This window comes from Streptomyces sp. DH12 (genome assembly GCF_020873895.1).
GTDB lineage: Bacteria > Actinomycetota > Actinomycetes > Streptomycetales > Streptomycetaceae > Streptomyces.
On record NZ_JAHWGT010000015.1, the window covers coordinates 1 to 56,533 of the forward strand.

General features: G+C 73.9%; 53 protein-coding genes, 1 tRNA gene and 1 pseudogene (1 of these 55 cut by a window edge). 29 read left to right on the forward strand and 26 right to left on the reverse strand.

Going from position 1 to position 56,533, the window contains the following annotated elements:
- Nucleotides 1-122: 122 nt before the first annotated feature.
- The 3 genes from LPA54_RS15560 to nth form a co-directional block, all read right to left on the reverse strand.
- Nucleotides 123-1,319 carry a MarP family serine protease gene (locus tag LPA54_RS15560; RefSeq protein ID WP_228978013.1) on the reverse strand — a complete coding sequence of 399 codons (1,197 nt, stop codon included), beginning with the start codon at nt 1,317-1,319 and terminating at the stop codon, nt 123-125.
- 65 nt (nt 1,320-1,384) lie between these two features.
- A complete protein-coding gene (locus tag LPA54_RS15565; RefSeq protein ID WP_228978300.1) occupies nt 1,385-2,125 on the reverse strand; it encodes a CoA pyrophosphatase in 741 nt (246 codons plus the stop codon).
- Nucleotides 2,126-2,310: 185 nt separating this feature from the next.
- Complete coding sequence (gene nth / locus LPA54_RS15570; protein ID WP_228978301.1) at nt 2,311-3,189, reverse strand: endonuclease III; 879 nt, start codon at nt 3,187-3,189, stop codon at nt 2,311-2,313.
- A gap of 372 nt (nt 3,190-3,561) precedes the next feature.
- On the opposite strand from nth, the gene LPA54_RS15575 reads away from it, so the two are divergent.
- Entirely contained in the window at nt 3,562-4,236 is a 675-nt protein-coding gene (locus tag LPA54_RS15575; protein ID WP_010473292.1) for a Crp/Fnr family transcriptional regulator, read from the forward strand.
- 155 nt (nt 4,237-4,391) lie between these two features.
- Here the strand turns inward: LPA54_RS15575 and LPA54_RS15580 are convergent, their stop codons facing one another.
- The 5 genes from LPA54_RS15580 to LPA54_RS15600 all read right to left on the reverse strand — a co-directional run bounded on the left by LPA54_RS15580 (nt 4,392) and on the right by LPA54_RS15600 (nt 8,071).
- The gene (locus LPA54_RS15580; protein ID WP_228978016.1) at nt 4,392-5,276 is read right to left on the reverse strand and encodes a prohibitin family protein; all 885 of its coding nucleotides are present in this window, start codon (nt 5,274-5,276) and stop codon (nt 4,392-4,394) included.
- 207 nt (nt 5,277-5,483) lie between these two features.
- Nucleotides 5,484-6,314, reverse strand: a complete 831-nt coding sequence (locus LPA54_RS15585) for an MBL fold metallo-hydrolase (RefSeq protein ID WP_228978017.1) — start codon at nt 6,312-6,314, stop codon at nt 5,484-5,486.
- Nucleotides 6,311-7,186, reverse strand: coding sequence for an NUDIX hydrolase (locus tag LPA54_RS15590; RefSeq protein ID WP_228978019.1), 876 nt, complete (start codon nt 7,184-7,186; stop codon nt 6,311-6,313). Before LPA54_RS15590 ends, LPA54_RS15585 begins: the two co-directional genes overlap by 4 nt.
- A 256-nt stretch (nt 7,187-7,442) precedes the next feature.
- Nucleotides 7,443-7,916 carry a RidA family protein gene (locus LPA54_RS15595; protein ID WP_228978021.1) on the reverse strand — a complete coding sequence of 158 codons (474 nt, stop codon included), beginning with the start codon at nt 7,914-7,916 and terminating at the stop codon, nt 7,443-7,445.
- Nucleotides 7,913-8,071, reverse strand: coding sequence for a DUF4177 domain-containing protein (locus LPA54_RS15600; RefSeq protein WP_019992579.1), 159 nt, complete (start codon nt 8,069-8,071; stop codon nt 7,913-7,915). The genes LPA54_RS15595 and LPA54_RS15600 overlap by 4 nt, the downstream gene beginning before the upstream one ends.
- Before the next feature lie 117 nt (nt 8,072-8,188).
- Between LPA54_RS15600 and LPA54_RS15605 the strand changes: the two genes are divergently transcribed.
- Together LPA54_RS15605 and LPA54_RS15610 are read left to right on the forward strand one after the other, a co-directional pair.
- Complete coding sequence (locus LPA54_RS15605) at nt 8,189-9,154, forward strand: ArsA-related P-loop ATPase (RefSeq protein ID WP_228978023.1); 966 nt, start codon at nt 8,189-8,191, stop codon at nt 9,152-9,154.
- Nucleotides 9,151-10,530: an ArsA family ATPase gene (locus tag LPA54_RS15610; RefSeq protein WP_228978029.1), complete on the forward strand. Its 1,380-nt coding sequence runs from the start codon at nt 9,151-9,153 to the stop codon at nt 10,528-10,530. The genes LPA54_RS15605 and LPA54_RS15610 overlap by 4 nt, the downstream gene beginning before the upstream one ends.
- A gap of 223 nt (nt 10,531-10,753) precedes the next feature.
- Here the strand turns inward: LPA54_RS15610 and LPA54_RS15615 are convergent, their stop codons facing one another.
- A complete protein-coding gene (locus tag LPA54_RS15615) occupies nt 10,754-11,098 on the reverse strand; it encodes a WhiB family transcriptional regulator (protein ID WP_058940833.1) in 345 nt (114 codons plus the stop codon).
- Nucleotides 11,099-11,557: 459 nt separating this feature from the next.
- Here LPA54_RS15615 and LPA54_RS15620 point away from each other — a divergent pair, with 459 nt between their 5' ends.
- The gene (locus LPA54_RS15620) at nt 11,558-13,807 is read left to right on the forward strand and encodes a transglycosylase domain-containing protein (protein WP_228978030.1); all 2,250 of its coding nucleotides are present in this window, start codon (nt 11,558-11,560) and stop codon (nt 13,805-13,807) included.
- Nucleotides 13,808-13,974: 167 nt separating this feature from the next.
- On the opposite strand, the gene LPA54_RS15625 is transcribed toward LPA54_RS15620, so the two are convergent.
- Nucleotides 13,975-14,439, reverse strand: coding sequence for a GatB/YqeY domain-containing protein (locus tag LPA54_RS15625; RefSeq protein ID WP_228978034.1), 465 nt, complete (start codon nt 14,437-14,439; stop codon nt 13,975-13,977).
- Between the two features lie 87 nt (nt 14,440-14,526).
- Here LPA54_RS15625 and LPA54_RS15630 point away from each other — a divergent pair, with 87 nt between their 5' ends.
- The 6 genes from LPA54_RS15630 to LPA54_RS15655 all read left to right on the forward strand — a co-directional run bounded on the left by LPA54_RS15630 (nt 14,527) and on the right by LPA54_RS15655 (nt 20,014).
- Entirely contained in the window at nt 14,527-15,453 is a 927-nt protein-coding gene (locus tag LPA54_RS15630; protein WP_228978036.1) for a metallophosphoesterase, read from the forward strand.
- 101 nt (nt 15,454-15,554) lie between these two features.
- A tRNA-Pro gene (locus LPA54_RS15635) sits at nt 15,555-15,628 on the forward strand.
- A gap of 254 nt (nt 15,629-15,882) precedes the next feature.
- Nucleotides 15,883-16,578, forward strand: a complete 696-nt coding sequence (locus LPA54_RS15640; protein ID WP_228978038.1) for an HAD family hydrolase — start codon at nt 15,883-15,885, stop codon at nt 16,576-16,578.
- Nucleotides 16,579-16,895: 317 nt separating this feature from the next.
- Nucleotides 16,896-17,252: a hypothetical protein gene (locus LPA54_RS15645; protein ID WP_228978303.1), complete on the forward strand. Its 357-nt coding sequence runs from the start codon at nt 16,896-16,898 to the stop codon at nt 17,250-17,252.
- Nucleotides 17,253-17,322: 70 nt separating this feature from the next.
- Nucleotides 17,323-19,224 (forward strand): prolyl oligopeptidase family serine peptidase, encoded by a 1,902-nt coding sequence (locus tag LPA54_RS15650; RefSeq protein WP_228978305.1) that lies wholly within the window; start codon nt 17,323-17,325, stop codon nt 19,222-19,224.
- A 22-nt stretch (nt 19,225-19,246) separates the two neighbouring features.
- The gene (locus LPA54_RS15655) at nt 19,247-20,014 is read left to right on the forward strand and encodes an SURF1 family protein (protein WP_228978040.1); all 768 of its coding nucleotides are present in this window, start codon (nt 19,247-19,249) and stop codon (nt 20,012-20,014) included.
- A gap of 294 nt (nt 20,015-20,308) precedes the next feature.
- On the opposite strand, the gene LPA54_RS15660 is transcribed toward LPA54_RS15655, so the two are convergent.
- The 7 genes from LPA54_RS15660 to LPA54_RS15695 all read right to left on the reverse strand — a co-directional run bounded on the left by LPA54_RS15660 (nt 20,309) and on the right by LPA54_RS15695 (nt 27,399).
- On the reverse strand, nt 20,309-21,709 hold the full coding sequence (locus LPA54_RS15660) for a hypothetical protein (RefSeq protein ID WP_228978042.1): 1,401 nt from the start codon (nt 21,707-21,709) through the stop codon (nt 20,309-20,311).
- Nucleotides 21,706-22,299, reverse strand: a complete 594-nt coding sequence (locus LPA54_RS15665) for a SigE family RNA polymerase sigma factor (RefSeq protein ID WP_228978043.1) — start codon at nt 22,297-22,299, stop codon at nt 21,706-21,708. The genes LPA54_RS15660 and LPA54_RS15665 overlap by 4 nt, the downstream gene beginning before the upstream one ends.
- Nucleotides 22,300-22,712: 413 nt before the next feature.
- The gene (locus LPA54_RS15670) at nt 22,713-23,831 is read right to left on the reverse strand and encodes an aspartate-semialdehyde dehydrogenase (RefSeq protein ID WP_308112852.1); all 1,119 of its coding nucleotides are present in this window, start codon (nt 23,829-23,831) and stop codon (nt 22,713-22,715) included.
- Nucleotides 23,832-23,883: 52 nt separating this feature from the next.
- A complete protein-coding gene (locus LPA54_RS15675) occupies nt 23,884-25,155 on the reverse strand; it encodes an aspartate kinase (RefSeq protein WP_228978044.1) in 1,272 nt (423 codons plus the stop codon).
- Nucleotides 25,156-25,561: 406 nt separating this feature from the next.
- Complete coding sequence (locus LPA54_RS15685; RefSeq protein ID WP_228978046.1) at nt 25,562-26,221, reverse strand: DUF5063 domain-containing protein; 660 nt, start codon at nt 26,219-26,221, stop codon at nt 25,562-25,564.
- A complete protein-coding gene (recR, locus tag LPA54_RS15690) occupies nt 26,214-26,813 on the reverse strand; it encodes a recombination mediator RecR (RefSeq protein ID WP_058940820.1) in 600 nt (199 codons plus the stop codon). Before recR ends, LPA54_RS15685 begins: the two co-directional genes overlap by 8 nt.
- 250 nt (nt 26,814-27,063) lie before the next feature.
- On the reverse strand, nt 27,064-27,399 hold the full coding sequence (locus LPA54_RS15695; protein WP_228978048.1) for a YbaB/EbfC family nucleoid-associated protein: 336 nt from the start codon (nt 27,397-27,399) through the stop codon (nt 27,064-27,066).
- A gap of 412 nt (nt 27,400-27,811) precedes the next feature.
- Between LPA54_RS15695 and LPA54_RS15700 the strand changes: the two genes are divergently transcribed.
- Nucleotides 27,812-28,516, forward strand: a complete 705-nt coding sequence (locus LPA54_RS15700; protein ID WP_228978310.1) for an SLATT domain-containing protein — start codon at nt 27,812-27,814, stop codon at nt 28,514-28,516.
- Nucleotides 28,517-28,655: 139 nt separating this feature from the next.
- Here LPA54_RS15700 and LPA54_RS15705 read toward each other — a convergent pair whose 3' ends face one another.
- Entirely contained in the window at nt 28,656-29,306 is a 651-nt protein-coding gene (locus LPA54_RS15705; RefSeq protein ID WP_228978050.1) for a hypothetical protein, read from the reverse strand.
- A gap of 233 nt (nt 29,307-29,539) precedes the next feature.
- Here LPA54_RS15705 and LPA54_RS15710 point away from each other — a divergent pair, with 233 nt between their 5' ends.
- Entirely contained in the window at nt 29,540-30,133 is a 594-nt protein-coding gene (locus tag LPA54_RS15710) for a 1,4-alpha-glucan branching protein (RefSeq protein ID WP_228978052.1), read from the forward strand.
- 155 nt (nt 30,134-30,288) lie between these two features.
- On the opposite strand, the gene LPA54_RS15715 is transcribed toward LPA54_RS15710, so the two are convergent.
- Together LPA54_RS15715 and LPA54_RS15720 are read right to left on the reverse strand one after the other, a co-directional pair.
- Nucleotides 30,289-31,146: a GntR family transcriptional regulator gene (locus LPA54_RS15715; protein ID WP_228978054.1), complete on the reverse strand. Its 858-nt coding sequence runs from the start codon at nt 31,144-31,146 to the stop codon at nt 30,289-30,291.
- 115 nt (nt 31,147-31,261) lie between these two features.
- Nucleotides 31,262-32,617 (reverse strand): aspartate aminotransferase family protein, encoded by a 1,356-nt coding sequence (locus tag LPA54_RS15720; protein WP_228978055.1) that lies wholly within the window; start codon nt 32,615-32,617, stop codon nt 31,262-31,264.
- A 231-nt stretch (nt 32,618-32,848) separates the two neighbouring features.
- Here LPA54_RS15720 and LPA54_RS15725 point away from each other — a divergent pair.
- From LPA54_RS15725 to LPA54_RS15745, 5 genes and pseudogenes are all read left to right on the forward strand, one after another.
- Nucleotides 32,849-33,448: pseudogene (locus LPA54_RS15725) on the forward strand (DJ-1/PfpI family protein); the annotation flags it as partial.
- Nucleotides 33,449-33,561: 113 nt separating this feature from the next.
- The gene (locus LPA54_RS15730; RefSeq protein WP_228978056.1) at nt 33,562-34,041 is read left to right on the forward strand and encodes a MarR family winged helix-turn-helix transcriptional regulator; all 480 of its coding nucleotides are present in this window, start codon (nt 33,562-33,564) and stop codon (nt 34,039-34,041) included.
- A 180-nt stretch (nt 34,042-34,221) separates the two neighbouring features.
- Nucleotides 34,222-35,007: a putative protein N(5)-glutamine methyltransferase gene (locus tag LPA54_RS15735; RefSeq protein WP_228978057.1), complete on the forward strand. Its 786-nt coding sequence runs from the start codon at nt 34,222-34,224 to the stop codon at nt 35,005-35,007.
- A gap of 273 nt (nt 35,008-35,280) precedes the next feature.
- The gene (locus tag LPA54_RS15740; protein WP_228978058.1) at nt 35,281-35,511 is read left to right on the forward strand and encodes a hypothetical protein; all 231 of its coding nucleotides are present in this window, start codon (nt 35,281-35,283) and stop codon (nt 35,509-35,511) included.
- Nucleotides 35,508-35,756: a hypothetical protein gene (locus tag LPA54_RS15745; RefSeq protein WP_228978059.1), complete on the forward strand. Its 249-nt coding sequence runs from the start codon at nt 35,508-35,510 to the stop codon at nt 35,754-35,756. Before LPA54_RS15740 ends, LPA54_RS15745 begins: the two co-directional genes overlap by 4 nt.
- A 13-nt stretch (nt 35,757-35,769) precedes the next feature.
- On the opposite strand, the gene LPA54_RS15750 is transcribed toward LPA54_RS15745, so the two are convergent.
- A complete protein-coding gene (locus tag LPA54_RS15750; RefSeq protein ID WP_308112853.1) occupies nt 35,770-36,675 on the reverse strand; it encodes an NAD(P)-binding domain-containing protein in 906 nt (301 codons plus the stop codon).
- A gap of 142 nt (nt 36,676-36,817) precedes the next feature.
- Here LPA54_RS15750 and LPA54_RS15755 point away from each other — a divergent pair, with 142 nt between their 5' ends.
- From LPA54_RS15755 to LPA54_RS15765, 3 genes are all read left to right on the forward strand, one after another.
- Complete coding sequence (locus tag LPA54_RS15755) at nt 36,818-37,420, forward strand: TetR/AcrR family transcriptional regulator (RefSeq protein ID WP_228978061.1); 603 nt, start codon at nt 36,818-36,820, stop codon at nt 37,418-37,420.
- 151 nt (nt 37,421-37,571) lie between these two features.
- Nucleotides 37,572-38,024, forward strand: coding sequence for a GNAT family N-acetyltransferase (locus tag LPA54_RS15760; RefSeq protein ID WP_228978062.1), 453 nt, complete (start codon nt 37,572-37,574; stop codon nt 38,022-38,024).
- 163 nt (nt 38,025-38,187) lie between these two features.
- Nucleotides 38,188-39,060: an alpha/beta fold hydrolase gene (locus LPA54_RS15765; protein ID WP_228978063.1), complete on the forward strand. Its 873-nt coding sequence runs from the start codon at nt 38,188-38,190 to the stop codon at nt 39,058-39,060.
- 62 nt (nt 39,061-39,122) lie between these two features.
- Here LPA54_RS15765 and LPA54_RS15770 read toward each other — a convergent pair whose 3' ends face one another.
- The gene (locus tag LPA54_RS15770) at nt 39,123-40,019 is read right to left on the reverse strand and encodes a glycoside hydrolase family 19 protein (protein WP_228978066.1); all 897 of its coding nucleotides are present in this window, start codon (nt 40,017-40,019) and stop codon (nt 39,123-39,125) included.
- Between the two features lie 265 nt (nt 40,020-40,284).
- Between LPA54_RS15770 and LPA54_RS15775 the strand changes: the two genes are divergently transcribed.
- Nucleotides 40,285-42,222, forward strand: a complete 1,938-nt coding sequence (locus LPA54_RS15775; RefSeq protein ID WP_228978069.1) for a serine/threonine-protein kinase — start codon at nt 40,285-40,287, stop codon at nt 42,220-42,222.
- A 77-nt stretch (nt 42,223-42,299) separates the two neighbouring features.
- Here the strand turns inward: LPA54_RS15775 and LPA54_RS15780 are convergent, their stop codons facing one another.
- On the reverse strand, nt 42,300-42,680 hold the full coding sequence (locus LPA54_RS15780) for a hypothetical protein (protein WP_228978070.1): 381 nt from the start codon (nt 42,678-42,680) through the stop codon (nt 42,300-42,302).
- 485 nt (nt 42,681-43,165) lie between these two features.
- On the opposite strand from LPA54_RS15780, the gene LPA54_RS42310 reads away from it, so the two are divergent.
- Together LPA54_RS42310 and LPA54_RS15795 are read left to right on the forward strand one after the other, a co-directional pair.
- Nucleotides 43,166-46,609, forward strand: coding sequence for an ALF repeat-containing protein (locus LPA54_RS42310; protein WP_308112858.1), 3,444 nt, complete (start codon nt 43,166-43,168; stop codon nt 46,607-46,609).
- The gene (locus LPA54_RS15795; RefSeq protein ID WP_228978073.1) at nt 46,606-47,097 is read left to right on the forward strand and encodes a hypothetical protein; all 492 of its coding nucleotides are present in this window, start codon (nt 46,606-46,608) and stop codon (nt 47,095-47,097) included. The genes LPA54_RS42310 and LPA54_RS15795 overlap by 4 nt, the downstream gene beginning before the upstream one ends.
- A 66-nt stretch (nt 47,098-47,163) precedes the next feature.
- Here LPA54_RS15795 and LPA54_RS15800 read toward each other — a convergent pair whose 3' ends face one another.
- Entirely contained in the window at nt 47,164-48,447 is a 1,284-nt protein-coding gene (locus LPA54_RS15800; protein WP_058942454.1) for an adenylosuccinate synthase, read from the reverse strand.
- 174 nt (nt 48,448-48,621) lie between these two features.
- On the opposite strand from LPA54_RS15800, the gene LPA54_RS15805 reads away from it, so the two are divergent.
- The 4 genes from LPA54_RS15805 to LPA54_RS15820 all read left to right on the forward strand — a co-directional run bounded on the left by LPA54_RS15805 (nt 48,622) and on the right by LPA54_RS15820 (nt 52,758).
- The gene (locus LPA54_RS15805; protein ID WP_228978076.1) at nt 48,622-49,494 is read left to right on the forward strand and encodes a diacylglycerol kinase; all 873 of its coding nucleotides are present in this window, start codon (nt 48,622-48,624) and stop codon (nt 49,492-49,494) included.
- Nucleotides 49,495-49,688: 194 nt separating this feature from the next.
- Nucleotides 49,689-50,138: a hypothetical protein gene (locus LPA54_RS15810; RefSeq protein ID WP_228978078.1), complete on the forward strand. Its 450-nt coding sequence runs from the start codon at nt 49,689-49,691 to the stop codon at nt 50,136-50,138.
- The gene (locus LPA54_RS15815; protein ID WP_228978080.1) at nt 50,135-52,216 is read left to right on the forward strand and encodes a hypothetical protein; all 2,082 of its coding nucleotides are present in this window, start codon (nt 50,135-50,137) and stop codon (nt 52,214-52,216) included. Before LPA54_RS15810 ends, LPA54_RS15815 begins: the two co-directional genes overlap by 4 nt.
- On the forward strand, nt 52,213-52,758 hold the full coding sequence (locus LPA54_RS15820) for a hypothetical protein (RefSeq protein WP_228978081.1): 546 nt from the start codon (nt 52,213-52,215) through the stop codon (nt 52,756-52,758). Before LPA54_RS15815 ends, LPA54_RS15820 begins: the two co-directional genes overlap by 4 nt.
- Before the next feature lie 22 nt (nt 52,759-52,780).
- Here LPA54_RS15820 and LPA54_RS15825 read toward each other — a convergent pair whose 3' ends face one another.
- Nucleotides 52,781-53,290 (reverse strand): GbsR/MarR family transcriptional regulator, encoded by a 510-nt coding sequence (locus LPA54_RS15825; RefSeq protein WP_228978084.1) that lies wholly within the window; start codon nt 53,288-53,290, stop codon nt 52,781-52,783.
- Nucleotides 53,291-53,383: 93 nt separating this feature from the next.
- On the opposite strand from LPA54_RS15825, the gene LPA54_RS15830 reads away from it, so the two are divergent.
- On the forward strand, nt 53,384-54,307 hold the full coding sequence (locus tag LPA54_RS15830; protein ID WP_228978086.1) for an ABC transporter ATP-binding protein: 924 nt from the start codon (nt 53,384-53,386) through the stop codon (nt 54,305-54,307).
- 104 nt (nt 54,308-54,411) lie between these two features.
- Entirely contained in the window at nt 54,412-55,923 is a 1,512-nt protein-coding gene (locus tag LPA54_RS15835; RefSeq protein WP_228978320.1) for an ABC transporter permease, read from the forward strand.
- Here the strand turns inward: LPA54_RS15835 and LPA54_RS15840 are convergent.
- Nucleotides 55,913-56,533 carry the 3' portion of a cytochrome P450 gene (locus LPA54_RS15840; protein WP_228978088.1) on the reverse strand. It continues 585 nt past the right edge of the window, so only the last 621 of its 1,206 coding nucleotides appear in the window; its start codon lies beyond the right edge, outside the window — the gene reads right to left on this strand; its stop codon occupies nt 55,913-55,915. The two genes, LPA54_RS15835 and LPA54_RS15840, sit on opposite strands and share 11 nt — an antisense overlap.

Genomic DNA, 56,533 nt, shown 5'->3' on the forward strand with positions numbered 1-56,533 from the left:
GTCGAGGACCTCGGCGAGCTGGGCGGCGCCCCCCCCCCCCACCGCCCGGACGCCGCAGCCCGGACGCCGCCTCGTCCCAGGCGCCGCAGCCTCGCCGCCTCGGCGCCGTCAGGGCCCTGCGGTCAGAGCGCGCACCCCTGGCTGTCGACCTGCTGGTTGGCGCTGAGGCCGAGTGTGATGTCCTCGCGGATCTCGTCGACGGTCAGCGCGTACCCGGTGTTGGCGTCGTCCAGGGACCGCGCGAAGATCACGCCGTAGACCTTGCCGTCCGCCGTGAGCAGGGGCCCGCCGGAGTTGCCCTGACGGACTGTCGCGTGCAGCGAGTACACGTCGCGCCGGACCTCGCCGCGGTGGTAGATGTCGGGGCCCTCGGCGTTGATGCGGCCCCGGACGCGTGCCGAGCGGACGTCGTACGCGCCGTTCTCCGGGAAGCCCGCGACGATCGCGTCGTCGCCGCTGCGGGCGTCGTCCCCGGTGAATTCCAGGGGCGTGGCCTTGAGGTCCGGCACGTCCAGGACGGCGATGTCGCGCTGCCAGTCGTACAGGACGACCGTCGCGTCGTAGAGCCTGCCCTCGCCGCCTATCTGCACGGTCGGCTCGTCGACGCCGCCCACCACGTGGGCGTTGGTCATGACGCGGCGCTCGCCGAAGACGAAGCCGGTGCCCTCCAGGACCTTGCCGCAGCTGCCTGCCGTGCCGACGACCTTCACGATGGAGTCCTTGGCGCGGGCGGCGACGGGGCTGTTCACCAGGGCCGGGTCGGGCGGGCGGACCTCGGTGATCGGCTCGTTGGCGAACGGGTTGAAGACCTGCGGGAAGCCGTTCTGCGCGAGTACCGCCGAGAAGTCCGTGAAGAGCGTCGACCCCTGCGCCGGCATGACCCGGGAGACCCCGAGCAGCACCTTCGAGCTGCGGACCTCCTTGCCGAACGGCAGGGCCGTCTGGGCCAGGGCCGCGCCGATGAGCCACGCGACGAGCAGCATCGCGACCACGTTGACCAGGGCGCCGCCCGTCGCGTCGAGGGCGCGGGCGGGCGACCAGGTGATGTGGCGGCGGAGCTTGTTGCCCAGGTGGGTGGTGAGGGTCTGCCCCACCGACGCGAAGACCAGGACGATCGCGATGGCGATGATGGCGGCGGTCGTGGAGACCTCCGCGTCGCCCGTGAGCGGCCCCCACACGAGCGGCAGCAGGTAGACGGCGACGAGTCCGCCGCCGAGGAAACCGATCACCGACAGGATGCCGACCACGAACCCCTGTCGGTACCCGACGATCGCGAACCACACGGCGGCGACCAGCAGCAGGATGTCCAGCACGTTCACCGTCAATAGCCTCGCAGATTCGTCTCCGGTCGCCCCGTGCGGCCGCGGAGCCAGCAGTCAGCCTGTCATGCACGCCAGTCGAGCGGGACCTGCCTCCCCCGGTCCCAGGGCTCCTCCCAGCCGGCGAAGTGCAGGATCCGGTCGATCAGCCCCGCCGTGAAGCCCCACACCAGGGCGGACTGGACCAGGAACGCCGGGCCCCGGTAGCCGCTGGGGTGGACGGCCGTGGCCCGGTTGGCGGCGTCCGTGAGGTCCGCCACCGGCACCGTGAACACCCGCGCCGTCTCGGCCGGGTCCACGGCGCCGACCGGGCTCGGCTCCCTCCACCACCCGAGTACGGGCGTGACGACGAAGCCGCTCACCGGGATGAAGAGCCGGGGCAGCACGGCGAAGACCTGCACGCCCTCGGGGTCGAGGCCGGTCTCCTCCCACGCCTCGCGCAGCGCGGCACGCAGCGGCCCCAGCGTCTCGGGGTCGCCGTCCTCCGGGTCGAGGGCGCCGCCGGGGAAGGACGGCTGGCCGGCGTGGGCGCGCAGGCTGCTGGACCGCTCCATGAGCAGCAGCTCCGGGCCGCGCTCGCCCTCGCCGAACAGGATGAGCACGGCGGCCTGCCGACCGCCCTGCGGAGGCGGCAGGAACCGGCTGAGCTGCTCGGGTGCGATCGTGTGGGCCGCCTTGGCGACGGGCTCCAGCCACCCGGGCAGCCCCTCGACGCTGACGGTGACGGGCGGGGGGCCGCCGGAGGCGCCCGGGCCGTGGGTGGCGGGGGCGCCCGCGTCAGGGCCGTGGGCGGCGGGGGCGCCCACGGCTTCGTGGACTCCCGGGGCGCCCAGCGCGCCCCGCGCCTCCTGGGCGGCGGCAGCCGGACGTCCCGGCCCTGCCGGGCCGTCGTCCCCGGTGTCGTACGTGTCTTGCTCCGCGCGCGTCACAGCCACCCCCGACTCACCCAACGCATTCCCGCCACTCGATCGTTCCGCCCGCCCGGCGCCGCTCAGGCCCCGGGGGCCCCGGCCGCGCCCGGCGTCCCGCCGGTGGCCGTGCCACCGCCGGCCGCCGCGGCCGCGCCGGAGCCCGGGTCGCCCTCGGGGTCGGCCGTCGTCAGGGGCGCGGCGGGACGGCCGGGGAAGTCGGGGGGCGGGGCCAGGCGCTGGCCGGGGTAGCCGCCCTTCTCGTACTTGAGCAGCTTCTTCGCCTTCTCCGGGTCGGTCTCCCCCTCGCCGTATGCCGGGCACAGCGGGGCGATGGGGCAGGCGCCGCAGGCGGGCTTGCGGGCGTGGCAGATGCGGCGGCCGTGGAAGATCACCCGGTGCGACAGCATCGTCCAGTCGGACTTCGGGAAGAGGGCGCACACCTCCGCCTCGACCTTCTCGGGGTCCTCCTCGGCGGTCCACTTCCAGCGGCGGACGAGCCGCCCGAAGTGCGTGTCGACGGTGACGCCGGGGACGCCGAAGACGTTCCCGAGCACCACGTTGGCCGTCTTGCGGCCCACGCCGGGGAGGGTCACCAGGTCGGCGAGGCGGCCGGGGACCTCGCCGCCGAAGTCGTCGCGCAGGGCGGTGGACAGGCCGATGAGGGAGCGGGCCTTCGCCCGGAAGAACCCGGTCGGCCGGATGATCTCCTCCAGCTCCTCCGGCACCGCCGCCGCGAGGTCCTCGGGGGTGGGGTACTTCGCGAAGAGGGCGGGCGTCGTCTGGTTCACCCGCAGGTCGGTCGTCTGGGCGGAGAGGACCGTGGCGACGAGGAGCTCGAAGGGGTTGCGGAAGTCGAGCTCCGGATGCGCGTACGGGTAGACCTCGGCGAGCTCGCGGTTGATCCGCCGGGCGCGGCGGACCAGAGCGGTGCGGGATTCCGGGGCAGACGCCTTCTTTATCCCTTTTGGTCGCTTCTGGGCGTTCTTCTTTTCGGCAGTAGACACTTGTTCGCCCACAGCGGAATTCTGCTCCCCGGACACTCTGCCAGCCCCCTCGGCGTGCGCTCTCACCGGCGAATCGGACACCCGGCCAGCCTAAGCGCCAGGGCCGACATCCGCCCTGAGCACAGGGGATCACGACCCAATCGGGGCCCTGCCGCACGGACACGCACACCGGTACGTCAAACTTGTTGTGATTGATCGCACGACAATGAACCTGCGGGGGCCCGACCCTCCGGGGTGCCGCGTCGAGCAGCGTCCCCCGGAAGAGCACCGCCCCGTCCGGCATCATGGGGACCAACGTCCTGAGCAGGTCGACATAGGAGAGAACTCGTGGACGACGTTCTGCGGCGCGCCCCGCTCTTCGCGGCGCTCGATGACGAGCAGGCCGCGGAGCTCCGCGCCTCGATGAGTGAGGTGACGCTCGCCCGCGGCGACGCGCTCTTCCACGAGGGCGACCCGGGCGACCGGCTCTACGTGGTCACCGAAGGCAAGGTCAAGCTCCACCGCACGTCCCCCGACGGCCGCGAGAACATGCTCGCCGTCCTCGGTCCGGGCGAGCTGATCGGTGAGCTGTCCCTGTTCGACCCGGGCCCGCGCACGGCCACGGCGACCGCGCTGACCGAGGTCAAGCTGCTCGGCCTGGGCCACGGCGACCTCCAGCCCTGGCTGAACGCCCGCCCCGAGGTGGCCTCCGCGCTGCTGCGCGCCGTCGCCCGGCGCCTGCGCAAGACCAACGACCAGATGTCCGACCTGGTCTTCTCCGACGTGCCGGGCCGTGTCGCCCGGGCGCTCCTCGACCTGTCGCGCCGCTTCGGCGTGCAGTCCGAGGAGGGCATCCACGTCGTGCACGACCTCACCCAGGAGGAGCTGGCCCAGCTCGTCGGCGCGTCACGCGAGACGGTCAACAAGGCGCTGGCCGACTTCGCGGGCCGCGGCTGGCTGCGCCTGGAGGCGCGCGCCGTCATCCTGCTGGACGTGGAGCGCCTGGCGAAGCGCTCACGCTGACCCGGACACCGGCAGTAGGCAGAGCAGTGGACACCGGCAGTACGCAGTAGGCAGTACGCACGGAAGGGCCGCCCCGCGACACCGCGGGGCGGCCCTTCCGTGCGTCACCGGCCGGCGCGCGCCCCCTTCGCTTCGGGGGCGCGCCGGCCGCGGGGTCAGTTCTTCTTGTCGTCGACGATCACCGGCGTCGCGCTGCCGCCGCCGCAGGGGACGGCGTAGACCGGGTTCTTGGCCGCGGCGTCCCGGTAGGCGTCGATGCACTGGTTCATCAGGACCTTGTCGGTCAGCGAGTTGTTCAGGATCTTGTTCGCCCGGGCGATGCCCTCGGCCTCGATGCGGCGGCGCTCGGACTCCGCCGTGGCCGTACGGGCGGCCTCCTGGGCCCGCTCGGTGGCCTGCTGCTGCTGGATCTTGCGGTCGATCTGCTCCTGGAGCTGGTCGGAGGGCTTCACGTTCCGCAGGTTGACGGTCGTCACGTCGATGCCGCGCGGCGCCAGCCGGTCCTTGATCAGCACACCGATCTCAGCGTTGATCTTCTCGCGGGCGGAGGTGTACCCCTCCTCGCTCGTGTAGCGCGCGAAGACGTTGCGGACGATCTCCCGGCTGTCCGGGAAGACCAGCCGCTGCTGGATGGACGCCTCGTTGCCGGCGAGCCGGTACAGCTCCACCGCCTTCGCCGGCTTGACGGCCCACTTCACGGTCAGCTCCGCGTACATCACGCCGCCCTGCGTGGAGCGGACCTCGACGACGTCCTTGTCGGAGAGGTTCAGGTCGACGGGGCGGGTGGAGAAGCTCGTCACGTGCGTGAACGGCGAGACGACGTTGACGCCCGGGTGCAGCGGCGTACCGACCTTGCCGAACGTCACGGGCACGCCGACCTCGTACGCGCTGACGATGTGCAGGCAGCTGGCCAGTCCCGCGCACAGGGACGCCAGCAGCGCGCCCACCGCGCCGAGCCGGAAGGCCGGGCGCTCCTGGGCGCGCCCGACGAGGAACAGCACCACGGCGGCGACGAGCAGCAGGATGGACAGGACGAACACGTGGGCCCCCCGGGGTCCGATCAACGGATGTAAAGGGAGCGTAAAGCACGGCGTGTCGGCTGTGAGCGGGAGGAGTGTCGCGGATGTGTACCGACTTCGCCACGCCGGGCCGCCCCCCCCTGCCGCACGCCTGCCGCCGCGGCGTCGGGTGGGCCCGGCGCCGCGGCGGCCGGGCGCCGTGCCGGTCCGGCGCCGCCGCCTCCGACGTCAGATCAGGCCGTGCTCGGTCAGGTACTCCAGCTGCGCCCGCACCGACAGTTCCGCGGCGGGCCACAGGGACCTGTCGACGTCGGCGTAGACGTGCGCGACCACCTCGGCCGGGGTCGTGTAGCCGTCCTCGACGGCCGTCTCGACCTGGGCGAGCCGGTTCGCCCGGTGCGCGAGGTAGAACTCCACGGCGCCCTGCGCGTCGTCGAGGACCGGGCCGTGGCCCGGCAGGACCGTGTGCACGCCGTCGTCGACCGTCAGTGAGCGCAGCCGCCGCAGCGAGTCCAGGTAGTCGCCGAGCCGCCCGTCCGGGTGGGCCACGACGGTGGTGCCGCGGCCGAGGACGGTGTCCCCGGTCAGCACCGCGCGGTCGGCCGGCAGGTGGAAGCTGAGCGAGTCGCCGGTGTGGCCGGGCGTCGCCACCACCCGGAGCTCCAGCCCGCCGACGGCGACGACCTGCCCGGCGTGCAGCCCCTCCCCGCCGAGGCGCAACGCCGGGTCCAGGGCGCGTACGGAGGTCCGCGTCAGCTCGGCGAAGCGGGCGGCGCCCTCCGCGTGGTCGGGGTGGCCGTGGGTCAGCAGGGTCAGCGCGACGCGCTTGCCCAGGCGCTCGGCCGTGTCGCGTACGGCGCGGAGGTGGCCCTCGTCGAGGGGGCCGGGGTCGACGACGACCGCGAGCGGGGAGTCGGGTTCGGAAAGTATCCAGGTGTTGGTGCCGTCCAGCGTCATCGCGGACGGGTTCGGCGCGAGGACGTTGACGGCGCGGTCGGTGGCGGGACCGGAGACGACGGTCCCGCGCGGCTGGCCCGGAAGGGCGGCGGCGTCGGTCACAGGTCACCTCCGGTGCCCGGCCCGGACACGTGCCGGGTGAACTCGTCGTGGCCGGGCCAGCTCAGCACCACCTCGTCACCCTCCAGTCTGGCGCGCGCGAGGACCGGCGTCAGGTCCCGGTCGCGGGCGGCGTCCAGGGCGGCGAGCGGCGTGCCGTACGCCGTGAGGCTGCGCAGCGTCGCGATGGTCGGCGGCATCATCAGCAGGTCGCCCCGGTCGTACCCGGCGGCCGCTTCGGCGGGACGGATCCACACGGTCCGGTCGGCCTCGGTGGAGGCGTTGCGGGTGCGCTGGCCGGTGGGGAGGGCGGCGACGAAGAACCACGTGTCGTAGCGGCGCGGCTCGAACTCCGGGGTGATCCAGCGCGCCCAGGCGCCCAGTAGGTCGGAGCGGAGGACGAGGTTCCGCGCGTCGAGGAACTCCGCGAACGACAGTTCGCGCGCCACCAGGGCGGCGCGGGCCGCCTCCCAGTCGTCGCCGGTGGTGTCGCCGACGACGGAGTCCGGCGTGGGCCCGGCGAGCAGGACGCCGGCCTCCTCGAACGTCTCCCTGACGGCCGCGCAGACGACGGCCTGGGCCTCGGCGGCCGTGGCGACGCCGAGACGGGCGGCCCAGTCGGCGGGGCTCGGGCCGGCCCAGCGGACCGGGTGCTCGTCGCGCGGGTCGACGGAGCCGCCGGGGTAGGCGTACGCGCCGCCGGCGAAGGCCATGGAGGCGCGGCGGCGCAGCATGTGCACCTCGGTGGCGTCACCGGCGTCGCGCAGGAGCAGCACGGTGGCGGCGCGGCGGGGCGCCACGGCCGTCAGCTCGCCGGCCGCGAGGGCGCGGATGCGGTCGGGCCATTCCGGTGGGTACCACTGACCATTCGGCATGGCCGGAGCCTATGACGATCGGACCGGATGTTCGAGAGCCCACCGGCGTCGCGGAGCGCGAGGGCGGTCCACGCGGCGACGCTCACTACGGGAGCCGCGCGGCGGGCGGCGGGCCGGGCGGCGCGTGGCGGGCGGCCGGCGGCGGGCAGCGCGTGGCCGACCGCCGACGTACCGGGGCCCCGGTCGCCCGGGTCGGGGCCGCGCCCCGACCCCGTGGCCGGGGGCGGAGCCCCGGTGCCCGGGGCTCCGGGGCGGCTCAGTCCTCCGGCAGGAGCTCCACCTGGAGCTCGACCTCGACGGGCGCGTCCAACGGCAGTACCGTCACGCCCACCGCGCTGCGCGCGTGGACCCCGCGGTCGCCGAGGACGTCGCCGAGCAGTTCGCTCGCCCCGTTCAGCACGGCCGGCTGGCCGGTGAAGTCGGGTGCCGAGGCGACGAAGCCGACGACCTTCACGACCCGCGCGACGCGGTCCAGGTCGCCCGCGACGGACTTCACCGCGGCCAGGGCGTTCAGCGCGCAGACGCGGGCCAGGTCCTTGGCCTCCTCGGGCGTGACCTCGGCGCCGACCTTGCCGGTGACCGGGAGCTTCCCGTCCACCATGGGCAGCTGGCCCGCGGTGTACACGTACACGCCGGACCGGACGGCCGGCTGGTACGCGGCCAGCGGCGGCACGACCTGCGGCAGCGTCAGGCCGCGCTCGGCGAGCGCCGCCTCGACGCGCCCGGTCACGGCTTCTCCCGCTTCAGGTACGCCACGAGCTGCTCGGGGTTGTTCGGGCCGGGGACGACCTGGACGAGCTCCCAGCCGTCCTCGCCCCAGGTGTCCAGGATCTGCTTGGTCGCGTGCACGAGAAGGGGCACGGTCGCGTATTCCCACTTGGTCATGGGGCCGACTGTATCCGCTCGCCGGCACCACCCCCGGGCAGCCTCCCGCGTGCGCTCCGGCACCACCCCGGGGCAGCCTCCTGCGTGGGCTCCCGCGCCACTCGTTACGCTCGCTGTGTGAGCAGGCTCCAGGTCGTCAGCGGCAAGGGCGGTACCGGTAAGACGACGGTCGCCGCCGCCCTCGCGCTCGCCCTCGCGACGGAGGGCAAGCGGACCCTCCTCGTCGAGGTCGAAGGCAGACAGGGCATCGCACAGCTCTTCGAGACGGAGGCGCTCCCGTACGAGGAGCGCAAGATCGCCGTCGCACCGGGCGGCGGGGAGGTGTACGCCCTCGCCATCGACGCCGAACGCGCGCTGCTCGACTACCTCCAGATGTTCTACAAGCTGGGGGCAGCGGGCCGCGCCCTGAAGAAGCTCGGGGCGATCGACTTCGCGACGACGGTGGCGCCGGGCGTCCGGGACGTCCTCCTCACCGGCAAGGCGTGCGAGGCGGTGCGCCGCAAGGACCGGGCGGGCCGCCACGTCTACGACCACGTCGTCATGGACGCCCCGCCGACCGGCCGCGTGACGCGCTTCCTGAACGTCAACGACGAGGTGGCGGGGCTGGCCCGGATGGGGCCGATCCACCACCAGGCGCAGTCGGTGATGCGGGTCATCAAGTCCCCGCAGACGGCCGTCCACCTGGTGACTCTGCTGGAGGAGATGCCGGTGCAGGAGACCGCCGACGGCATCGCCGAGCTGCGCGCCGCGGAGCTGCCGGTCGGGGACGTCTTCGTGAACATGGTCCGCCCGAACGTCCTCGACGAGGACGCGGTACGGGCCGCCGCGGGCGACCACCGCGAGGGCGTCGCCCGGGCCCTGGCCGCGGCCGGGGTGGCCCGCCCGGAGGAGCTGGTCGGGCCGCTGCTCGACCAGGCGGCGGAGCACGCCCAGCGGGTCGGGCTGGAGCGTGAGCAGCGCGAGGTGCTGGCGAAGCAGCAGGTACCGGCGTACGAGCTGCCCTTGCTCGGCGAGGGCGTGGACCTCGCGGGGCTGTACCACCTGGCGAAGGAACTGCGGAGGAACCTCGGGGTGAGCGCATGACGGCCGCCGGAGCCACACCGACCCCGCCACCGGCCGGGACACCGGCACCGGCGGCCACGGGCACGGCCGAGGGCACGGACACGAGCACGCGCACCGGCACCGGCACCGGCACCGGACCGGCACCGTACCGGCGGCTGGAGGTCGACCGGCTGCTGGACGACCCCGCGACGCGCATCGTCGTGTGCTGCGGCGCCGGCGGGGTCGGGAAGACCACCACGGCGGCGGCGCTGGGGCTGCGGGCGGCCGAGCGCGGCCGCAGGGTGGTCGTGCTGACCATCGACCCCGCGCGCCGGCTGGCGCAGTCGATGGGCATCGAGGAGCTGGACAACGTCCCGCGCCGGGTGGCGGGCGTCGGGGCGGACGCGGGCGGCGAGCTGCACGCCATGATGCTGGACATGAAGCGCACCTTCGACGAGATCGTCGAGGCGCACGCCGATCCGGAGCGGGCCCGCGCGATCCTGGCGAACCCCTTCTACCAGTCCCTGTCGGCCGGCTTCGCCGGCACGCAGGAGTACATGGCGATGGAGAAGCTGGGCCAGCTGCGGGCGCGCGACGAGTGGGACCTGATCGTCGTGGACACGCCGCCGTCCCGGTCGGCGCTGGACTTCCTCGACGCGCCGAGGCGGCTGGGGTCGTTCCTCGACGGCAAGCTCATCAAGGCCCTGATGGCGCCGGCGAGGGTGGGCGGCCGGGCCGGCATGAAGTTCCTCAACGTCGGCATGTCGATGATGACCGGGACGCTGGGCAAGCTGCTGGGGGGTCAGCTGCTGCGGGACGTGCAGACGTTCGTGGCGGCGATGGACACGATGTTCGGCGGCTTCCGCACGCGGGCGGACGCCACGTACCGGCTGCTCCAGGCGCCCGGGACGGCGTTCCTCGTGGTGGCCGCCCCCGAGCGGGACGCGCTGCGGGAAGCGGCGTACTTCGTGGAGCGGCTGGCCGCCGACGACATGCCCTTGGAGGGGCTCGTCCTGAACCGGGTGCACGGCAGCGGTGCCGTACGGCTCTCGGCCGAGCGGGCCCTCGCCGCCGCGGAAAATCTTGACGAGCGCCGCATTGTGGATCAGGGGGGCGGGAAGGCTCGTGTCGGTGGCCCGGCGGCCACCTCTCCCGAGGCTCCCGCACCCGAACAGACACCGGACGTCCCGCCTGCCGTGGCGGAGCTGACGTCCGGGCTCCTGCGCCTGCACGCGGAGCGGATGCAGGTACTCGCGCGTGAGCGGCTCACGCGTGACCGCTTCACGTCACTCCACCCGGACGTGCCCGTGGCCGAGGTGGCCGCTCTCGCGGGCGACGTCCACGACCTCGCCGGGCTGCGGACCGTCGGCGACCGCCTCGCCGAGGGGGCGACGGCGCCCCGCGACGTACAGACCTGACGCCCCGCCACCCGGCACCGGCGCCCGACATCGGACCCCAATGCCGCACCCCGGCACCCGCCGGACGGGCGGGGAGGCGGGCGCAGCGGTACGACCGTACGACGGCCCTGGCAAGCGCCCCGCGGAACGCGACACGCGCGGCGCGCAGCGCGGGCGGCGCGGCGCGGGCGGCACAGGCGGCGCGGCGTGGGCGACCTGAGCGGCGCGTGGGCCCGGTGTCGGCTCAGCCGACCGCCGCGTACGTCTCGTAGGTCTCGTCGTCGTCGAGTGCGACGGGCAGGATGCCCGCGCTGCGCTCGTACTCCGTGCGTGCGGTCTCCAGGAGCCGCCGCCACGACGTGACGGTCGGCCGGCGGCGCAGCAGGGCGCGGCGCTCGCGCTCCGTCATGCCGCCCCACACGCCGAACTCGACGCGGTTGTCCAGCGCGTCGGCCAGGCACTCGGTCCGCACCGGGCACCCGGTGCACACCGCCTTGGCCCTGTTCTGCGCCGCTCCTTGTACGAACAGTTCGTCCGGATCCGTAGTGCGGCAGGCCGCCTGCGCACTCCAGTCAGCTACCCAGCCCATGCCGGCGCCGTCCTCTCCCGAATCGAGGCTCCCCCACGGCGGCAGCGGCATATTCACCGCTGCCAGTTGAGGACGTTACGGAAGGTGGGGACAGCGCAACACCCCCTTCGGGCCCAATCTTGAATGGCCCGAACGGACTATGCGTCAGCGGCAGATCACCCAGGGGAGTGAGCGATAGACATACAAGATGAAATGCTTGAATCGGGGCATTTCCCTCACGTCACGCAGGGCACACCCTGACACACATCACGAAAACGGACAGTGATCGGCACGGTCGCTGAACGAGGGGGGTGGGCTCGGACGTAGTACCAGGGGGTGGCGCCTTGCACGTGCGGGGGGAGTGCGGGGGGAGTGCGAGGAGGATGCCCTGACCGCGTCACGCGACTGCAGTGACGGTTGTGACCAGCTTAGGCCAAGGCATATACACGTGTCCGGCGATTGAGAACGTAGGCTGCCTCCATGCCACAGAACCGCTCGGGCGGGGGTCTGACCGCGACCCAGCAGGCCGCCAAGTTCCTCGGTGTCAGCGTGCTCTCCGGAGTCGTGCTCGCCGGCATCGCCATGCCCGCGGCGGGAGCCCTCGGCCTCGCCGCCAAGGGGACGGTCCAGGGGTTCGACGAGATCCCGGCCAACATGAAGAGGCCGCCGCTGAGCCAGCGCACCCAGATCCTCGACTCCGAGGGCGGGCTCATCGCGACGGTCTACTCCCGCGACCGCAAGGTGGTCCCCCTCGAGGCCATCTCGCCGTACATGCAGAAGGCGATCGTCGCGATCGAGGACTCGCGCTTCTACGAGCACGGCGCCGTCGACCTGAAGGGCGTCCTGCGCGCGGTCAACCGCAACGCCCAGGAGGGCGGGGTCGCCCAGGGCGCCTCCACCCTGACCCAGCAGTACGTCAAGAACGTCTTCGTCGAGGAGGCCGGCGACGACCGCGACAAGTTCGCGCAGGCCACCCAGCAGACCCTGGGCCGCAAGATCCAGGAGCTGAAGTACGCGATCCAGGTGGAGAAGGAACTCGGGAAGAAGACGATCCTCGAGAACTACCTCAACATCACCTTCTTCGGGCAGCAGGCGTACGGCATCGAGGCCGCCTCGCAGCGGTACTTCTCCAAGCGCGCCAAGGACCTCACCCTCGGCGAGGCGGCCATGCTCGCCGGACTCGTCCAGTCGCCGAGCCGGTACGACCCGGTCAACGACGTGCAGGAGGCCACCAAGCGCCGCAACATCGTCCTGGAGCGCATGGCCACCGTCGGCGACATCAGCCGCGCCGAGGCCGAGCAGGCGAAGGCCGAACCGATCCAGCTCAACGTGACCCGGCCGAAGAACGGCTGCATCACCGCGCGCGACGGCGCCGGCTTCTTCTGCGACTACGTCCGCGAGGTCTTCCTCTCGAACCCGGTCTTCGGCAAGTCCCGCGAGGCGCGCGCCAAGGTCTGGAACCGCGGCGGCCTCACCATCCGCACCACGCTCGACCCGCAGGCGCAGAAGGCGGCCCAGGACTCGATCAAGCAGCACGTCAACCAGGACGACAAGGTCGCCACGGCCGTCACCATGGTCCAGCCCGGCACCGGCAAGATCCTGGCGATGGGCCAGTCCAAGCCGTACGGCTTCGACAAGAACGAGACCCAGATCAACTACTCGGTCAACAAGGGCATGGGCGGCTCCAACTACGGCTTCCCGACCGGTTCGACCTTCAAGCCGTTCGTCGCGGCGGCCGCCCTGGAGCAGGGCAAGCCGGCGTGGCAGGTCTACCCGTCGCCGTACAAGATGCCGTACCCGGACTCGGTGCAGTCGTGCAGCGGCACGCCCTGGCGGAACGTCGGCGGCGACACCGTCGAGAACGAGAACGAGTCGGAGGTCGGCCCGTACGACCTGCGCGACGCCATGGCGAAGTCGGTCAATACCTACTTCGTGCAGATGCTCGGCGAGATCGGCATGTGCCCGGTCGTGGAGATGACCGACAAGCTCGGCGTCGTCATGGGCGACGACAAGAAGCTGCCCGAGAAGCCGTCCGCGCTGACGCTGGGCTCCCAGGGCATGTCCCCGCTGACCATGGCCGGCGCGTACGCCACCTTCGCCAACCGCGGCACGTACTGCACGCCGACGGCCATCGAGTCGATCAGGACCACCGAGGGCAAGAACCTGCGGGTGCCGCGCTCCAAGTGCCAGCGCGCCATGAGCGAGCGCACCGCCGACACCATCAACACCCTGCTGCGCGGTGTGATCGACTCCGGTACGGGCCAGGAGGCCGGCCTGGAGTCGCGTGACAGCGCCGGCAAGACCGGTACGACGGACAGCCGGCGCAACGCCTGGTTCGTGGGCTACACGCCGAACCTCTCCGGCGCCGTCTGGGTGGGCAGCCCCACCCAGGAGGTGAAGATGGAGTACATCACCATCGGCGGGCGGTACCACGACAAGGTCTTCGGCGGCCGGGTCCCCGGCCCGATCTGGAAGGACGCCGTGGCGGGCGCCCTGGAGGGCCACCCCGCGCCGGACTTCGCCCGCGTCCCGATCGGCGGCCCGCAGCGCCCCCAGGTCCCGACCCGGCCCGGCGACAACAAGCCGGGAGGCCCCGGCGGCGGCGACGGCAACGAGCCCTTCCCCGGCATCTCCTTCCCGACGGACCTGCTGAGCGGCGGGAACGGCAACGGCAACGGCCAGGGCAACGGGAACGGCAACGGCCGCCCGGGCGGCGGCGGCGACCGCTGACCCACCGACGTGCCTGAGGGCGTCCACCCCGCGGGGTGGACGCCCTCACACCTGCCCGGACCGCCCGCCGAGCCCGACGGGGCCCGAGCCCGAACGGCCCGGCCGTGGCCGTGCCCGGCGACCCCGGCGACCCGAGCCCGCCGGCCCGGCCGGGCGCGCCCGCCGCCTCAGCCGGCGAGGAGCTGCTTGACCAGCGCGGCGACCCGGCCGCCCTCGGCCCGGCCCGCCACCTTCGGGTTCACGATCTTCATCACGGCGCCCATCGCGCGCGGCCCCTCGGCACCGCCGGCCCGGGCCTCCTCGACCGCCTCCGCGACGATCTGCCGCAGCTCGTCGTCCGTCAGCTGCCGGGGCAGGTACGCGTCGAGCACGACCCCCTCCGCCTGCTCCCGCTCGGCCTGCTCGGTACGGCCGCCCGCCGTGAACGCCTCGGCCGCCTCCCGGCGCTTCTTCGCCTCCTTGGCGATCACCTTCTGCACCTCGTCGTCGGAGAGCTCGCGCGACTGCTTGCCCGCGACCTCCTCCTTCGTGATGGCGGCGAGCGTCAGCCGGAGGGTCGAGGAGCGGAGCTCGTCACGGGCCCTGATCGCCTCCGTGAGGTCTTCCTGCAACTTGGACTTGAGCGTGGTCATGCCGCAAGCATGACAGGTGCCCTCCCGCACCCGCCCGCCCATTTACCGGGCGTCGCGACCCCTCCCGCCGTCTGCGACCATGGGGCCATGCGCGCGCGATACGGAGTACCCCTCGGCATCACTGCACTGGGCGCGGCCGGAGTGGCCTACGCCGCCGGTTTCGAAGCCCGCTCCTTCCGGCTCCGACGGGTGTCCGTCCCGGTACTGCCGCGCGGCGCGAACCCGTTGAGGGTCCTCCAGGTCTCCGACATCCACATGGTGTGCGGCCAGCGCAAGAAGCAGCGCTGGCTCCGGTCCCTGGCCGGGCTCCGCCCCGACCTGGTCGTCAACACCGGCGACAACCTCTCCGACCCGGACGGCGTACCGGAACTCCTGGACGCCCTCGGCCCGCTGATGGACTTCCCCGGCGTCTACGTCTTCGGCTCCAACGACTACTACGGCCCCAAGCTCCGCAACCCGGCCCGCTACCTCTTCGAGAAGCTCCAGGGCCGCCACGGCCTCAACGGCAACCCGCCGGCCGTCGGCGCCGTCCACAACCCGTGGGAGGGCATCCGCGACGCCTTCGACGCGGCGGGCTGGCTGGACCTGACCAACACCCGCGGCCGGCTGAAGGCGGAGGGTCTGGAGCTCGCGTTCACGGGCCTGGACGACCCGCACATCAAGCGGGACCGGTACGAGGAGGTCGCCGGCGGCCCCGAGGCCGACGCCGACCTCTCCGTGGGCGTCGTCCACGCCCCGTACCTGCGCTCCCTGGACGCCTTCACCGCCGACGGCTACCCCCTGGTCCTCGCCGGCCACACCCACGGCGGCCAGCTGTGCGTCCCCTTCTACGGGGCGCTCGTCACCAACTGCGACATCGACACGGACCGCGCGAAGGGCCTCTCCACCCACCGCGCCGGCGGCCGCACGGCCTACCTCCACGTCTCGGCGGGCTGCGGCACCAACCGCTACACCCCCGTCCGCTTCGCCTGCCCCCCGGAGGCGACCCTGCTGACCCTGACCCCCCGCGACTGAACCCGCACCCTCCCCCACGCCGCCGGACCCGGAGAAACCGGATTTCGTCTCCGGGCGCCGGTGGGCTAAAGTAAACGACGTCGCCAGGACACCGGCGACATCGGGGTGTAGCGCAGCTTGGCAGCGCGCTTCGTTCGGGACGAAGAGGTCGTGGGTTCAAATCCCGCCACCCCGACAGCTGGTCGAAGGCCAGGTACTGATTCCAGTACCTGGCCTTCGTCGTGTTCGGGGGCCGGAGTGATGACGGGTCGGAGCAGCTTCCGGCAGGGGGCCGGGGGGCCGGCCGGGTCCGGTCCCGGCTGTCCGGGGCCGGTGGTCGGGCGCGTGGCGGGGGCGGGGGTGTCGGACCGGTCCCGGGTGGGGTCGCCGGGCCGGGGCGGGGTGGTGGTCGAGGGGTCTGGGGGCACCTGGGGTGGGCAGGCGGGGGTGATGGGGAGTGACGTGCTGGGTGAGGTGCTGGGTGCCGCGCAAGGGGTGCTGATCGACTTCGAGGGGCCTCTGTGCCGTGCCTTCGGTGAGGCGTGGGCGGTGGAGGTCGCGGGGCGGTTGGTGGAGGTCGTCGCTCGGCGGGATGCCGTCCTCGCCGCCGGGTCGGCGGGGGTCGGGGATCCGGGCGAGGTGCTGCGGCGGGCGTACGCGCGGGACGCCGGGCTCGGGCACGAGGTGGCGGAGGCGCTCACGGCGGCCGAGGTCGAGGCCGTGGAGGCCGCCGGCGGGCCGACGCCCGGCGCCGTCGCCGTGCTGGAGGCCGCCCGGGACGCGGGGCGGCGGATCGCGGTCGTCAGCGACACGTCCGCCGCGTGCGTGCGGGCCTTCCTGGACCGGCAGGGGCTGTCGTCGTACGTACTGCACGTCGTGGGGCGGCCGGAGGGGCTGCCGGAACTCACGAAGCCGAACCCGTACCCGCTCATCAGGGCCGCGGAGCAACTGGGCCTGGACGTGACCCTGTGCGTGCTGATCGGTGACTCGGCCGCCGACGTCCGCGCCGCGCACGCGGTCGGCGCCGCCGCGGTCGGGTACGCGGACGGGCCGGATCGGGCGCGGGAGCTCGTCGACGCCGGGGCGGAGGCCGTCGTCGAGGGGATGCGGGGCATCGCGGAGGCCATGGCCGCCCCGGCCGGCTAGGTCCTGTCCGGAAAGGAGCGCCGTCTGCCCGGAGGCCAGGCGGGACTTTCCGGACAGGGCCTGGGGACCTGGTCCGGAAGGCGGGCCCTGTCAGGGGGCGGAAGCGGGGGCGTCGCCCGGACGGGTGCCTTCCGGTCGCCGGGCGTCGCCGCGCGGCGCAGGCTGCTCGTACACCCGGCCGGACCGGTACGACGAGAGGGCAGGCGATGAGCGACTCAGCGGGTCACCGGCACGACACGGCTCCCGGACATCCCCGTGCTCGGCACCAGGGCGGTGCCCCGGCGGGGTCCGGGGCGGCCTGGGCCTCGGCGGGGACCATGTTCGCCGGGGTGCTCCTGCTCGTGCAGGGGGTGCTCGGGATGCTCCAGGGCATCGTGGGCATCGCCGAGGACGACGTGTACGGGGTCCTCGGCAACTACGTGTTCAAGTTCAACACCACCGCGTGGGGCTGGATCCACCTCGTCCTCGGGCTGCTCCTCGCGCTGATCGGCTGGGGCATCCTGCGCGGGGCCTCCTGGGCCAGGGCGAGCGGTGTGGCGCTCGCCTCGCTGGCCGTCATCGTCAACTTCGTCTGGCTGCCGTACCAGCCGGTCTGGGGCTTCATCAGCATCGCCATCGGGGTGTTCGTCATCTGGGCGCTGTGCACGGCGGACCCGACGACCGGCACGCGCTGAACCCCGCTGGTCGCGGGCCTGTGGACAAGTTGTCCACAGGCCCGGCGGGATGTCGGCCGGACGGTCCATGATGGACGGCATGACTGAGCCGAGCGACGTACCAACGAAACCGACGAACCAGGCCCCGGCCGCCGGCGGGCCCGACGTGCCGGACTGGGAGAAGCGCTTCCGCGCTCCGCGCGTGTCCCTGCCGGAGTGGGCGTTCGACGCGCCGCACCGGGCGCTGTTCGTGTCGAACGCTACGGGGACGTACGAGTTGTACGCCTGGGACCGGGAGACCGGTGTGCAGCGGCAGGTGACGGACCGGCCGAACGGCACGACGGACGGCGTCCTGTCCCCGGACGGCGAGTGGATCTGGTGGTTCGCCGACACCGACGGCGACGAGTTCGGCGTGTGGATGCGGCAGCCGTTCGCGGGCGGGCCGGACGAGCCGGCCGTGCCGGGGCTCGCGCCGTCCTACCCGGCGGGCCTGGCCGTCGGACGGGACGGGACCACGGTCGTCGGCCGGTCCACGGAGGAGGAGGGCACCACCCTCCACGTGGTCCGCCCGGGGCAGGAGCCCGTGGAGATCTACCGGCACCGGGAGTCCGCAGGCGTCGGGGACCTGTCGCACGACGGGACGCTGGTCGCCGTCGAGCACACCGAGCACGGTGACGCGACGCACGCGGCGCTGCGCGTGGTCCGGCTCGCCGACACCGCCGGAGCCGCGGGGGCCCCGGCCGTGACGCCGGTCGCGGAGCTGGACGACACCAAGGGCGGTACGCAGCCGCTGGGCCTGGCGGTGCTCGGCTTCGCACCGGTCGACGGCGACACGCGGCTGCTCGTGGGGCACCAGCGGCGCGGCCGGTGGGAGCCGATGGTCTGGGACGTGGTGTCCGGGGTGGAGACGGACCTCGACCTGGACCTGCCGGGCGACGTGAGCGCCGAGTGGTACCCGGACGGTTCCGGGCTGCTGGTCGTCCACAGCTTCGAGGCGCGCAGCGACCTGTGGCGGTACGACCTGGCGACGCGCCGGCTGACGCGGGTCGACACCCCGGCCGGTTCGGTGTCGGACGCGACGGCCCGGCCGGACGGCGAGGTCGAGTACCTGTGGTCGTCGGCCGCGATGCCGCCGGAGGTGCGGTCGACGTCGGGCGCGGTCGTCCTCGACCCGCCGGGGACGCGGGCACCGGAATCGGTCGCCGTCGAGGACGTGTGGGTGGAGGGCCCCGGCGGGCGCGTCCACGCGCTGGTCCACCGGCCGGCGGGGGCGGCGGGCCCGCTGCCGACGGTGTTCGACGTCCACGGCGGCCCCACCTGGCACTACAGCGACGCGTTCGCCGCGGGCCCCGCCGCATGGGTGGACCACGGCTACGCGGTGGTGCGGGTGAACTACCGCGGTTCCACCGGCTACGGCCGGGAGTGGACGGACGCCCTGCGGCACCGGGTAGGGCTGATCGAGCTGGAGGACATCGCGGCGGTCCGGGAGTGGGCCGTCTCGTCGGGCCTCGCGGACCCGGAGCGTCTGGTGCTGGCCGGCGGCTCGTGGGGCGGCTACCTGACGCTGCTGGGTCTGGGCACGCAGCCCGACGCGTGGGCAGTGGGCATCGCCGACGTGCCGGTCGCGGACTACGTCACGGCGTACCACGACCAGATGGAGGCGCTGCGGCCCCTGGACCGGACGCTGTTCGGCGGGGCTCCCGAGGAGGTGCCCGAGCGGTGGGCGGCCTCGAACCCGCTGACGTACGTGGACGAGGTGCGGGCGCCGGTGTACATCGCGGCGGGAGTCAACGACCCGCGCTGCCCGATCCGCCAGGTGGAGAACTACGTGGACCGGCTCGCGGCCCGCGGCGCGGTGCACGAGGTGTACCGGTACGACGCGGGACACGGCTCGTTGGTGGTGGAGGAACGGATCAAGCAGCTGCGTCTGGAGATCGAGTTCGCGGCCCGGCACCTGGCCGCCGTGGGCGGGCCCCGGACGGACGGGGGGTGAGGTCGTTCCGTACCGTGGAGGGGTGTACCGCTTCCTGACGACCCCCCGCTGGTGGGGGATCAACGTCTTCGTGCTGCTGGCGATCCCGTTCTGCCTGTTCATGGGCATCTGGCAGCTGGGCAGGTTCGAGGACCGCGTCGACTCCCACCAGGAGGCCGAGAGGCGCCCGGCCGTCCAGGCGGCGGAGGCGGCGGCGCCGCTGGCGGAGCTGCTGCCGGTGGACAAGGAGACGTCGGGCCGCCAGGCGGTGGTGAGCGGCCGGTACGGCGAGCAGTTCCTGGTGCCGGGGCGCGAGCTGGACGGCGAGACCGGTGCGTACGTGCTGACGCTGCTGCACACCTCCGAGGACAAGGCCCTGCCGGTGGTGCGGGGCTGGCTGCCGAAGGGCGCCGCCGCCCCGGCGCCGCCCGCCGGCGAGGTGACCGTGACCGGGGCGCTCCAGGCGTCGGAGAGCCCGGGCTCGAAGGGCGTCCACGCGGCGGGCGGCCTGCCCGAGGGCCAGCTCGGCATCATCAGCGCGGCGTCCCTCGTCAACCTGGTGCCCGACGAGGTGTACGACGCGTGGGTGACCCTGGCGCACTCGCCGGCCGGGCTCACCCCGGTGCCCCCGGCGGCCGCCACGGGCACGGGGCTGGACATCAAGGCGTTCCAGAACCTCGGTTACACGGGTGAGTGGTTCGCGTTCGCGGGGTTCGTGCTGTTCATGTGGTTCCGCCTCGTCCGCCGTGAGGCGGAGGCGGAGCGGGACCGCGCGATCGGACTGGAGCCGGAGAGCCAGGGCGTCGGCTGAGCCGCCTCCCGCCCCCGCCGGGCCGGCTGCGCGGACGCCCGGCCTGCGGCTGGTGGACGGGCTGCGGCCGGCCGGGCTGCCGGGTGGCCGAGCTGCCCGGTGTCCCCGCTCCCGGGTGGCCGAGGCGCCCGGATGCGGGTGGACCGGCCCCCGGGTGGCCCGGCTTCCGGATGGTGGGGTCGCCCGGCTGCGGGTGGACGGGCTGCCGGGTGGACCGGCTCTCAAGTGGCCCCGCTGCGGGTGACCGGCCGGGTGGGCCGCCGGTGTGCGGCCCGCCTGTCGGCGGGCCCGGTGTCACTGGGCCGGGAGGAGGCCCGTGCGGTAGATCGTGCCGGTGCAGGCGTTGGGGACGGTCGTCTCCGCCGTGGGGCCGCCCGCCTCCGGGGTGTGGGTGACGCTCACGCTGCCGTCGGCCGTACCCCCCTCGGAGACGAGCTGGGGCTCGGTGGCCGCGCCGGCGTCCGACTCCCCGCCGCCCTCCGCCGTGCCGCCCGCCCCGGTGCCGCCCGCCGCGGTGCCTCCGGTCGAGGGAGTGGGCTCCGTGGTCGGGGACGGGGTGGGGTCGGGTGTCGTCCCGCCCTCCGTGGGGCAGGTCTCAGCCGGCACCCAGGCGAACTTCACGTCGTACGCCGCCGAGGGCTTCAGGGTCAGACGGCCGACCGACGCGGACGGGTCGGGCAGGCCGTCCGCCCCGTCGCCGGACGTGTGGGTGACGACGCTGACGCGGTCCCGGTCGGCGGCGCCGTTCGCGCGGAAGCCGACGGTGCCGGCGCCGTCGACGACGCAGTCGGCGCCGGAGACGTTGGCGATGCGGAAGGTGCCGTACACCGTGCCGTCGGATCCGGGGGAGCCCGCGTCGGCGGAGATTACGCCGAGCTGGCCCGGGTCGCAGACCGGGACGGTGGCCGTGGCGGACGCGGTGGGGCCCGCGGTGCCGTCGGTCGCGCCGCTCGCGGCCGTCTGCGGCTTCCCCTTCGGGTCCTTGGCGTCCTTGCCCTTGCCCTCGGGCGCCGAGGAACTGCCGGTGGACTCCTCACCGGTCGCGCCCTCGATGGCGTCCCCGGTGCCGCCCTGGACCTGCTCGCCGTGGCCGGCGTTGACCGGGTTGGCGCCGGAGGCGCCGTCGGACGCGGCGACGTGCACGAAGGCGGGGATTCCGGTGCCCAGCAGGATCACCGCGGCGGCCGTGCCGACGATCGCCTGGCGCTTGCGGGCGCGGCGGGCGGGGACGGCCCTGCGGAGGTGCTCCAGTACGTCGTCGGAGGGCCGGATGTCGCTCACGGCGGTGTGGAGCATGCGCCGCAGAGCGAGCTCGTCGACCGGCAGGCCGTCCGCGTCGTCGTCCGGGCCGAAGCCCGTGTCGCTGTCTGAGCCGGGGCCCGGGCCGAAGCCCGTGTTCCTGCCAGGGCCGAAGCCCGTGTCGCTGCCAAAGCCGAAGCCCGTGTCGCTGCCAGGGCCGGAGCCCGTGTCGGAGTCCGCGCCCGCGCGCGGGTGCCCGCCGGTGCCCGCGGTGGTGGGGGCTCCCGCGCCGGCCGTGTCGCCGGCGGGGGTGCGCGTGGCGCCCGTGTCGGCGGAGTCCCGTCCGGCGTCGTGCAGGTCGCCGTCGTGCCCGTTGTTCACAGTTCCGTTCCCAGTCCGGTCGTCCGACGGCCCGTCCGGCCCGTTGTGCTCGTGGCTGTCCGCGCGGTCGCTCATGCCGTGGCCCCCATGGCGACGCGTAGTGCGGCGATGCCGCGTGAGCCGTACGCCTTCACCGACCCGATCGATATGCCCAGGGTCTCGGCGACCTGCGCCTCGGTCATGTCCGCGAAGTACCGCAGGACCAGCACTTCGCGCTGGCGGCGCTGGAGCCCGCGCATCGCCTTGATCAGCGCGTCGCGCTCCAGCTGGTCGTACGCGCCCTCCTCCGCGCTCGCCATGTCGGGCATCGGCTTGGAGAGCAGCTTCAGCCCGATTATTCGGCGGCGCAGGGCGGAGCGGGAGAGGTTGACGACGGTCTGGCGGAGGTACGCCAGGGTCTTCTCGGGGTCGCGGACCCGGCGGCGCGCCGAGTGCACCCGGATGAACGCCTCCTGGACGACGTCCTCGCAGGAGGCGGTGTCGTCGAGGAGGAGCGCGGCGAGGCCCAGCAGCGACCGGTAGTGGGCGCGGTAGGTCTCGGTGAGGTGGTCGACGGTGGTGCCCGCGGTCGTCGCGGCACCGGTGTCGCCGTCGGCTCCGGCCCCCTCACGCGGGAACGGGACGCGGGCACGGCGCGTGGCGGGCATGGGTGCGATCACCGGCATGCCGCCGCCGCGCCGGCGCTCGCGCGGAGGCCGCTGCGGCGGTCGTACGAGCGGGAGGACCGCCGCGCCGCCGCGAAGGGGGCCCGCTGATGGGATGTCGAGAACCTCTGCCACGCCAGTTGGACACGTCGACCCCCGTCAGGGTTGTACGCGCACGGCTCCGCCTTCGACGGTGCGTCGTTCGCCCTCATCCGTATCCGCTCTTCCCCTAAGCCCCGTCAAGCCCCGTTGGACGCGGCCGCGCCGTGGGGCGGCCGCGCGGACGCCTGCCGCCACCCGCCGCCGACCGCGGGGGAGGAAGCAGGCGTCGAACGTCCATCGCCCCAGTTCCAGCGGTACGGACCGAAGACCTTTGCGCAGGGCGTTCACAGATCCTACAAAGCCGGGCCCGGGAACACACCGGGTATCCGGGGTCAGGGGCGTGTCCCGCGGCCGGCGGCCAGTTCCGCGGCGACGGCCTCCGCGATCTGCGCGGTGTTCAGCGCGGCGCCCTTGCGGAGGTTGTCGCCGCACGCGAAGAACTCCAGGGCCCGTTCGTCGTCCGGGTGCCGGCGCACTCGGCCCACCCACGTGGGGTCGGTGCCGACGACGTCGGCGGGGGTGGGGAAGTCGCCGGCGGCGGGGTCGTCGTAGAGGACGACGCCCGGCGAGGTGGCGAGGATCTCATGGGCGCGCGCGACGGTGACCGCCCGTTCGAACCGCGCGTGCACGACGACGGAGTGCGCGGTGACGACGGGGACGTGCACGCAGGTGGCGGCGACCCGCAGGGCGGGCAGGTCGAGGATCCTGCGCGCCTCGGCCCGTACGCGCAGCTCCTCGGAGGACCAGCCGTCCTCCTCCAAGGCGCCGGACCAGGGGACGACGTTGAGCGCGAGCGGGGCCGCGAAGGGGCCCGCGTCGTCCCCGACGGCCCTGCGTACGTCGCCCGGGGCGGTGCCCAGCCCGGTGCCGGCGACGGCCGCCAGCTGGCCTCGCAGCGCGTCGACCCCGGCCTGGCCCGCGCCGCTCGCCGCCTGGTACGCGGAGACGACCAGCTCGTCGAGGCCGAACTCGGCGTGGAGCGCCCCGACGGCGACGATCAGGGCGAGCGTGGTGCAGCCGGGGCTCGCGATGATGCCGCGCGGCCGGAGCCGGGCGGCGTGCGGGTTGACCTCGGGGACGACGAGCGGCACGTCGGGGTCGGCGCGGAACGCCGGCGAGGCGTCGATGACGACGGTGCCCTGGGCGGCGGCGATCGGCGCCCAGCGGGCGGCGACCTCCTCCGGGGCCAGGAACACGGCGACGTCGACGCCCCTGAGCGTCTCCTCGTCGAGCGCGAGGACCTCCGTCTCCACCCCCCGGAGGACCGGCCCGGGGCCGGCGAGGGGCTCGGGGCAGACGGGGCCGCCCCTCCCCCCGCCGGTGGCGGAGGGAGGGGCGAGCAGGCGGATCTCGCCCCAGACGTCGGCGCGCTGCGACAGGATCCGGAGCATCACCGCGCCGGCCGCCCCGGTCGCGCCGACGACCGCGAGCGCCGGCTTCCGGCTCGTCACGGGCGCCCGGCCCGACGGGTGCGGGAGGCGCGGGCGGTCCGGGCCCGTGCCGTCAGCGGCCCGTGCCGCCGTAGACGACGGCCTCGGCGGACTCGCTGTCCAGACCGAAGGCGGTGTGGACGGCGCGGACGGCCTCGTTGACGTCGTCGGCGCGGGTGACGACCGAGATGCGGATCTCCGAGGTGGAGATCAGCTCGATGTTCACACCCGCGTCGGACAGCGCCTCGAAGAAGGAGGCGGTGACGCCCGGGTTGGTCTTCATGCCCGCGCCGACCAGGGAGATCTTGCCGATCTGGTCGTCGTAGCGCAGGGACTCGAAGCCGATGGCGCCCTTCTGCTTCTCCAGGGCGTCGATGGCCTTGCGGCCCTCGGTCTTGGGGAGCGTGAAGGAGATGTCCGTCAGACCGGTGGACGCCGCGGAGACGTTCTGGACCACCATGTCGATGTTGACCTCGGCGTCCGCGATGGTGCGGAAGATCGCGGCGGCCTCGCCCGGCTTGTCGGGCACACCGACGACGGTGATCTTCGCCTCGGAGGTGTCATGGGCGACACCGGAGATGATGGCCTGCTCCACCTTGCGGTCCCCTCGCGGTTCGTTGCTGACCCACGTGCCCTGGAGCCCCGAGAAGCTGGAGCGGACGTGGATCGGGATGTTGTAGCGGCGCGCGTACTCGACGCAGCGGTGCAGCAGCACCTTGGAGCCGGAGCTGGCGAGCTCCAGCATGTCCTCGAAGGAGATCCAGTCGATCTTCCGGGCCTTCTTCACGACCCGCGGGTCGGCGGTGAAGACACCGTCGACGTCGGTGTAGATCTCGCAGACCTCGGCGTCCAAGGCGGCGGCGAGCGCCACGGCCGTGGTGTCGGAACCGCCCCGACCGAGGGTGGTGATGTCCTTCTTGTCCTGGGAGACGCCCTGGAAGCCCGCGACGATGGCGATGTTGCCCTCGTCCAGTGCGGTGCGGATCCGGCCCGGCGTGACATCGATGATGCGCGCTTTGTTGTGGACCGAGTCGGTGATGACGCCTGCCTGGCTACCGGTGAACGACTGGGCCTCGTGGCCCAGGTTCTTGATCGCCATGGCCAGCAGCGCCATGGAGATCCGCTCTCCGGCGGTCAGCAGCATGTCGAACTCACGCCCGGCAGGGATCGGGGATACCTGCTCGGCGAGATCGATCAACTCGTCCGTCGTGTCGCCCATCGCGGATACCACGACGACCACCTGGTGGCCGTTCTTCTTGGCATCGACGATTCGCTTGGCGACGCGCTTGATGCCCTCGGCATCGGCAACGGAGGAGCCTCCGTACTTCTGCACGACAAGGCCCACGTGCGCTCCTCGCTCAGTCCGTTTGCGGTCAGCTCAGTCTAACGAGCGACCGGAAAACACCCCCGCGGTGTCACATCCTGAGATGTCCCGCTCAGGTGGCGATCATCCGTATCGGGCGGGGGCCCGGCCCGGTCGCTCCGAGCCGGTACCTGCCCGCCGTCGCGCCCGGTACGCGGAATGTGGGGCGGGTCACGTCTGCGGTGGTGCGGCACGGGGCCGGGGCGGGGTGAGCCGGGCGGGGTGGCGCACCGGGGCCGGCTCGGGCGGGCGGGGCGGGCGGCCGGGCAGGGAGGCGGGCAGGCGGGGAGAGCAGGCGGACAGCGCGGACCCGGCGCGCGCGGGCTGCGCGGCCGGGTCCGGGGCGAGGGCGGGGGCGGAAGCGGGTCCGGGAGAGGTCCCGGGCGGGCTACTTCCGGGAGTGCAGGCCCAGCGGTCCGGCGATCTCCTGCACCATGACGCGCCCGGCCTCCTCGGCGAGGTCGTCGTCGGGCAGGTCCTCGTCCGTGTCGAGGCCGCCCAGCGGCGCCAGGGGCTGGTCGAGGCGGACGTGCGAGACGAGGGACTGCAGGGCGCGCAGGGTGGCGGAGGCGGTGGGGCCCCAGTTGGAGAAGTACGAGAACTGCCACCACCACAGCGCCTCGGTGGTGCGGCCCGCCCGGTAGTGCGCCAGGCCGTGGCGCAGGTCGGTGATGATGTCGGCGAGGTTGTCCGAGATCCGGCACGGGACCGGCGCCTTGCGCGGCTCGTACGGGTCGAACACCTCGGAGAAGACGTCCACCGGGTCCAGCAGGTCGGCGAAGCGCAGGCGCAGCTCGTCCACGTCCACGTCGGGACCGGTGTCCGGTTCGTACCGCTCGTCGGGGACGATGTCCTCGTGCGCCCCCAGCCGGCCGCCGGCCAGGAGGAGCTGCGAGACCTCCAGCAGCAGGAAGGGGACGGCGCTGTCGGGCTCGTCGCCCTTCGCCACTTCCGTGGTGGCCACGATGAAGGACTCGATGGAGTCGGCGACCTGGACCGCGAAGCTGTCCGGGTCGAGCGAGTGGGCGTGGAGCGTGGCGTCAGACATCGAGGAGTCTTCTCCCTTCGAACGCGCGACCGAGCGTGACCTCGTCGGCGTATTCCAGGTCTCCGCCAACGGGCAGTCCGCTGGCGAGGCGCGTGACCTTCAGGCCCATGGGCTTGACCATCCGCGCCAGGTAGGTCGCGGTGGCCTCCCCCTCCAGGTTGGGGTCGGTCGCCAGGATCAGCTCGGTGACCGTGCCGTCCGCCAGGCGGGCCAGCAGCTCCCTGATCCGCAGGTCGTCCGGGCCCACGCCCTCGATCGGGCTGATCGCCCCGCCGAGCACGTGGTACCGGCCCCGGAACTCGCGCGTCCGCTCGATCGCGACGACGTCCTTGGGCTCCTCGACCACGCAGATGACCGCGTCGTCCCGGCGGGCGTCACGGCAGATGCCGCACCGCTCCTCCTGGGCGACGTTGCCGCACACCGCGCAGAACCGGACCTTCTCCTTGACCTCCAGCAGGGCGTGCGCCAGCCGCCGTACGTCGGTCGGCTCCGCCTGCAGGATGTGGAAGGCGATCCGCTGCGCGCTCTTGGGACCGACGCCCGGCAATCTGCCCAGCTCGTCGATGAGGTCCTGGACCACGCCTTCGTACAACGGAACGCCTCTCCGGGAGTGCAGTCTTGGGTCTTACGGTAGTTGCTGGGGGTGCGCCGCAGAAGCCTCGGCGTGGGTGACACCTGCGGCAAACGCGGCACGGGGGCACCCGCGGAGCGCCGGACGCCGGAGGGCGCCGGGGACGGAGCGGTCCCCACCGGCCCACAGCGCCCCCGACCCGGCCGAACCGGGAGGAACCCGGAGGTACCGGCACCTACCCGTCGGCAGGCGGCGGCGCCTCACGGCGAGGTCAGAAGGGCAGGCCCGGCATGCCGCCCAGGCCCTGCGCGAGCGGACCGAGCTTCTGCTGCTGGAGCTGGTGCGCGTTCTCGTTGGCCGCGTGCACGGCCGCCACGACCAGGTCGGCGAGGGTCTCGGTGTCGTCCGGGTCGACCGCCTTCGGGTCGATGACCAGCGCCCGCAGCTCACCGGAGCCCGTGACCGTGGCCTTCACCAGGCCGCCGCCCGCCTGGCCGTCGACCTCCGTGCGGGCCAGCTCCTCCTGCGCCGCGGCGAGGTCCTGCTGCATCTTCTGGGCCTGCTGGAGCAGCTGCTGCATGTTGGGCTGGCCACCACCGGGGATCACGGTCACTCCTGCGCGTCGACGAGGTCATCGGTCACGTCGAGCCTACGTGGTCGCCGCGCGGCGCGCCCCACGCACACCGCTGCACTCTTTGGAGTGAACGCCGGGCGCGCCCTCTACCTGATCACGCCGCTCTTGCGGGCGGAAATCCGTCGATGTCGCCCCCATGGACCACCATTCGGCGGTAGGAAGGGCTCCGCACGGCGCCCACCAGGACTCCGCGCGGCGCCCACCCCTTGTCGCCATCGACCAGGTGGTACCCGATCGGTAACACCAGCCCCACCAGCCACGACGGCCCACCGCCACCCGTCCGCCACGGCCCGCCCGCCCCCACGCACGCCACGGAACGTCCGTCACCGCACGTCACGCATTGTCACGCAGAGCGCAGAGGAGTGCCCCGGTGAGCCAGCCGGAGATGCAGCCCGGGGGGCCCGCCCGGGGCGAGGACCTGACGGGACGGCCGTTCCCGCTCGGCGACTGGGGCGAGCCGGCCGAGCGGCTGCACGAGCTGTACCGGTGGGTCGAGGCCAACGCCCTGCGCACCGCCGACTGGTACCTCGCCGACCGGACGTGGAAGCGCCGCGGCGCCCGCGCGCTGCGGGCGGGTACGGCGCTGGGCGCGGTGCTCGGTGCCGTGCTGCCCCTCCTGGACCTCACCGGCGCCCTGCACGGCGCCGCCGGCTGGGGGTACCTGTGCCTGCTGCTCGCCGTGGCGTGCATGGCGTGCGACCGGTACTTCGGGCTGACGTCCGGCTGGATGCGGGACGTGGCCACCGCCCAGGCCGTACAGCGCCGACTGGCGGCCCTCCAGTTCGACTGGGCGTCGGAGAGCGTGCGGGAGGTGCTGGGGCCCGCCGAGGGCACGGCGGGCGAGGCGGCGGAGCGCTGCCTCGCGGTGCTGCGGCGCTTCACCGAGGACGTCACGGAACTGGTGCGGGCGGAGACCGCCGACTGGATGGTGGAGTTCCGCGCGGGGCCGGCGCCGCTCCTCACGCAGTCGCTGGGCGCGGCGGCGCAGCCGCGCCCCGACGGCGGCGGGGCGCAGCCACCGGGCCGCTTCCTGCTGCCCCCGGCCACCCGCCCCAACATGCCCCGGCAGCGACCCCCGGAGCCGCGCTGACCCCCTTACCGCACGGCGGGGGCCCGCGGCGCTGCGCCGGCGGGCCGGGCGGGCCGGGCGGCCCGGGAGGGCCCCGGGTGGACCGTCCGGGGCGGTGGCGTCCCGCGCGGGCGGGCCGGGTGGGCCGCCCGGGCCTGCGTCAGCTGAAGATGATCATCGAGCCCTGGGCGAGGCTCCGCGTCGCCGCCGCGTGCAGCCCCAACCACACGTGCCGCTCCCGGGCGAAGGGGCTGTCGTCGTAGGGGATGGGCGCGGCCGGCTCCTCCAGCGAGGTGGGGTGGCGCGGCGGCTCCGGCGCGGCCGGCGGGTTGCCCGGGTCGATGCCGATCGCCGGGGCGACGTGCTCCAGTTCCCGCAGCAGCCCCTGCGCCGAGCCGAGCGGCCCGCCGCCGGACAGCAGCTCCTCCGTCGACAGCGGCGCCGGGAAGTCCACGGGCACGTAGGCGCCGGCGTGGTCGTAGTGCCAGACCAGGTGCGACTGCTGGGCCGTCGCCTCGAACATCTCCAGCAGCTGCTCGTAGTCCCCGCCGAGTTCGTCGACGGGCGTCACCGCGAGGCCGCAGACCTGGAGCAGGTACGCCCGGCGCAGGAAGTGCAGCGCGTCGTAGTCGAACCCGGCGACCGGCGCGACGTCACCGGAGAGGCCGGGCATGTACGCGAATACCGGTACGGCCGGCATCCCGGCCCCGGTCAACGCCCGGTCATAGGCGGCGATCTCCTCGGCGAACGGGTTGTCAGGGCTGTGGCACAGCACGTCGACCAGGGGGACCAGCCACAGGTCACAGGCCAAAATCGACTCGCTCTCGGGTCTTTTGGGCGTCCGGGGTGGGCGTCCGGGGTGGGTGGGCGTCCGGGCTGTCACGGGCACCCGGACGGCGGGTGGTTGCGGAGGTCCGGCACAGACTAGTCCGGCGCCGCCAGGCCCCGTCTCCGGGCAGAGTGATACCCGGTGGCACCGCCCGTGAAGCCGGACGCCCCGCACGGCGGGGGGAACACGGTGGTCCTACGGGGAGTTGACCCGGCATGGCGATCATTCACCGCACGACGATGGAACCGACCAAGCTGGAGCTCCTGGCGGCCTGGCTGCCCGCGCAGCCCTGGTACCAGGGCACGGGCGGGAAGCCGCTGCTCGACCGGGTCGGCGGGTGGCGGCTGGACGACCCGGAGGGGGCGGTCGGCATCGAGTTCATGGTGGTCGTCGACGCCTCCGGGGACGCGCCCCGCTCGTACCACGTACCGCTCACCTACCGGGGCGCGCCGCTCGCCGGCGCGGAGCACGCCCTCGTCGGGACGACCGAGCACGGGGTGCTGGGCACGCGCTGGGTGTACGACGGCGCCCACGACCCGGTGCTCGTGGCGGCGGTGCGGGCGCTCCTGCGGGGCGACGCCGAGCCGCAGGCGCAGAGCGAGAGCGACACGCCCGATCCGACGGTCGGCGCCCGGCTGGCGGCGGGCGCCGACCCGGACGGGGCGGTGCTCGACGTGGTCCGCGTGCCGGGGCGGGAGGGCGGTGCCGGTGTCCTGGGCGAGGTGACCGCGCCGTGGAGCCGTGCGGACGGCGAGTCGAGCCGGGCGCCGTTCTTCGTCCTGCGCGGGCACTCCCCCCGTCCGGCGTAGCGGAGGCGGCGGGCGAGCGGCCGTCAGGGGGCTTGAGCCGCCTGGGACTTGCCGGGCACCAGGGGTGTGAGGGGCGTCAGTGGCGTCAGGGCACCGGGTGCGCCAGGGGCGCAAGGGGCCTCGGGAGCGTCCGGGGTCCAGGAGCGTCCAGGGCCTCAGGCGGGTGGGGCGGGGCGGGGGGCCGGGAGGCGTTCCAGGTGGTCCGCCCAGCGAAGGGCGTGGGCGTTGTAGGCGCCGAGGACGGCGCCGACCCGCCCCGGCGCCCCGGTGGCGACCGCGTCGACCAGCTCCTCGTGGCCGCTCCACAGCCAGTCGCCGGGGCGCGGGTCGGCGCGCAGGTGCGGCACGGCGAAGACCCACGCCTGGACGCGCAGCCGGTGGAGGAAGTCGGCGATGTAGCGGTTGGCGACGAGGCCGCCCAGCTCCCGCCAGAAGCGGACGTCGTAGCCGATCAGGATGTCCAGGTCGCCGGCGCGGGCGGCGCGGGCGGCCGCCTCGGCCCGGCGGCGCACCGGGCCGAGCGCCTCGTCCGGCAGGCACGACCGCCCGGCCCCCGCGCCGGGCGCCGGTACGGCTGTGGCGCCGGGCGCCGGTCGGGGCACCGGAACGGCCGTGGCGCCGGGCGCCGCTACGGGCGCCGACGGGGGCTCGGCCGGGCCGGCGGCCGGGGGCGCGGCCGCGGGCGCGCCGCCGCGGTGTGCCGTGTGCCGGGGGTCGCGCCGCAGGACCCCCTCCACGACCAGGGCGCGGGCCTCCACCATGCCGCGGTAGTCGCCGACCGTGAACTGGTGGACGCGGAACCCCTTGTGCTGGTCGGAGTCGAGGAGCCCCTGCGCCGACAGGTCGACCAGCGCCTCCCGCACCGGGGTGGCGGAGACCCCGTACTGCTCGGCGATCTGCTTGACGGTGAACTCCTGGCCCGGCTGCAGCCGTCCGGCGAGCACCTCGTCACGCAGCGCGTCCGCGATCTGCTGGCGCAGGGTGCTGCGGGTCACAGGTCCGCTCGCGGGCATGGGCAGGTCCCCTCCGTCCGGTTTCGGACACCTTAAGCCAGTCGGAGGGGGTCACCCGTAGGGGTCGGGCGAGGGGGACGTCACACCGGCGGGCCGCACCGGGCCCGCTCGCGGGTCACGCGGTGTGCCCGTCCGCCACGCACAGCGCCGCGTCGAGCGCCGCGAGGCCCTCCTTCGCCTCGGCGTCGGTGAGGGTGCAGGCGGGGACGACGTGCGTCCGGTTCATGGTGACGAAGGGCCACAGGCCCCGCTCCCGGCAGGCGGCGGTGAACGCGGCCATCGGCGCGTTCGCCTCCCCCACCGCGCCGTACGGCACGAGCGGCTCGCGCGTCCGGCGGTCCCGTACGAGCTCCAGCGCCCAGAAGGCGCCGAGGCCGCGCACCTCGCCCACCGACGGGTGGCGTTCGGCGAGCTCCCGCAGTCCCGGGCCGAGGACCTCCGCGCCCAGTCGGTCCGCGGCCTCGACCACGCCCTCCTCCGCCATGGTCCGGATCGTCGCCACGGCCGCCGCGCAGGCCAGCGGGTGCCCGGAGTACGTCAGCCCGCCGGGGTAGGGGCGCCGCTCGAAGGTGGCGGCGATCTCCGGGCCGATGGCGACGCCGCCCAGCGGCACGTACCCGGAGTTGACGCCCTTGGCGAAGGTGAGCAGGTCGGGGACGACGTCGTAGTGCTCGGCGGCGAACCAGCGGCCGGTGCGGCCGAAGCCCGCCATGACCTCGTCCAGGACCAGGACGATGCCGTGCCGGTCGCAGAGCTCGCGCACGCCGGCGAGGTAGCCGGGCGGCGGGGGGATGACGCCGGCCGTTCCGGGGACCGTCTCCAGGATGATCGCCGCGACGGTGCCGGGCCCCTCGAAGGCGATCGTGTCCTCCAGGTGCGCCAGGGCCCGCTCGCTCTCCTGCGCCTCGTCGGCGGAGTAGAACGGCGAGCGGTACAGGAACGGCGCCCAGAAGTGGACCACGCCGGCGGCGCCGGTGTCGGAGGGCCAGCGGCGGGGGTCGCCGGTCAGGTGGATGGCCGTGGAGGTGGCGCCGTGGTACGAGCGGTACGCACTGAGGACCTTGTGCCGGCCGGTGTGCAGCCGCGCCATGCGCACGGCGTTCTCGACGGCTTCGGCGCCCCCGTTGGTGAAGAAGATCCGGTCGAGGTCACCGGGCGTGCGCTCGGCTATCAGCCGGGCCGCCTCGGAACGCACGTCGACGGCGAAGCCCGGCGCGAAGGTCGCGAGCCGGCCGGCCTGCTCCTGGACGGCGGCGACGACCTTCGGGTGCTGGTAGCCGATGTTGGTGAAGACCAGGCCGCTGGTGAAGTCGAGGAAGCGGTTGCCGTCGTAGTCCCAGAAGTGCGCGCCCTGGGCACCGGCGACGGCCAGCGGGTCGATCAGCCCCTGGGCGGACCAGGAGTGGAACACGTGCTTGCGGTCGGCGGCCTTGACGGCGGCGCCCTGCCGCGGATCGGGATGAGGGGTCATGCGGGCGAGCGTAGGGAGTGCGGGCCGCGCCGGGACATGGCCACCTTGTCAGGGGCGGCCCCCGCCGGGGTCGGCAGGGTGTCGTGTCGAGGGGGCCGGGGCGCGACCCGTACGGCGCAGCGTTGACAGGATACTGGCATGGTGACAGCCTTCTGTCATATCGACGGAGCCGCGGGAGCCTCGCCCGACGACCCGACCGCCACCACCGAAGCCGCCGCGCAGGAGGCAGCCATGACCGGCACCACCGCACCGCACCGCACCGTGCACCTCGCCGTGTACGACGCGTTCGCCGACTGGGAGACCGGGCACGCCGCGGCGTGGCTGACGCGCGGCGGCCTCACCGTCCGCACCGTCGGCCCCACGACCGGCCCCGTCACCACGCTCGGCGGTCTGCGCGTCACCCCGGACCTCGCCCTGGCCGACCTGCGCCCCGAGGACAGCGCCCTGCTGGTGCTCCCCGGTTCCGACCTGTGGGACGAGGGCGGGGAGCTGGCGCCGTTCGCCGCCGCGGCCCGGGCCTTCCTCGACGCGGGCGTACCGGTCGCGGCGATCTGCGGGGCCACCGCCGGGCTGGCCCGCGAGGGCCTCCTCGACGACCGCCCCCACACCAGCTCGGCCGCCGGCTACCTGGCCGCGACCGGCTACCTGGGCGCCGCCCACTACCGGGAGGCGGACGCGGTGACGGCCGGCGACCTGATCACCGCCGGGTCGACCGAGCCGGTCGCCTTCGCCCGCGAGGTGCTGGGCCGGCTCGGGGTGTACGAGGGGGAGCTGCTCGACGCGTGGTACCGGCTGTTCCACGACTCGGACCCGACGGCGTACGAGGTACTCGCGGCGGCCGCGGGCGCGGGTACGGACGCGGGCGCGGGCGCGGGTACGGGCGCGGGTACGGGCGCGGGCGCGGGTACGGCGGAGGACACCTGCCGGGCACAGGACGCGGACGCGTGAGCCAGGACCGCCTCCCCGAGCAGGCGCTGCTGAGCCGTACCGCGCTCGGCGTCTTCCGCCTCAACGGCCAGTTCCTCGCCGCCTCCGAGGAACTGGCCCGTCCGGCGGGCCTCACCGCCACCTGGTGGCAGGTCCTCGGCGCGGTCCTGCGCGAGCCGCTGCCCGTCTCGGGGATCGCCCGCACCATGGGCATCACCCGGCAGAGCGTCCAGCGCGTCGCCGACCTGCTGGTGGAGCGGGGGCTGGCCGCGTACGCGCCGAACCCCGCCCACCGCCGCGCGAAGCTGCTGCGGCCCACCGAGGAGGGCCGCGCCGCCGTGGCCCGCGTCGGCCCGGGCCACGCCGACCTGGCGGCCCGGCTGGCGGCGGAGCTCGGCGAGGAGGCGTTCGCCGAGACCGCGCGCGTACTGGAGCGCCTGTCCCGGGCGATGGACACGGTCACCGGCCGGGGCTGCGCCAACGGGGCCGTGGGGTAGGGTCGTCCGCGTCGATCACGCGCCGGCACGAGCGCGTCGCGACGAGGACCGAGGAGGTGGGACCCATCAGCGCCAGGCAAGACGGGGTGTTCCCCTCGCACGGCGGTACGGCGACCACGCCGCGGCCGTAGAAGCACCGCCGGGAGCACCCGCCTACGCGGCTCCCGAAAGGCTCTTCCCGTGCCCGTTCCCTCCGACATCGTCACCACCCTCCGCGCCGCCGGGTGCGTCTTCGCCGAGGACGAGGCGGAGTTGCTCCTCGCCTCCGCCCGCTCCCCCGCCGACCTCGACGCGATGGTCGCCCGGCGCGTCCTCGGCCACCCCCTGGAACACGTCCTCGGCTGGGCGCGGTTCGGCGGCGTCCGCGTCGCCGTGGACGCCGGGGTGTTCGTGCCGCGCCGCCGCACCGAGTTCCTCGTCGAGCGGGCCGCCGCGCTCGCCCCGCGCGGCGGCCGCGCCGTCGTCGTCGACCTGTGCTGCGGTACGGGCGCGCTGGGCGCCGCCCTGGTCACCTCACTCGACGGCGGCGCCGCCGAACTGCACGCCGCCGACATCGACCCGGCCGCCGTGCGCTGCGCCCGCCGCAACGTCGTGCCGCTCGGCGGCCTCGTCCACGAGGGCGACCTGTACGCGGCCCTCCCGGCCGGGCTCCGCGGCCGGGTCGACGTGCTGCTGGCCAACGTCCCCTACGTACCGACCGGCGAGGTCGGCCTCCTGCCGCAGGAGGCCCGCCTCCACGAGGCGCTGGTCGCCCTGGACGGCGGGGCCGACGGCCTGGACGTCCTGCGCCGCGTCGCGGCCGGGGCGGGGCGGTGGCTCGCGCCCTCGGGGGTGCTGCTGTCCGAGACGAGCGGGCGTCAGGCGGGGGCAGCGGCGGGGGTGCTGGCCGACGCGGGGCTCACGGCGCGCGTCGAGACGAGCGAGGAGCTGTACGCCACGGTGGTGACGGGGACCCGCGCCGCCTGAACCACCCGCCGCCGGGGACCACGCGCGCGAGGCGGCGGGGCTCCCCGACGCGCGGCGGGCGGGGTCAGGGGGTGCGCGGCGGACGGCTGTTCACGGCGCGCGGCGGGCGGGTGTTCGGGGTGACCGGGCGTGACCGCGCGGGCCGCCGTTGTGCGACGATGCGGGCCCGGCCCGGCGACCGGCGTCGATCCGCGGGCCACGTCCAGCCGTTGACAGGAGGTCGGCCATGACAGTCACCGAGCGGTGGTACGCGGCGGCCCGTGCGGGGCGGCGGTGAGAACCGTGATCGCCGGCCGGCTGGTGGAACTGCCGGGCACCATCGCCGCGATCCGCGCGGCACTGGACGAGGACAGGGCGCGGGAGTTCGACGCGGAGATCCCGCACGTCCCGGTGGCCGACCTGCCGGTGACGCTGGCCCGCTGGGCGCTGTCCACGACGGACGCGGACCGGGAGGACGCCGAGTTGTTCGAGCGGCTGGCGCGCGGCGAGGACGTACGGGAGTGACCGGCTACCGGCTCCAGTACGCGCCCCCGGCGGACCTCGCCCTGGACTCCATGGACCCGTCCCTGCGCGCCCGCTTCGACGCCGGGATGCGCACCTCGCTCGTGCGCGACCCGTACGGGCAGGGCTCGGTGCCGATGGGCGGCGACGAGGACCGGCGGGAGGCGACCGTGGCGGGCGTGGTGATCCGGTACTACGTGAGCCGGAGCGTCCTGACGGTCAGCGTGGTCCGCGTCGTCTTCCTCTGACCCGCCCGGGCGACTAGCCCGCGGCGGGCGCCTCCGCCAGCAGCTCGACCAGGCTGGAGGAGCTGTCCGCGCCCCGGCCCGCGTCCACGCCCCGGCGGAAGAGGTCGGCGACCGCGGCGGGCAGCGCGGTGTCGACGCCCGCGTCGGCCGCGGTGTGCAGGACGTGCTCGGCGCTCGCGAGGCCCATCGCGAGGCGGTCGACGTCCCCGCCGTGGTCCCCGGCGTCGACGCGCGGCGTGTAGAACTCCACGAACCGGCCCAGGTCCAGGGCGTCCAGGGCGAGCGGCCGGATGTCGGCGGCCGTCAGCCCGTGCGCGCCGGCCAGCGCGAGGGCCTGCCAGTAGCCGGACAGGGCCGTCCAGAACATGACCATGTTGAGCTGGTAGAGCAGCGCGGCCGTACCGGCGTCCTCGCCCCGGTGATCGGCGCCCGTCAGGACCTCCAGGGTGGCCCGGTGGGCGTCGAAGACGTCCCGCGGACCGCTGTAGAGGGTCGTGGAGGCGGGGTCGCCGATGCCCGAGGGCGGGGTCAGCACCCCGCCGGTGAGGTGGGTGGCGCCGCGCTCGGCCGCCCACGCCGCACCGGCGCGGGCCTCGTCCGGGGTGCCCGAGGTGAGGTTCACCAGGACGCGGCCCTCCAGGGCGGTCGGCCCGACCCCGTCCAGCACCGCTCGGACGGCGTCGTAGCCGGTGAGGCTCAGCACCGTCAGCGGCGACGCGCCCATCGCCTCCTCGGCGGTGGCGGCGAGGCGGGCGCCGCGCCGCAGGAGGCCGTCGGCGCGGGACGGGGTGCGGTTCCACACGGTGACGGGGTGCCCGGCGGCGAGGAACGCGTCCGCCATGGCCAGCCCCATGGGGCCGAGACCGATCACGGACACCGGGGCGGGGGCGGGGGCTTGCGGGTCTGCGGGGTTCTTCACGGGTCCACCTTTCGACGGCACGCACGGAAGCGCGGCGTGCACGGGAGCACACTGGAACGAACGCTCTATTCAGAGCGATGACGGGACCGTAGCACGCACTGGAACGAACGCTCTACTCACTTCCGCCGGTACGATCGGCCCCATGCAGACCGCCGCCGGCACCTCGCCCGCCCCCGCCACGCCCGGGACCCGCGACCGGATCGTCACCACCGCCGCGCGCCTCATCCAGCGCCAGGGGTACGTCGGCACGGGCATCAAGCAGATCGCCCAGGAGGCGCGGGCGACCCTCGGCTCCGTCTACCACTTCTTCCCCGGTGGCAAGGAGGCCGTGGCCGTGGAGGCGCTGCGGCACAGCGGCGAGGAGTTCGCCGGCCTCCTGCGCGACACGCTGGCCGGCGAGGACGACGCGGCCGACGCGGTGGAGGCGTGCGCGGTGCGGCTGGCGACGGAGCTGAGGGCGTCGGGGTGGGTCGACGGCTGCCCGGTCACCGCGGCGGCCCTGGAGACGCTCGGCACGGACACCGGCATCCAGCGGGCGTGCGCGGACGCCCTGCGCGGATGGGAGGCGCTGGTCGCGGGGAAGCTGCTGGCGTGCGGCTTCGCGGCGGACGACGCCCGCGAACTGGCGACGACCGTCATCGGGGCCCTGGAGGGCGCCGAGGTCACCGCCCAGGTCACCCGCAGCGAGGAGCCGCTGCGGGTGACGGGCCGCCACCTCGCCCGCCTGCTGCGCTCCTACACCTGACGGCGGCGCGGACCGCGGCGCCCGTACGCCAGGGCGGGGGCGCGGCGGCGGCGCGGACCGCGGCGCCCGTACGCGACGGTGGCGGGGCGGCCGGGGCGGCCGGCCGGGAACCCGGTTGACGGTCGCCGCGCGGCGGCGCTTGGCTGCGCGGATGAGCGAACTGCGTTTCGAGCGCCTGGACGGCGGATCAGGCGACCTGCTCGCCGAGGACTGGCGGCGCGTCCACAACGAGGTCGTCCCGACGCACCCGCTGTCCCCGCGCGACGTCCGCGAGCGGGCCGGGCGCCACCACCTGGAGGTCGCGTACCTCGGCGACGCGCCGGTCGGGTGCAGCACCGTGCGCCCGCCGACGGAGGAGCGGCCGGACACGGCGACCGTGATCGCCCGCGTACTCCCTCCGTACCGGCGCCGGGGGTACGGCGGCGAGCTGTACGCGCGCGGGGTGGCGGTGGCCCGGGGGACGGGCGCGGCCGCGCTGGAGACGGTGGTACTGGCCTCCGACGGGGACGGGTTGCGCTTCGCCCTCGGACACGGGTTCACCGAGGTCGAGCGGTACCTGCTGGACGGTGACACCATCCCCTGGATCGACCTGCGGCTGACCTGAGCCACCACCCCGCCCCGCGCCACCCGTCCCGCCCCGCGCCGTCACGCGCCCCGGAAGGCCGCGCTCCGCGTAAAGGAGGTGACGGGCGGCCGGGGGCGCGCTAACCTGTGGACCACGAACGAGACGAGACGTCTCGTCTTATCGTCCGACCCGAGGGGGCAGCATGCACCAGCACCACGTCGACGTCGCGCCCGGCATCCGGCTGTGGGCGGAGGAGCGGGGCCCCGCGGACGCCCCGCCACTGCTCCTGATCATGGGCGCGCAGGCATCCGGCCTCGGCTGGCCCGACGAACTGGTGGACGCGCTCGCCGCACACCACCGGGTCATCCGCTACGACCACCGCGACACCGGTAGGTCGTCCTGGACGTACGAGGAGCAGCCGTACGCCATCACCGACCTCGCGGGTGACGCGCTCGCCGTCCTGGACGCGCTCGACGTCCGGCGGGCCCACGTCGTCGGCATGTCCCTGGGCGGCATGCTGGCCCAGCTCCTCCTGGCCGACCACCCGGACCGGCTGCTCAGCGCCACGCTCATCGGCACCTGCGCGCTCAGCACCGCGCCGTACACCGCCCCGGACGGCACCGCCACGCCCCCCGACGAGCTGCCCGGCATCGACCCGCGGATCCTCGACATGTGGGCGAACCGGCCCACCGACCTGGACCCGGAGCAGGAGCTGGAGTGGCGGACCGAGCACTGGCGGCTGCTGAACGGCGACGGCGTGCCGTTCGACGCGGAGGCGGCCCGCGCCATGGAGCGCAGGATCTCCGAGCACACCGGGCACACCCGGGTCAGCACGGCGCACGGCCGGGCGGACCACTCGGGCATGCTCCGCACCGACGAGCTGGCGCGCAACGAGGTGCCGACCCTCGTCGTGTCCGGCCCGGCGGAGCCGGTGTTCCCGCCGCCGCACGCCCGGCACCTGGCGCAGGTGATCGGGGCCGCGTCGCTGATGGAGGTCCCCGGCCTGGGGCACGCGCTGCCGCCGCGGGTCCTGGAGCCGCTGGCGAAGGCAGTCCTCGCGCACACGGGTGCGTGAGCGCACGCGCGGAGGGCGGCCACCGAGCCCGGTGGCCGCCCTCCGTCACGGGTGCGGGCGCGTCAGCAGTACAGGTTGGCGCCCGGCGCGACGCCGAGGATCTGGGTGAACTGCTGGTACTTGCCCACCCGGCTCTGGACCTGCGCAGGGTTGCGCCCGTCGCACTCCAGGGCGCCGTTGATGGAGCGGATGGTCTGGCCGAAGCCGGCGCCGGTCACCATGGCGTTGTGGCCGGTCATGGTGCCGGGGCCGTTCTGGGTGTTCCAGTACCAGAGGGCGGTCTTCCAGGCGACCGCGGCCTCGCGCTCGACGCGGTGGGGGTTGTTGAGCAGGTCGATGCCGAGGGCGTCGCCCGCCGCCTTGTAGTTGAAGTTCCAGCTGAGCTGGATCGGGCCGCGGCCGTAGTACGCGGCCTGGCCGGCCGGGCAGCCGTACGGCTGGTTCCGGTCGCAGTAGTGCGGGTAGTTGGCGGTGTTCTGCTCGACGATGTGGACGAGGCCGCCGGTCTCGTGGCTGACGTTGGCGAGGAAGGCGGCCGCCTCCTGCCGACTCACCGTGGCGCCGCCGGTGGTCGCGAACGCCGGGTAGGCGCCGAGCGCCGCCTTGAGGCCGCTGTAGGTGTAGAAGGGGTTCCGGTTCGGGAACATCTGGTTGAACTGCGCCTCGGAGACGACGAAGCCGGAGGGCGCCGGGTCCGTCGGGCCCGGGTCGGGGGCACCCGAGCCGCAGGTGCCCTGGTCGGCCCAGACGGCGACCGCGCCGGGGCGCTCGTTCTGGGTCCACCACTTGGCCTGCCAGTTGTGGCCGCCGTACGAGGCCGTGTTGCCGCCGGTGTAGACGGCGGTCGCGCTCCAGGGCGCCGCGCAGTCGGCCGCCGAGGCGGAGGAGGCGGGGAGGAGGGCCGTCAGACCTATCGCCGTGGTGAAGGCGGCCAGCAGGGCACCGAGGCGTCGTGACACGTCGTCACTCCTTCGGATGGGGGGAGCCGGTGGGTGCCGGACACTCTGGGCGATTGGTCTGGACCTGTCAAGAGGTCCAGACCAAGGACGGCCACCGTCGCCGCCGACCGGTGGCCGGAAACCGCCCCCCGTCCCACTCCCGTCCCCACTCCCGCCTCCGGCCCAGGCCCGGCCCACCCCCTCGCCCTCCCCGCGCCCGGCCCCGGCGTGCTTCCCGCGGCGTGAGCATCCGTGCGTCCGACGTCGGTATGCGAGGATCCGGGGCGTGGATCCGCTGACGCCCGACGACCCCGCCGCGATCGGCCCCTTCCGCCTCCTCGGCCGGCTCGGCACCGGCGGCATGGGCCGCGTCTACCTCGCCCGGTCCGCGGGCGGCCGTACCGTCGCCGTCAAGGTCGTCCACCCCGAACTCGCCGCCCAGGAGGAGTTCCGGCGCCGCTTCGCCCGCGAGGTGGCCGCGCTGGAACGGGTCGGCGGCGTCGGCACCGCCCCCGTGCTCGGCTCCGACACCGACGCCGAGGCGCCGTGGGTGGCCATCGGGTACGTGGCCGGCCCCTCGCTGCGGGCCGTCGTCGGCGGCGGCCACGGACCGCTGCCGGCCGCCTCCGTCCGCGCCCTGGCCGTGGGACTGGCCGAGGCGCTCCGCCACATCCACGCCGCCGGGCTCGTCCACCGGGACCTGAAGCCCGCCAACATCCTGCTCACCGTCGACGGGCCCCGCGTCATCGACTTCGGCATCGCCCGCGCCGTCGACACGGTCACCGACGGCGGGCTCACCGGCACCGGCGCGGTCGTCGGCTCCCCCGGCTTCATGTCGCCGGAGCAGGTGCGCGGCGAACGCGTCACACCCGCGTCGGACGTCTTCTGCCTCGGCTCCGTCCTGGCGTACGCGGCGACCGGCCGCTCCCCGTTCGGCACCGCCGACAGCGGCGTGCACGCCCTGATGTTCCGCATCGCCCACGACGAGCCCGACCTGGCGGACCTGCCGCCGGAGCTGGACGAGCTGGTACGCGCCTGCCTCGCCAAGGACCCGGCGGCCCGCCCCACCGCCGCCGCCATCGCCGAGGGCGTGCGCGGCGCGGACCCGTGGCTGCCGGCCGAGCTCCTCGCCCAGCTGGGCCGCCTCGCCGCGCGGCTCCTCGACGCCGACGGCGATCCCACGCCCGCCGACGGCGCGAGGGCCGTCGCCCGCGGCACCGGCACGGACGCCGGCACCGGCGCCGACACCGACGGGCCCCGGCCCACCGGCCCCACCGCACCCGCCGCCGCGACGGGCCGGACGCCGGGCCGCCGGCGCCGAGCGACGGTGGCCGCGGCCGCCGCGCTCGCCGTGGCGGCGGGCACGGCGCTCGCCGTGGCCTACTGGCCGGAGCGCGGCACGGCCTCCGGTACCGGCATCGGGGACGGCAAGGCGGGCGGTACGGCCACCGGGGCGAGCGCGGGCGGCTCCCCCGGGCCCGGCGCGGTGCCGGCCGGGTTCGTCGGCGCCTGGGAGGGCGTCGTACGCGGCACGCCCGGCGCACCGTACGAGACGATCCGCGTCGAGATCGGCCAGGGCTCGCCGGGTGAGAAGGTCGGCGTCTACGCGCACGTCACGGGCGACCGGCTCTGCATGGGCCGCTCCACACTGGTCCGCGCCGACCAGGGCAGTGTGGTGCTCGGCGAGAGCGACACGACCGTCAGCGTGCCGGAGGGGCGCTGCACGCCCGCCGCCCACCAGACGCTGGCGCTGCGCTCCGCGCAGGTGCTGGAGTGGCGCTCCGGGGCGGTGAAGGTGACGCTGCGGCGGGTGCGGTCGGGTCCGGAGGTCGTCCCCGCGAAGCTGGTCGGCGACTGGAAGCGGATCCCGTTCGCCGAGCTGCCGCCAGGCCAGGAGGACCTGTACGGCTCCGAGATCACCATCTCGCAGGGCCCCGTCGGCGCTCCCCTCGTGCGGATGCGCGACACCCACCCGGTCCTGGACGACGAGACGGGCCTGCCCACGAGCGGCACGGTCACCTGCCACCGCGAGGCCGTCGTCGGCGCGGTCGGCGACGTGGTGGTGCTGGGCCCGCCGCGGCTGGACGAGGAGCAGTCCGACAAGGACTGCGAGCGGTGGACCGACTCGCAGTCCCTGCGCATCACCCGCGTCGGCGGCAAGGAGATGCTGCACACGTACTCGATGGCCGCCGACGGCGAACCGGGCGAGTACGTCCGCGACTGACGGGCCCGGTACGGGCGGGGTGGGCTTATGGGCGCGGCGGACGGCCCCGTCGAGCCGTCCGCCGAGACGTCCGGTGGTCAGCCCTTGACGCGGAGCTCGACGAGGACCGTCGGCCCGGTCGGCGGGGTGCCGGCGAGACCGACGCCCTTCACGGTGTTCTCGCCGACCTCGACTGTCTTCTTGGTGCCGTCGGCGGTCAGGTCCGCCGAGACGGCGACGTCACCGGTGACGATGCCGTAGACCTTGGGCAGCTCCAAAGTGAGGAAGCCGGCCGAGCCCGTGACCTTGAAGCAGTACTGGCCGCGGGTGGTCTGCCCCGGGTGCTGCAGCGACGTCTGCACCTGGATGTCGCGGGCGTCCGCGCAGTCGGCCAGCAGGATGTGACCGTCGCCCTTGATGAGCTTGATCCCCTGCTCGTCCAGGACCTTCGCGGCCTGCGGATAGTCGAACGTCTCCACCGCAATGGGCGGAACAGAGCCGTCCGCTTTTCCGTCTCCGGGGGCCGCGGTGGCCACACCGATGGCGGACACACCCACAAGAACGGACGCAGCCCCGGCGGCGCCCACAAGAAGCGCCCTGCGCGTACGAAGTATCACCAGTAAAACCCTTCGGAGTTGCGCACCGACGAAATGGCGGGCGCAAGAGGAACAGGAAGTCGGTCGCCCCGAAACCTACCAGTTCCCGTTACGGCACCTCGATGTGATGACCCATCGTGACCTGCGCTTCGGCCGCCGATCGGCGTTTCGCCGATGCCGACTCCACCGGCTGTCCGATCCATCACCGGGATATGCTCACGCTTCTGCTGCGGTCCCGCAACTGACCATCGGGACCGCTGAACTGACCCAGAGAGAGTGGAATGGTGAGAGATAACCTCTGCTTCGCAAGAGCGAGGGGAAAATGGGGGACGGGCGTACGCGCGCTGGGTCTCACCGTCATGCCTTTGGTGTTGACCATCGGACTGCTCGGCCCGGAGACGGCCGCGGCAGCCGGCGGCACACCGGTGTCCGACGCCGATCGCGCCCGCGTGGTCGAACTCTGGCTGTCCGGCGGCCCGGTGGTGAAGGAGGCCGCCGAGATCGCCATGCTCGGCACTGACGCCGACGTCCGCAGGTTCCTCGCGGAGGAGGCCGATCCCGCCGTCGAGGCGGACGAGCGCATCCGGACCACGCGGGCTTTCGAATCCGGCGGCCCCGTGCTGCGCGAGGCGGCGTACGCCGCCATCACATCCGACTCGCGTGCGCACATACAGGCGTTCCTCAAGGACGGCTGGAAGGCCCCGTACGAGTCGGACCTGCGGGTGCGCGCGACGCAGATCGCCTCCACGGGCGGCCCCACCGTCATGGAGGCCGGCAAGGCCGCGCTCAGCGGCACGACCGAGGACGTACGGAAGTTCCTGGAGCACGACCAGTACACGGCTCAGGAGTCCGACGACCGGATCCGGGTCATGCAGATCATGAACGCCGGTGGTCCCGCCACGAAGGAGGCCGCCGCAGTCGCCCTGCGCGGATCCATCGACGACGTGCGGGAGTTCCTGGCCGTCGGGCAGAACATTGCCCGCTCCCGCGACCAGGAGCGGGCCACCATCACCCAGCTCGCCGAGCAGGCGGAGAAGGCCGGCGCGGTCGCCAAGCGCGAGACCAAGGCTGCCCAGGCCGCCTCCAAGCGCGCGGTCGAAGCCTCCAACCTGGCCAGATTGGAGGCCCTGAAGGCCGCCGAGGCCACCAAGAAGGCCGGTGCCGACGCGAGGCGCTCCGCCAAGGCCGCCGGCGAGGCCGCCGACGCCGCCGCGGGTGCTGCCAATGCCGCCCAGCAGGCCATCGGGGCCGCGCAGAAGGCGAACCACGCCGCGCGCATGGCCTCCACCGCCGCCGCGAACGCCGCCGCCGCCGCGTCCGCCGCCGCCGGTGCCGCTTCCCGTGCGCGTGACGCGGCTGCCGCCGCGGCGACCGACAAGAACCAGGCCGAGGCCGCGCGCCGCGCCGCCGTGGACGCGAGCAACGCCGCCCACGCCGCGAAGCGGTCCGAGGAGGCCGCCACCCAGGTGATCGTCGCGGCCCGTGCCGCCGGCGCCGCGGCGCACGCCGCCATCAGCGCCAGCGGCAACGCCGACGCCGCCGCCGACGCCGCCGACGCCGCCGCCGGCAGCGCCGGAGTGGCCGGCGCCGAGGCCAAGCGGGCCAAGCAGTGGGCCGCGACCGCCCGTAGCAACGCCGCGGAGTCCCGCCGTGCCGCGGCCGCGGCGCGCGACCTCGCCTACAAGGCCGCCACCGCCGCGGAACGCGCGCGTGACGCCGCCGCTTCCGCCGCGAAGCACGCCGAGGAGGCGGCAGCTGCCGCCCGGAAGGCGGCGGAGCACGCGGGTGAGGCCGCCAAGGCCGCCACCGAGTCCGCCGCCCACGCCAAGGCCGCCAAGGTGGCCGCGGACCAGGCGACGGCCGCCGTGGCGAAGGCCCGCGAGGTCCACGCCATCGCCGTGGAGATCGAGGCGGAGGAGCTGAGGACCCGCACGAACGGCGGCATCCAGCAGGCGCGCCTGGAGCGCCTGCAGGAGACGCACCTGGAGGCCCTCACCAAGGAGGAGGTGGCGACTGCCAAGTCGATCGACGCGGAGGCCGTGCGGCTCGCCGCCGAGGCCGCGAAGCCCGGCGCCGACCTGGCCGACGTCGCGGCGAAGGGCCGCAAGGTCGCCTTCCTCGCCATGAAGACCCGCGGCCCCTGGAGCCGGGCGGCCGCCAAGGGCGCCCTCTCCGGCTCCGACGCCGTGGTCCGGGAGTACCTCACCACCGGTTGGAAGAAGGCCGCCGAGCAGGACGACCGCGCCATGCTCACCACCCTCGCCGTGGACAGCGAGCTCACCGGCGTCCGGGACGGCGCGGCCGAGGCCCTCAAGGGCGACGCCGCGCAGGTCTCGGCGTTCCTGCGGGCCGGCGTGGACGACGCCGGCCTCATCGACTACCGCATCCGCGTCACGCAGATCGCCGAGGCGGGCGGCGCCGAAGTGAAGGACGCCGCCCGCACGGCACTGGTCGACGGGTCGGCGGGCGCGCTGCGCGCCTTCCTCAACGACGGGCAGTTCCTCGCCCGCGAGAGCGACGACCGGATCAAGGCGACGCAGCTCGCGACCACCGGTGGTCCGGAGACGAAGGCCGCGGCCCGCATCGCGCTGGAGGGCACCTCCGCCGCCGTCAGCGAGTTCGTCGAGGTCGGCCAGTACTCGACGGCACGCCGCGACCAGCTCACCGCGGCCCACAACGCGGTCGTGAACCAGCTCATCGCCGAGGCGGCCCAGACCGCCGCCCTGGCGCAGAAGGACGCCTACGAGGCCGCCGTCGTCGCCGCGAACGCGATCAAGGCCGCCGGTGACGCGAAGAAGTGGGCGGCCGAGGCCACCAAGTCCGCCGGCGAGGCGAAGAACCACGCCGCCGAGGCGGCCAAGCAGGCCAAGGCCGCGTCCGCCTCCGCCGCCGAGGCCGCGAAGTCGGCGCGCGCCGCCGATCTGGCGGCCACCTCCGCCGAGCGGGACGCCAGGACCGCGGAGACCGCCGCCGTCCGCGCCACGGTCTCCGCGGCCTCGGCGACGGCATCGGCGAACGCCGCGTACGCCTATGCCGAGGACGCCCGCCGCTCAGCGCTGTCCGCCGGCGAGAACGCCGCCGTGGCAGCCAAGGCGTACGAGAACGCCTTCGACTCCTACCGCACCAAGCTGTACAAGGAGGAGCAGGAGCGCCTGCGTCTGGAGGCCCTGCGCCGCAAGCGGGACGAGCCACTGAGCCAGGAGGAGAAGCTCGTCATCAACTACCTCCGCAAGGCCGTCGGTGCCGGTGCGTCGGGGGAGAAGCAGGACGCGATCGACCTCGGCCTCGAGTGGGTCCTGGGCAAGGGCAACCGCACCGACTACTTCCTCGCGGGTGACGAGTTCACCGAGCACCTGCGCGGGGACCACTCCATGGACGTGGTGCGCCAGGAGATGCTCGCCAAGATCATGAAGGGGTACGACCACGACAAGGGCGGCTACTCGGTCCTCGGCAAGGAGGGCGTGGGCCGCCTCGCCACCGACCTGCTGGACGTGGCGACCCTGGGCTACACCGCGCGCAAGCGGCATGAGCAGAGCAACGGCCGGTACGGCACGTCGGCATCCGTCTTCGTCGGGTCGTACAACTACGAGTACGAGGTGCTGTCCCGCGACAGCGCGCGCGGTACGGTCAAGGTGCGGATCACGATCACCAACGAGACGACGATCAACTCGTCCGTCCACCCGCCCTTCCTGCGGAAGGAGTGGGACAAGTACATAGGTGAGCCCCTCAACGATCTCGCCGACAGGTTCGACGGGCCGCTGCGGACCAAGAAGCAGACGGCGATCTGGGAGGAGGAGCTGAAGACGCCATGACCAGCAACAGGCGGACACGGACCGCCGGCCTCCTGGCGGCCCTCGCCCTGACGGTCTCGCTGACCTCGACCGGCTGCTTCGCGCGGTACTCGGCGTGCGGTGAGGAGGGGCCGCGCCCGCAGGGGCTGTCGGCGCGGGACCTGACCGGGACGTACGAGGGCTCCCCGTTCGGGACGCTCACCATCGCGGCGGACGGCACGTTCACGGCGTCCGACTGGCCGCACCCGGACGACGACCCGGTCTCGGAGCGCTCCAGGAAGGTCGCCGAGGGAGAGGGCACCTGGGAGCTGAACCAGGACCGCGAGCTCGGAGGGGACCTGAGCCTGCGGTTCGACCTCCTCTCCGGTGGGGTCTGGCGGACCGCTCCCGGCGGCGGCGGCTTCGGGTACCACCTGAACGTCACCGGCACCCGCGCGGAGCCCCGGCTGTACCGGTTCGCCGGCGACCCGGACGTCTGCGACTTCCACGGCTTCACGCGCCGGAAGTGAGCCACGCCGAAGCCCCCCGCACCACTCGGTGCGGGGGGCTTCGGCGTGCGGGGCCGCGCGGCGGGCCTACAGGAACGAGTTGATCTCGATCGTCTCGGTGCGGCCGGGGCCGACGCCGATGGCGGAGATCGGGGCGCCCGACATCTCCTCCAGCGCCTTCACGTAGGCCTGCGCGTTCTTCGGCAGGTCGGAGAAGGTCTTGGCCTTGGAGATGTCCTCGGACCAGCCCGGCAGGTACTCGTAGACGGGCTTCGCGTGGTGGAAGTCGGTCTGCGAGTAGGGCAGCTCCTCGACGCGCCGGCCGTCGATCTCGTACGCGACGCATACGGGGATCTGCTCCCAGCCGGTCAGGACGTCCAGCTTGGTGAGGAAGAAGTCCGTCAGGCCGTTCACGCGGGTGGCGTACCGGGCGATGACCGCGTCGAACCAGCCGCAGCGGCGGTCGCGGCCGGTGGTGACGCCGCGCTCGCCGCCGATGCGGCGCAGCGCCTCGCCGTCCTCGTCGAACAGCTCCGTCGGGAACGGGCCGGCGCCGACGCGGGTCGTGTACGCCTTGAGGATGCCGATGACACGGCTGATCTTCGTCGGTCCGACGCCGGCGCCGGTGCAGGCGCCGCCGGCGGTCGGGTTGCTGGAGGTGACGAAGGGGTACGTGCCGTGGTCGACGTCGAGCAGCGTGCCCTGGCCGCCCTCGAAGAGGACGACCTTGCCGGCGTCGATGGCGTCGTTGAGGATCAGCGTCGTGTCGGCGACGTAGGGGCGGATCTGCTCCGCGTAGCCGAGCATCTCCTCGACGATCTTGTCGGCCTCGATCGCGCGGCGGTTGAAGACCTTTGCGAGGAGCTGGTTCTTCTGCTCCAGGGCCGCTTCGACCTTCTGGGCGAGGATCGACTCGTCGTAGAGGTCCTGGACGCGGATGCCGACGCGGTTGATCTTGTCGGCGTACGTCGGGCCGATGCCGCGGCCGGTCGTGCCGATCTTCCGCTTGCCGAGGAACCGTTCCGTCACCTTGTCGAGGGTGACGTTGTACGGCGTGATCAGATGGGCGTTTCCGCTGATCAGGAGCTTCGAGGTGTCGACGCCCCGATCGTTGAGCCCGCTCAGCTCGGAGAGCAGGACCGCCGGGTCGACGACGACACCGTTTCCGATCACCGGGGTGCATCCCGGGGAGAGGATTCCGGAGGGAAGGAGATGCAGCGCATACTTCTGGTCGCCTACGACAACCGTGTGACCGGCGTTGTTGCCGCCCTGGTATCGCACCACGTAGTCGACGGATCCACCGAGGAGATCGGTGGCCTTCCCCTTGCCCTCGTCACCCCACTGAGCACCGAGCAGCACAAGTGCGGGCACAGGCGTACACCCCTTCCGGGCGGGGCATGTCCAAGGCCAGGGGCGGAGAACGTCGTACGGCGGTGTACGACGCGCAGCCTGAGCCGATGGACCGGTGCCCCGGAATAGACGAAGCCCCTGGCGCAATAGCGCAAGGGGCTCTTGCACAAAGATGCTACCCGAGGAAGGACCGAGGTGTCGGCTTCCGACCAGCTGCTGGTGGTCATCGACCCGGTCGCGCGCCGCACCGACGGCGAGTCCGTACGGATCGCGAAGGACGTGCTGTGCGCCGGGGCGCCCGCCAGGGTGTGCCTCCCCGACACCCCGGACGAGTTCGCGAGGGCCCTGGCGCGGCGGGGTTCCCGGCGGCCCGTGGTGATCGGCGACGACCGGGCGCTGGTGCGTGCGGTGGGCCTGCTGCACGGGGCCGGGGAGGCGGACGGGCCCGCCCTGTCGCTGGTGCCGGTGGGGCCGCGCGAGTCGGTGCGGCTGGCCGTGTCGCTGGGCGTGCCGCCGGGCGCGGTGACCGCGGCGCGGGCGGTGCTCGACGGGGTGGAGCGGCGACTGGACCTGCTGGTGGACGACGGGGGCGGGGTGGTCGTGGGCGGCCTGCGCATCCCCGACGGGCCGCCCCGGCCCAGGCCGCCGGGTGCGCCGGAGTCGCGGTTCCGGCCCGGCGGGGGCGACCCGCTCGGGCCGACGGTGTGGGGCACCTGCCGGTCGCTGGTGCGGACCCTGGTGGGCCCGGTGCCGCCGCGCGTCCCGCAGACGCGGGGGCACCGGCTGCGGGTGGAGGCGGACGGGCGGCTGCTGCGCGACGTCGACGACCCGGTGGAGGGCGTCACGGTGGTGTCGCGGGACGGTACGGCGGAGGTCGTCGTACGGCCCCGGGCCGCGGAGCCCCTGCGGTGGGCGGCCCGCACGGTCACGGTGACGGGCGTCGCGGGGAAGGGCTTCCACTACCGGGCGGACGCCGAACCGTCCGGCCCGGTGCCCGCCCGGACGTGGACGGTCCGCCCGGCGGCCTGGTCCCTCCTGGTCCCGGCCCCCGCGCCGCGCCGGGGCTGAACCGGCGCCACTCCGGCCCCGGGAGCACGGGCCCCTTTTGCACGATCTTTATGCCCATGAACGGGCATATCGCGTTGCTCTGCATTCCGCCGGCGGGGCGGGACAGCGCGTCGTTCCGATTGCTAGGTTGGCGCGGAGCAACGAATCAGGGAATGCAGGAGTCACCAAGGCTTGGCGCGGGGGAAGGAGCCTTCATGGCCTGGGACGAATGGGAACAGCTGAAGAACGAGGCCGCCGGGAAAACGTCGACGGCGATGCAACTGAACCGCGTTCCCGACGAGCCGGGGTCCGCCCCCCAGGGCGGCGACCTCAAGGTCGACCAGCAGGACCTGGCGGCCGTCGGCGACAGCGCGTTCAAGCTCTTCGACAAGCTGGGCAAGCACGGGCGCGACGCCTGGTCGGTCAGCCAGAGCGCCGCCAAGGACCTGTCGACGCAGGGCTTCGCGATCGGCGGGGCCCTCGACCACGTACAGCAACGCTGGGAGAAGCAGCTCCAGTCACTGCTGGACGCCTGCGCGCACATCTCCAACCACATGGACTTCACGAAGAACGCACACGCGGGCGACGAATACCACATCACCACCACGATGAGCAGTATCGCGACCCTGGACGAGGGCTTCACCGAAAGGACGCAGCGCCGATGAACCTCGATGCGCTGCGCAGCGCGAACTTCGCCCGGCTCGACCAGGCCATTGCCGCGTGGAACGGCGTCGTCGGAAAACTGAAGGGCCTGGAGAACGACGCCCGGGACGATATGAAGGCGAAGTCGGACAAGGCCGACTGGGCCGGCGTCAACGCCACGGTCACCCGCGAGTTCATCACCAAGACGGCCGGCGAGTTCTCGGACGCCCACACGCAGGCGAAGTCGATCCACGACATCCTCAAGGACACCCGGGACGAGCTCCAGGGGTACAAGGAGGAGCTGGAGCAGACCCTCGCGCGCGGGCTGAAGAAGAACCTCACCGTGACGCCCACGGGCAACGGCGGCTTCACCGTCACCATGAACATCCACCCGGACCGGGCCGCCAAGGGCCACCAGGTGCCCGACCACTCCCAGCAGGACGTGGACCACCTCCGGGACGACGTCCAGCGCATCCTGAACCGGGCCACCGAGAGCGACGAGTCGGCCGCGAAGGTGCTGCGGGCCCTCGCCGACCAGGCCGAGCACGGCTTCTCCGGGGCAGCGTACAAGGACCGCGACACGGCCGCCGACGCGCTCAGGAAGGCGGAGGAGGCGGCGAAGCTCATCGCGGAGAAGGGCGACGACATGTCGCCCGAGGAGTTCCAGCGGCTCGACTCGACGCTGGCCACGTACAAGGACGACCCGCTCTTCCAGGAGAAGTTCGCCACCACGCTGGGCCCGAAGCGCACGCTGGAGTTCTGGGCGGACCTCTCCAGCCCCGACAACCCCGACGAGCTGAGCCGTACGCAGCTCAACCAGCTCGGCGAGTTCCAGAAGAACCTCGGCACCGTCCTGGGCGGCGCCACCCAGTCGGACAGCCCCGCCATGCGGCAGTGGGAGAACGACATGGTGAGGCACGGCAGCGAGCGGTTCCACTCGCGCACGGGCGACGCCTACGGCTTCCAGCTCATGAGCAACCTCATGCGCACGGGCGACTACGACGACCAGTTCCTCAAGAAGTACGGCAACGAACTGGTCGCCAATGAGAAGAAGATGCGGATCCCGGACCGCTTCTACCAGATGGAGCCCGTCCCCAAGATGAACTTCATCGGGGACAAGGAGTTCGGCCGCGACCCGATGACCGGCTTCATGACGGCGCTGCGGAACAGCCCGGACGCCGCGACGGACTTCTTCAACACGAAGGAGCCGCAGGACAACGCGCAGTGGGTGCTCAAGGAGCGCCCCTCGTTCGACGACTCGCCGCTGGACGACGGGCCGAACGAGGCACTGGACGCCACCGGGAAGGCCATGTTCGCGGCCGTGTCGGGCGTCTCGGACCCGAAGGCCCCCGGCGTGGAGTTCCCGCCGCACACACCGGAGCACCGGGAGGCGATGAAGCGGTCGCTGGCGATCCTCTCCGGCATGGGCAACGACTTCCCGTCGGAGTTCCGCGACGACATGGCGCTGGCCATGGGCAACCACGGCGACTGGGTGCACAAGGCGATGAGCGCCCCGCTCGTCGAGCACGAGTTCGACTCCGGTCAGCTCATGGAGGTCAGCAAGCAGATCTCGCGCAACCAGGACGCCTACGGCGAGCTGGTCCGGCAGATGCACGGAGCCATCACCGCCGACATCTACACGGAGAAGGCGCACCCGGAGGACAGCCTGGACCGCGCCGGCCGCACCGTCGGGTTCCTGGAGGAGGCCCGCTACCAGGCGACCAACGACGAGAAGGGCGAGAAGCTCACCGACGCCTCCTGGGACAAGGTCGGCAGGTACCACGTCATCGGCGGGCTCGTCACGCCGTGGCACCCGGCCGGCGACGCGGCGCAGCGCGTCGTGGACGCGGTCACGTCGAAGATGCTGGAGGACGAGCAGAACCGGATCAACGCCGAGGCGACCGCGGACCACACCGAGACGTACAAGAACCGCAGGTTGGAACTGCAGAACCTCGCCGACATCTGGTACCAGCAGAACGAGAAGTGGGCGGAGGACCCGGCGCACGAGGGCTACTCCAAGGGCCACGGCACCTACGCGCAGATCGAGGGCTCCGCCAACGACGGCAACAAGAAGGCGGAGGGGGTGTCGGGCAACCAGTGACGAGGACCCGGCGCGCCGGCGCCTCCGCCCTCACCGTGTGCCTCGCCCTGTCCCTCGCCGGGTGCGGCGGTGGACGCGGGTACACGGTCCCCGAGGAGGCGTGCGGCGTACCCCTGAACGAGAAGGCGCTTGAGCCGTTCCTCATCGACGGCGAGAAGCTGGAGGTGAGCGGCGGCTCCGTGATCAGGACGGGCACGGACACCCGTGGCGCGTGCTGGATCCGGGTGGACGGGAAGCAGGTGGTCCACTTCCAGGTCGACAAGGTCGACAAGATCTACGACCCGATGGCCCCGTTGGAGGAGTTCCGGTTCACCAACCGCGCCGCCATGAAGGACCTGCCGTTCGACGGGCTCGGCGCGCTGGGTGACTCCACCGCCATGATCAGCACAGCCTGCTCCGGTCCGCAGGCGAGCCACCTCATCGCCTACGTGAGCGTCGACGGCAAGGCCGGCGGCGACCTCGCCGAGCGGCGTCGGAACGTCGAGGCGCTCGCGCTCGACTTCGTCCCCGAGGTGAAGAAGGCCCTCGGCTGCGCCGAGTGACACCGCCCGGTCCGCCGCCGGTTCAGGCCGGTGGCGGGCCGGACGCCTGGCGCTGCCGCCACCTGGCCATGATCTGCGCCAGTTCGTCCTGCACGAACCGGAAGAACTCCGCCGTCTCCGCGATCCGCGCCCCCGCCGCCGTGTCGGCGCCCAGCGTCTCGGCGCCCTCGGAGAGGGTCTTGCGCCAGCGGGCGAGGACCTCGTCGCGGCGAGTGAAGACCTCGTACCACCCGCCCTCGTGGAGCACGTACCGCTCGCGGCGGGAGCCCGGGTCGCGCTCGCGGCCGATCATGTTGACCTGCGTCAGGTAGCGCACGGCGCCCGAGACGGCGGCCGGGCTGATCCGCAGTTGCTCGCCGAGTTCGGCGGCGGTCATGGCCGCCTTGTCGGAGACGAGCAGCGCGGCGAAGACCCGGGCCGCCATCCGCTGCATCCCGGCCTGCGTCAGCTCCCCGGCGAAGCGCTCGACGAAGCGGCTCACCGCCTCCTCGTCGCGCTCCGGCCGCTTCGCGAGCCGCTCGTCGGTCCCCATGCGCCCATCGTCTCCCGTCGTCCCGTGTACGCACCTGATTTTATACGGTTCCTCAACTTCACAACTTTGTGAACACAGGCGTAGCGTCGAAGCATGACGAACGCCATCAGCGTCACCGGACTGCACAAGTCGTTCGGGCGCACGCACGCGCTGGCCGGTCTCGACCTCACCGTCGCGGCCGGTGAGGTCCACGGCTTCCTCGGCCCCAACGGCTCCGGCAAGTCGACCACCATCCGGGTCCTCCTCGGTCTGCTCCGCGCCGACTCCGGCACCGCCCGGCTCCTCGGCGGGGACCCGTGGCAGGACGCCGTCGAACTGCACCGCCGCGTGGCGTACGTCCCCGGTGACGTGACCCTCTGGCGGAACCTGTCCGGCGGGGAGGTGATCGACCTGTATGGGAGGCTGCGCGGCGGGCTGGACCGGGCGCGGCGCGCCGAGCTCATCGACCGGTTCGAGCTGGACCCGACGAAGAAGGGCCGCACCTACTCCAAGGGCAACCGGCAGAAGGTCGCCCTCGTCGCGGCCTTCGCCTCCGAGGTGGACCTGCTGGTCCTGGACGAGCCGACCAGCGGCCTCGACCCGCTGATGGAGGGCGTCTTCCAGCGGTGCGTGCGCGAGGAGCGCGACCGGGGCCGCACCGTCCTGCTGTCGTCGCACATCCTGAGCGAGGTGGAGAGCCTCTGCGACCGGGTCAGCATCATCCGCAAGGGCCGCACGGTCGAGTCCGGGTCGCTGGCCGAGCTGCGCCACCTGTCCCGCACCAGCGTGGAGGCCGAGCTGTCCGCCCCGCCGAACGGCCTCGCGGAGCTGCCGGGCGTCCACGGCCTGCGGGCCGAGGGCACCCGTGTGCGGCTCCAGGTCGACACCGACCGGCTCGGCCCCGTCCTGCGCGCCCTCACCGAGGCGGGGGTGCGGACGCTGACGAGCACCCCGCCCACCCTGGAGGAGCTTTTCCTGCGCCATTACGAAGACGAGGCTGCCGAGGCTTCCGAGGCGACCGGGGCGGTGGCGCGGTGAGCGCCCCGACCACCACCGCCGCCGCCCCGCCTGCCGGGACCGGCGCCCGCCACCTCGCCGGTACGGGGGCGCTGCTGCGGCTCGCCCTGCGCCGGGACCGGGTCATGCTCCCCGTGTGGGTCCTGGTCCTCGGCACCATGGTCGTCAGCGGCGCCGGCTCGATCGAGGCCCTGTACGGCACAGCCGCCGAACGCGCCCGGCTCGCCGCGTCGATGACCGCCAACAGCTCCCTGCGGTCGATGTACGGTCCGGTGTTCGGCGACTCGACGGGCGCCCTCGTCGCCTGGCGGTTCGGGGTGTTCGCGGCGGTGCTCGCCGCCGTGATGAGCCTGGTCGTCGTCGTCCGGCACACCCGCGAGGAGGAGGAGACCGGCCGCCAGGAGCTGCTGTCGGCCGCCATGGTCGGGCGGCGGGCGCCGCTGACCGCCGCCCTGCTCGCCGCGCTCGTCGGCAACACCGCCCTCGCCCTCGTCATCATCGCCGGGCTGGCCGGCCGGGGCGCCGGCAGCGCCCTCGCGCTGGGCCTCGCGGTCGGCCTGACCGGCATGGTCTTCGCCACGACGGCGGCCATCACCGCGCAGCTCACCGAGGGCGCCCGGCTCGCGAAGGGCCTCGCGGCGGCCGTGCTGGGCGCCGCGTTCGTGCTGCGCGCGGCGGGCGACGCGGGCAGCGCCGACGGCGGGTCGGTCCTGACCTGGCTGTCGCCGGTCGGCTGGGCGGAGAACGTCCGGGCGTTCGCCGGGGACCGCTGGTGGGTGCTGCTGCTGCCGGTCGCCGCGATCCTCGCCCAGGGCCTGGCCGCGTACGTGCTGACCGGGCGCCGGGACGTCGGGATGAGCTTCCTGTCCGCCCGGCCCGGCCCCGCCGAGGGGCGGCTCGGCACGGCGGGCGCGCTGGCGTGGCGGCTCCAGCGCGGCGGGCTCGCCGGGTGGACGGCCGGGTTCCTCGTCGCCGGCCTCGTCTTCGGCGGGATGGTCGAGGGCGCCGCCGACCTCGTCGGGGACAACGAGCAGGCGCGGGCGGTCTTCCAGCGGCTGGGCGGCGCGCAGGCCGTCAGCGACGCGTTCCTCGCCGCGCTGCTGGGGATGTTCGGGATGGTCGCGTCGCTGTACGCGGTCGGGTCGGTGCTGCGGCTGCACGGCGAGGAGACCTCGCAGCGCGCCGAGCCGCTGCTGGCCTGCCCGGTAGGGCGGCTGCGGTGGGCCGCCGGGCACCTGGTGGTCGCGTTCGCCGGCTCGGTCGCGCCGCTCGTCGCGGCGGGGCTCGGGATGTACCTCTCGTACGGACGGGACTTCGGCGCCGTGATGGGCGCGGCGCTCGTGCAGCTGCCCGCCGTGTGGCTGCTGGGCGGGCTGGCCGTGCTGCTGCACGGGGTGGTCCCGAAGGCGGCGGTGGCGGCGTGGGGCGTGGCCGGGCTGTCCCTCGCCGTCGGCTGGATCGGGCCCGCGCTGAACCTGCCGCGGGCCGTGCTGAACCTGTCGCCGTTCGGGCACCTGCCGAAGCTGCCCGGCGCGGACATGGCGTGGCAGCCCGTGCTGCTGCTCCTGGCGGGGGCGGCGCTGCTGGTCGCGGCGGGGCTCGCGGGGCTGCGGCGCCGCGACCTCCTCACAGCGTGACGAGCAGTTCCTCGAGGCCCCGGATCACGTAACCGGGCCGCCACCGCGGCTCGGCGACCGGGCGAAGGCCCGGGGCCCGGCGCAGGAGCTCACCGAAGACCGCGGTGAGCTCCAGCCGGGCCAGCGGCGCGCCCAGGCAGTAGTGGATGCCCGCGCCGAAGGCGACGTGCGGGTTGTCGGCGCGGGCCAGGTCGAGGCGGTCGGGGTCGGCGAAGCGGGCCGGGTCGCGGTTGGCGGAGCCGAAGAGGAGCGCCACCTCGGAGCCGCGCGGGACGCGCACGCCGCCGACCTCGATGTCGTCCAGCACCCAGCGTTCGAACATCTGGAGCGGCGTGTCGTGGCGCAGCAGCTCCTCCACCGCCGTGGCGAGCGGCACCCGGCCGGCGCGCAGCTCCGCGAGCCGCTCCGGGTGCCGGAACAGGGTCCACCACCCGTTGACGGTGGTGTTGACGGTCGCCTCGTGGCCCGCGTTGAGCAGCAGCACGCACGTCGACACCATCTCCTGCGCGGTCAGCCGGTCGCCCTCGTCGTGGGCGGCGATCAGCGCGGACACCAGGTCGTCGCCGGGGTCCTTCCGCCGCCGGGTGATCAGCTCCTCCAGGTACGCCGA

Bases quoted from the DNA above. Each gene is read 5' to 3' on its own strand.
- LPA54_RS15590 (WP_228978019.1), bottom strand. From the start codon at position 7,186: ATGCCGAATGGTCAGTGGTACCCACCGGAATGGCCCGACCGCATCCGC.
- LPA54_RS15600 (WP_019992579.1), bottom strand. From the start codon at position 8,071: ATGACCAAGTGGGAATACGCGACCGTGCCCCTTCTCGTGCACGCGACC.
- LPA54_RS15610 (WP_228978029.1), top strand. From the start codon at position 9,151: ATGACGGCCGCCGGAGCCACACCGACCCCGCCACCGGCCGGGACACCG.
- LPA54_RS15615 (WP_058940833.1), bottom strand. From the start codon at position 11,098: ATGGGCTGGGTAGCTGACTGGAGTGCGCAGGCGGCCTGCCGCACTACG.
- LPA54_RS15620 (WP_228978030.1), top strand. From the start codon at position 11,558: ATGCCACAGAACCGCTCGGGCGGGGGTCTGACCGCGACCCAGCAGGCC.
- LPA54_RS15625 (WP_228978034.1), bottom strand. From the start codon at position 14,439: ATGACCACGCTCAAGTCCAAGTTGCAGGAAGACCTCACGGAGGCGATC.
- LPA54_RS15630 (WP_228978036.1), top strand. From the start codon at position 14,527: ATGCGCGCGCGATACGGAGTACCCCTCGGCATCACTGCACTGGGCGCG.
- LPA54_RS15640 (WP_228978038.1), top strand. From the start codon at position 15,883: ATGGGGAGTGACGTGCTGGGTGAGGTGCTGGGTGCCGCGCAAGGGGTG.
- LPA54_RS15645 (WP_228978303.1), top strand. From the start codon at position 16,896: ATGTTCGCCGGGGTGCTCCTGCTCGTGCAGGGGGTGCTCGGGATGCTC.
- LPA54_RS15650 (WP_228978305.1), top strand. From the start codon at position 17,323: ATGGACGGCATGACTGAGCCGAGCGACGTACCAACGAAACCGACGAAC.
- LPA54_RS15660 (WP_228978042.1), bottom strand. From the start codon at position 21,709: ATGAGCGACCGCGCGGACAGCCACGAGCACAACGGGCCGGACGGGCCG.
- LPA54_RS15665 (WP_228978043.1), bottom strand. From the start codon at position 22,299: ATGCCGGTGATCGCACCCATGCCCGCCACGCGCCGTGCCCGCGTCCCG.
- LPA54_RS15685 (WP_228978046.1), bottom strand. From the start codon at position 26,221: ATGTCTGACGCCACGCTCCACGCCCACTCGCTCGACCCGGACAGCTTC.
- LPA54_RS15700 (WP_228978310.1), top strand. From the start codon at position 27,812: ATGCAGCCCGGGGGGCCCGCCCGGGGCGAGGACCTGACGGGACGGCCG.
- LPA54_RS15710 (WP_228978052.1), top strand. From the start codon at position 29,540: ATGGCGATCATTCACCGCACGACGATGGAACCGACCAAGCTGGAGCTC.
- LPA54_RS15715 (WP_228978054.1), bottom strand. From the start codon at position 31,146: ATGCCCGCGAGCGGACCTGTGACCCGCAGCACCCTGCGCCAGCAGATC.
- LPA54_RS15720 (WP_228978055.1), bottom strand. From the start codon at position 32,617: ATGACCCCTCATCCCGATCCGCGGCAGGGCGCCGCCGTCAAGGCCGCC.
- LPA54_RS15755 (WP_228978061.1), top strand. From the start codon at position 36,818: ATGCAGACCGCCGCCGGCACCTCGCCCGCCCCCGCCACGCCCGGGACC.
- LPA54_RS15760 (WP_228978062.1), top strand. From the start codon at position 37,572: ATGAGCGAACTGCGTTTCGAGCGCCTGGACGGCGGATCAGGCGACCTG.
- LPA54_RS15765 (WP_228978063.1), top strand. From the start codon at position 38,188: ATGCACCAGCACCACGTCGACGTCGCGCCCGGCATCCGGCTGTGGGCG.
- LPA54_RS15795 (WP_228978073.1), top strand. From the start codon at position 46,606: ATGACCAGCAACAGGCGGACACGGACCGCCGGCCTCCTGGCGGCCCTC.
- LPA54_RS15810 (WP_228978078.1), top strand. From the start codon at position 49,689: ATGGCCTGGGACGAATGGGAACAGCTGAAGAACGAGGCCGCCGGGAAA.
- LPA54_RS15815 (WP_228978080.1), top strand. From the start codon at position 50,135: ATGAACCTCGATGCGCTGCGCAGCGCGAACTTCGCCCGGCTCGACCAG.
- LPA54_RS15825 (WP_228978084.1), bottom strand. From the start codon at position 53,290: ATGGGGACCGACGAGCGGCTCGCGAAGCGGCCGGAGCGCGACGAGGAG.
- LPA54_RS15830 (WP_228978086.1), top strand. From the start codon at position 53,384: ATGACGAACGCCATCAGCGTCACCGGACTGCACAAGTCGTTCGGGCGC.
- LPA54_RS15835 (WP_228978320.1), top strand. From the start codon at position 54,412: ATGCTCCCCGTGTGGGTCCTGGTCCTCGGCACCATGGTCGTCAGCGGC.